Origin of the sequence: Streptomyces sp. NPDC058092, assembly GCF_042884935.1 — a bacterium.
In the GTDB taxonomy this organism is placed as follows: Bacteria; Actinomycetota; Actinomycetes; order Streptomycetales; family Streptomycetaceae; genus Streptomyces.
In genome coordinates this window covers 1-57671 of record NZ_JBHVSY010000015.1, presented here as the reverse complement: position 1 = coordinate 57671, position 57671 = coordinate 1, and the positions used below count along the sequence as shown (strand labels likewise).

The 57671-nt window shown below is 68.8% G+C and carries 43 protein-coding genes and 7 pseudogenes (1 of these 50 running past the window's edge); 37 read left to right on the top strand and 13 right to left on the bottom strand.

Features of this window, described 5'->3' with window-relative positions; genetic code table 11:
- Positions 1-210, bottom strand: partial view of a YciI family protein gene (locus ACFVV1_RS24125; RefSeq protein WP_389992687.1) — the 5' portion only. The gene continues 198 nt to the left of window position 1, outside the view; only the first 210 of its 408 coding nucleotides appear in the window; it begins with the start codon at positions 208-210; its stop codon lies off the left edge, out of view.
- Positions 211-951: 741 nt separating this feature from the next.
- Between ACFVV1_RS24125 and ACFVV1_RS24120 the strand changes: the two are divergent.
- From ACFVV1_RS24120 to ACFVV1_RS24095, 6 genes and pseudogenes are all read left to right on the top strand, one after another.
- A pseudogene (locus tag ACFVV1_RS24120) lies at positions 952-1089 on the top strand (carbohydrate ABC transporter permease); the annotation flags it as partial.
- 113 nt (positions 1090-1202) lie between these two features.
- Positions 1203-2669 carry a hypothetical protein gene (locus tag ACFVV1_RS24115; RefSeq protein WP_389992684.1) on the top strand — a complete coding sequence of 489 codons (1467 nt, stop codon included), beginning with the start codon at positions 1203-1205 and terminating at the stop codon, positions 2667-2669.
- Positions 2653-4572 (top strand): hypothetical protein, encoded by a 1920-nt coding sequence (locus ACFVV1_RS24110; RefSeq protein ID WP_389992681.1) that lies wholly within the window; start codon positions 2653-2655, stop codon positions 4570-4572. Before ACFVV1_RS24115 ends, ACFVV1_RS24110 begins: the two co-directional genes overlap by 17 nt.
- Positions 4569-6638: an integrase gene (locus ACFVV1_RS24105; protein WP_389992678.1), complete on the top strand. Its 2070-nt coding sequence runs from the start codon at positions 4569-4571 to the stop codon at positions 6636-6638. Before ACFVV1_RS24110 ends, ACFVV1_RS24105 begins: the two co-directional genes overlap by 4 nt.
- Entirely contained in the window at positions 6635-7048 is a 414-nt protein-coding gene (locus ACFVV1_RS24100; RefSeq protein WP_389992675.1) for a hypothetical protein, read from the top strand. The genes ACFVV1_RS24105 and ACFVV1_RS24100 overlap by 4 nt, the downstream gene beginning before the upstream one ends.
- A 52-nt stretch (positions 7049-7100) precedes the next feature.
- Positions 7101-8042, top strand: coding sequence for a hypothetical protein (locus ACFVV1_RS24095; RefSeq protein WP_389992672.1), 942 nt, complete (start codon positions 7101-7103; stop codon positions 8040-8042).
- Positions 8043-8094: 52 nt separating this feature from the next.
- Here the strand turns inward: ACFVV1_RS24095 and ACFVV1_RS24090 are convergent, their stop codons facing one another.
- The gene (locus tag ACFVV1_RS24090; RefSeq protein ID WP_389992669.1) at positions 8095-8598 is read right to left on the bottom strand and encodes an NUDIX hydrolase; all 504 of its coding nucleotides are present in this window, start codon (positions 8596-8598) and stop codon (positions 8095-8097) included.
- A 546-nt stretch (positions 8599-9144) separates the two neighbouring features.
- On the bottom strand, positions 9145-9723 hold the full coding sequence (locus ACFVV1_RS24085) for a TetR/AcrR family transcriptional regulator (protein ID WP_389992666.1): 579 nt from the start codon (positions 9721-9723) through the stop codon (positions 9145-9147).
- 90 nt (positions 9724-9813) lie between these two features.
- Here ACFVV1_RS24085 and ACFVV1_RS24080 point away from each other — a divergent pair, with 90 nt between their 5' ends.
- The 5 genes from ACFVV1_RS24080 to ACFVV1_RS24060 all read left to right on the top strand — a co-directional run bounded on the left by ACFVV1_RS24080 (position 9814) and on the right by ACFVV1_RS24060 (position 13473).
- Positions 9814-10260, top strand: coding sequence for an anthrone oxygenase family protein (locus ACFVV1_RS24080; protein WP_389992664.1), 447 nt, complete (start codon positions 9814-9816; stop codon positions 10258-10260).
- Between the two features lie 62 nt (positions 10261-10322).
- On the top strand, positions 10323-11240 hold the full coding sequence (locus tag ACFVV1_RS24075) for an alcohol dehydrogenase catalytic domain-containing protein (RefSeq protein ID WP_389992661.1): 918 nt from the start codon (positions 10323-10325) through the stop codon (positions 11238-11240).
- A gap of 332 nt (positions 11241-11572) precedes the next feature.
- The gene (locus tag ACFVV1_RS24070; RefSeq protein ID WP_389992658.1) at positions 11573-11965 is read left to right on the top strand and encodes a DUF4267 domain-containing protein; all 393 of its coding nucleotides are present in this window, start codon (positions 11573-11575) and stop codon (positions 11963-11965) included.
- Between the two features lie 139 nt (positions 11966-12104).
- The gene (locus ACFVV1_RS24065; RefSeq protein ID WP_389992655.1) at positions 12105-12977 is read left to right on the top strand and encodes a recombinase family protein; all 873 of its coding nucleotides are present in this window, start codon (positions 12105-12107) and stop codon (positions 12975-12977) included.
- 142 nt (positions 12978-13119) lie between these two features.
- Complete coding sequence (locus ACFVV1_RS24060) at positions 13120-13473, top strand: VOC family protein (protein WP_389992652.1); 354 nt, start codon at positions 13120-13122, stop codon at positions 13471-13473.
- A gap of 398 nt (positions 13474-13871) precedes the next feature.
- Here ACFVV1_RS24060 and ACFVV1_RS24055 read toward each other — a convergent pair.
- Both ACFVV1_RS24055 and ACFVV1_RS24050 read right to left on the bottom strand, forming a co-directional pair.
- Positions 13872-14831: pseudogene (locus ACFVV1_RS24055) on the bottom strand (IS30 family transposase); the annotation flags it as partial.
- Positions 14832-15160: 329 nt separating this feature from the next.
- Entirely contained in the window at positions 15161-15649 is a 489-nt protein-coding gene (locus tag ACFVV1_RS24050; protein ID WP_389992649.1) for an LGFP repeat-containing protein, read from the bottom strand.
- Between the two features lie 359 nt (positions 15650-16008).
- On the opposite strand from ACFVV1_RS24050, the pseudogene ACFVV1_RS24045 reads away from it, so the two are divergent.
- The 4 genes and pseudogenes from ACFVV1_RS24045 to ACFVV1_RS24030 form a co-directional block, all read left to right on the top strand.
- Positions 16009-16392, top strand: a pseudogene (locus tag ACFVV1_RS24045) (carbohydrate ABC transporter permease); the annotation flags it as partial.
- 283 nt (positions 16393-16675) lie between these two features.
- Positions 16676-18022 carry a discoidin domain-containing protein gene (locus tag ACFVV1_RS24040; RefSeq protein ID WP_389992646.1) on the top strand — a complete coding sequence of 449 codons (1347 nt, stop codon included), beginning with the start codon at positions 16676-16678 and terminating at the stop codon, positions 18020-18022.
- Entirely contained in the window at positions 18022-19296 is a 1275-nt protein-coding gene (locus ACFVV1_RS24035; protein WP_389992643.1) for an MFS transporter, read from the top strand. The genes ACFVV1_RS24040 and ACFVV1_RS24035 overlap by 1 nt, the downstream gene beginning before the upstream one ends.
- Positions 19293-20309 carry a TolB family protein gene (locus ACFVV1_RS24030; RefSeq protein ID WP_389992641.1) on the top strand — a complete coding sequence of 339 codons (1017 nt, stop codon included), beginning with the start codon at positions 19293-19295 and terminating at the stop codon, positions 20307-20309. Before ACFVV1_RS24035 ends, ACFVV1_RS24030 begins: the two co-directional genes overlap by 4 nt.
- A gap of 160 nt (positions 20310-20469) precedes the next feature.
- Here the strand turns inward: ACFVV1_RS24030 and ACFVV1_RS24025 are convergent, their stop codons facing one another.
- The 3 genes from ACFVV1_RS24025 to ACFVV1_RS24015 all read right to left on the bottom strand — a co-directional run bounded on the left by ACFVV1_RS24025 (position 20470) and on the right by ACFVV1_RS24015 (position 24421).
- Positions 20470-20808 carry a MerR family transcriptional regulator gene (locus tag ACFVV1_RS24025; RefSeq protein WP_389992638.1) on the bottom strand — a complete coding sequence of 113 codons (339 nt, stop codon included), beginning with the start codon at positions 20806-20808 and terminating at the stop codon, positions 20470-20472.
- A gap of 765 nt (positions 20809-21573) precedes the next feature.
- Positions 21574-22776, bottom strand: a complete 1203-nt coding sequence (locus tag ACFVV1_RS24020) for a PP2C family protein-serine/threonine phosphatase (protein WP_389992635.1) — start codon at positions 22774-22776, stop codon at positions 21574-21576.
- A 559-nt stretch (positions 22777-23335) separates the two neighbouring features.
- Entirely contained in the window at positions 23336-24421 is a 1086-nt protein-coding gene (locus ACFVV1_RS24015) for a PP2C family protein-serine/threonine phosphatase (RefSeq protein WP_389992633.1), read from the bottom strand.
- Positions 24422-25082: 661 nt separating this feature from the next.
- Here ACFVV1_RS24015 and ACFVV1_RS24010 point away from each other — a divergent pair.
- The 6 genes from ACFVV1_RS24010 to ACFVV1_RS23985 are packed head-to-tail and all read left to right on the top strand — an operon-like array spanning position 25083 to position 30735.
- Positions 25083-25823: a DUF1684 domain-containing protein gene (locus tag ACFVV1_RS24010; protein WP_389992631.1), complete on the top strand. Its 741-nt coding sequence runs from the start codon at positions 25083-25085 to the stop codon at positions 25821-25823.
- Between the two features lie 47 nt (positions 25824-25870).
- A complete protein-coding gene (locus ACFVV1_RS24005; RefSeq protein WP_389992629.1) occupies positions 25871-27388 on the top strand; it encodes an ABC transporter substrate-binding protein in 1518 nt (505 codons plus the stop codon).
- On the top strand, positions 27388-28353 hold the full coding sequence (locus ACFVV1_RS24000) for an ABC transporter permease (RefSeq protein WP_389992626.1): 966 nt from the start codon (positions 27388-27390) through the stop codon (positions 28351-28353). The genes ACFVV1_RS24005 and ACFVV1_RS24000 overlap by 1 nt, the downstream gene beginning before the upstream one ends.
- On the top strand, positions 28350-29177 hold the full coding sequence (locus tag ACFVV1_RS23995; protein ID WP_389992623.1) for an ABC transporter permease: 828 nt from the start codon (positions 28350-28352) through the stop codon (positions 29175-29177). The genes ACFVV1_RS24000 and ACFVV1_RS23995 overlap by 4 nt, the downstream gene beginning before the upstream one ends.
- Positions 29174-29974, top strand: coding sequence for an ATP-binding cassette domain-containing protein (locus ACFVV1_RS23990; RefSeq protein WP_389992620.1), 801 nt, complete (start codon positions 29174-29176; stop codon positions 29972-29974). Before ACFVV1_RS23995 ends, ACFVV1_RS23990 begins: the two co-directional genes overlap by 4 nt.
- Positions 29971-30735, top strand: coding sequence for an ABC transporter ATP-binding protein (locus tag ACFVV1_RS23985; RefSeq protein WP_389992617.1), 765 nt, complete (start codon positions 29971-29973; stop codon positions 30733-30735). The genes ACFVV1_RS23990 and ACFVV1_RS23985 overlap by 4 nt, the downstream gene beginning before the upstream one ends.
- A 46-nt stretch (positions 30736-30781) precedes the next feature.
- Here the strand turns inward: ACFVV1_RS23985 and ACFVV1_RS23980 are convergent.
- Positions 30782-31096 (bottom strand): annotated as a pseudogene (locus tag ACFVV1_RS23980) (molybdopterin-dependent oxidoreductase); the annotation flags it as partial.
- Between ACFVV1_RS23980 and ACFVV1_RS23975 the strand changes: the two are divergent.
- The 7 genes from ACFVV1_RS23975 (at position 31023) to ACFVV1_RS23945 (ending at position 37124) form a co-directional block, all read left to right on the top strand.
- Entirely contained in the window at positions 31023-31484 is a 462-nt protein-coding gene (locus tag ACFVV1_RS23975) for an archease (protein ID WP_389992614.1), read from the top strand. The pseudogene ACFVV1_RS23980 and the gene ACFVV1_RS23975 sit on opposite strands and share 74 nt — an antisense overlap.
- Positions 31485-31507: 23 nt before the next feature.
- Entirely contained in the window at positions 31508-32491 is a 984-nt protein-coding gene (locus ACFVV1_RS23970) for a CapA family protein (RefSeq protein WP_389992611.1), read from the top strand.
- Positions 32488-33924: an RtcB family protein gene (locus ACFVV1_RS23965; protein ID WP_389992958.1), complete on the top strand. Its 1437-nt coding sequence runs from the start codon at positions 32488-32490 to the stop codon at positions 33922-33924. Before ACFVV1_RS23970 ends, ACFVV1_RS23965 begins: the two co-directional genes overlap by 4 nt.
- A 296-nt stretch (positions 33925-34220) precedes the next feature.
- Positions 34221-34652 carry a hypothetical protein gene (locus tag ACFVV1_RS23960; RefSeq protein WP_389992608.1) on the top strand — a complete coding sequence of 144 codons (432 nt, stop codon included), beginning with the start codon at positions 34221-34223 and terminating at the stop codon, positions 34650-34652.
- 456 nt (positions 34653-35108) lie between these two features.
- Positions 35109-35564, top strand: a complete 456-nt coding sequence (locus ACFVV1_RS23955) for a hypothetical protein (protein ID WP_389992606.1) — start codon at positions 35109-35111, stop codon at positions 35562-35564.
- A gap of 11 nt (positions 35565-35575) precedes the next feature.
- Positions 35576-36190: a cell wall protein gene (locus tag ACFVV1_RS23950; protein ID WP_389992604.1), complete on the top strand. Its 615-nt coding sequence runs from the start codon at positions 35576-35578 to the stop codon at positions 36188-36190.
- Between the two features lie 31 nt (positions 36191-36221).
- Positions 36222-37124, top strand: coding sequence for a MauE/DoxX family redox-associated membrane protein (locus ACFVV1_RS23945; RefSeq protein ID WP_389992601.1), 903 nt, complete (start codon positions 36222-36224; stop codon positions 37122-37124).
- A 73-nt stretch (positions 37125-37197) separates the two neighbouring features.
- Here ACFVV1_RS23945 and ACFVV1_RS23940 read toward each other — a convergent pair whose 3' ends face one another.
- Positions 37198-37497, bottom strand: a complete 300-nt coding sequence (locus ACFVV1_RS23940) for a hypothetical protein (protein ID WP_389992599.1) — start codon at positions 37495-37497, stop codon at positions 37198-37200.
- Positions 37498-37728: 231 nt separating this feature from the next.
- Between ACFVV1_RS23940 and ACFVV1_RS23935 the strand changes: the two genes are divergently transcribed.
- From ACFVV1_RS23935 to ACFVV1_RS23915, 5 genes and pseudogenes are all read left to right on the top strand, one after another.
- Entirely contained in the window at positions 37729-39540 is a 1812-nt protein-coding gene (locus ACFVV1_RS23935; protein WP_389992596.1) for an exo-alpha-sialidase, read from the top strand.
- A complete protein-coding gene (locus ACFVV1_RS23930; protein ID WP_389992593.1) occupies positions 39537-41597 on the top strand; it encodes a family 20 glycosylhydrolase in 2061 nt (686 codons plus the stop codon). Before ACFVV1_RS23935 ends, ACFVV1_RS23930 begins: the two co-directional genes overlap by 4 nt.
- Positions 41598-42026: 429 nt before the next feature.
- Positions 42027-42788: pseudogene (locus tag ACFVV1_RS23925) on the top strand (hypothetical protein); the annotation flags it as partial.
- A 189-nt stretch (positions 42789-42977) separates the two neighbouring features.
- Complete coding sequence (locus ACFVV1_RS23920) at positions 42978-44804, top strand: acyl-CoA dehydrogenase (protein WP_389992956.1); 1827 nt, start codon at positions 42978-42980, stop codon at positions 44802-44804.
- Between the two features lie 56 nt (positions 44805-44860).
- Positions 44861-45277, top strand: a pseudogene (locus ACFVV1_RS23915) (chloramphenicol phosphotransferase); the annotation flags it as partial.
- A 234-nt stretch (positions 45278-45511) separates the two neighbouring features.
- Here ACFVV1_RS23915 and ACFVV1_RS23910 read toward each other — a convergent pair.
- Complete coding sequence (locus ACFVV1_RS23910) at positions 45512-46720, bottom strand: MFS transporter (protein WP_389992590.1); 1209 nt, start codon at positions 46718-46720, stop codon at positions 45512-45514.
- An 87-nt stretch (positions 46721-46807) separates the two neighbouring features.
- Positions 46808-47119 carry an ArsR/SmtB family transcription factor gene (locus ACFVV1_RS23905; protein WP_389992587.1) on the bottom strand — a complete coding sequence of 104 codons (312 nt, stop codon included), beginning with the start codon at positions 47117-47119 and terminating at the stop codon, positions 46808-46810.
- Positions 47120-47604: 485 nt separating this feature from the next.
- On the opposite strand from ACFVV1_RS23905, the pseudogene ACFVV1_RS23900 reads away from it, so the two are divergent.
- Positions 47605-48223 (top strand): annotated as a pseudogene (locus ACFVV1_RS23900) (GNAT family N-acetyltransferase).
- A gap of 219 nt (positions 48224-48442) precedes the next feature.
- Positions 48443-48685: an ATP-binding cassette domain-containing protein gene (locus ACFVV1_RS23895; protein ID WP_389992584.1), complete on the top strand. Its 243-nt coding sequence runs from the start codon at positions 48443-48445 to the stop codon at positions 48683-48685.
- Positions 48686-49282: 597 nt separating this feature from the next.
- On the opposite strand, the gene ACFVV1_RS23890 is transcribed toward ACFVV1_RS23895, so the two are convergent.
- Entirely contained in the window at positions 49283-53512 is a 4230-nt protein-coding gene (locus ACFVV1_RS23890; protein WP_389992581.1) for a S8 family serine peptidase, read from the bottom strand.
- A 91-nt stretch (positions 53513-53603) separates the two neighbouring features.
- Here ACFVV1_RS23890 and ACFVV1_RS23885 point away from each other — a divergent pair, with 91 nt between their 5' ends.
- The gene (locus ACFVV1_RS23885; protein ID WP_389992578.1) at positions 53604-54566 is read left to right on the top strand and encodes a helix-turn-helix domain-containing protein; all 963 of its coding nucleotides are present in this window, start codon (positions 53604-53606) and stop codon (positions 54564-54566) included.
- Positions 54567-54604: 38 nt separating this feature from the next.
- Positions 54605-56683 (top strand): prolyl oligopeptidase family protein, encoded by a 2079-nt coding sequence (locus ACFVV1_RS23880; RefSeq protein WP_389992576.1) that lies wholly within the window; start codon positions 54605-54607, stop codon positions 56681-56683.
- The last annotated feature ends 988 nt before the right edge of the window (positions 56684-57671 follow it).

Here is a 57671-nt window from a genome sequence, read left to right as displayed (position 1 = left end):
GCGCCCCTCGCCGTCGTACCGGACCCACGTCCCCTCGGGGGCGAGCGCCTGACCGTCGACGAACTCGCCGGTCCCTTCGAGCCGGGCCGCGAAGTCCTGCATGTACTGCATGTGCGCCGAGATCTCCTCCGGCGTCCACTGGTCCATACACACGTCGTTGACCGGAGCAGGGGCGCCGCGGTAGTGCTTGAGCAGCAAGTACTTGGCCATCGTGATTCTCCTCGGTGCTGGTGCGACCTATTCTGGTCGCGTTCACTGCGAGGACGGAGCCAGCCACGGGTTCTCGACATCGCCGTCCGTTTTTGGCTCTCGTAGATGAGCCTGGGTGAGCCGTCTCGCGGTGTCCGGGTCCGCGGCGTGGCGCGAGGGCGAGACGGAGCGAGGCCTTCCAAGATCAGCGGCGACCGAGCAGATGAATCAGGAGAAGGCCTCGCGTGCGTCACTGTACGTGCTGTTCCTGGCGCGTTGTGGTGCGCCCGGACCGATGAGTTGTTCGGCGTGGAGGGCATGCACGTCCTCGACGTCACCCGTGATCCCGACGTTGGCGGTGGACAGGGTCAGGTGGTGCTGGACGTCGAGTCCGAGCCGATCTGACCGGCTGTCCGGACTTCGGGGTGGTCGCGGTCGGCCACGGCCGGCACGTCCAGGCCCTGCACGACGCCCCATCCTTCGGCACGCCGGTGCGGGTGCGGGTGCGGTGGCGCAAGCGGATCTGGCGCTGCCCCGAACCCTCGTGTCGTCGAGGGACCTGGACCGAGGAGCACGACTTCGCGCCGCCGCGGGCCGAGCTCACCAGCCGGGCGGTGGAGCGGGCGGTCAGCCTGCTGCGGCTCGACGACACCACGGTGTCGGCGATCGCGCGGCGGCTCGGAGGGAACGGGCACACCTGCTGGAACGCGGTCAAGAAGCACGCCGAGACCTCGATCGACATCAACTCGATAAGAAGCGCGCATGGCGCTGCTCCTGATCGCCACCCCGGTGCCCGGCGTGACCACCCAGGTGGCCACCTTCCAGGTGGTCAACAGCTTCGGTCCGGTCGGCGACCGGTGGGCGCCCATCCTGCTCCACATAGGCACCGACATCTTCTCCCGCTAGTTGAAGGCACTCTCATCGCTGGGCGGCCCCGCACGGGCCGCCCAGCACTGTGTGCGGGCTCCCTCGTTACCTCCAATGGTTGTGGGTTCTCTCAGCCGGAGGGGTAAGTGGATCTGTTCTTCGTCAGCCGTGCCCGCGTACAGGAACGGCCAGAGTTGTACAGCGGGGTGGGTGAGGAGGCCGTATGGCGGCTGGACTTCAGGGCCCTGCCGGATCGTCTGCCGGTGATCGTGGACGGGCAGATGCGGCCGGTGGAGCCAGCGTGCGGGTGGTTTCGTCACTTGGCCTATCTAGGGCGTGATCCGGAGGACACGCTGCGGCACTACGCGTACATCGTGCTGCGGCTGATCGAGTTCCTGGCCGAGCGGGGCCGCGAGCTTGGGACTGCGGCCGAGTCCGATCTGGTGGCCTACCGGCGGTCGCGGACCGAGTTACAGGACGTGCCGGTGGGCGGGACGGCCTGGGACCGTGAGGCATCGGTGATCAACACGCTGCTGGACTGGATGGTCGGGCAGGGGCTGCGACGGGCGTCGCCGCTGCGGGCGGTCGGCTCCACGAATCCGCTGGCCAGTGGGATGAGCCGGGACATGGACATCAGGCATCTGTCGTTGGGGCAGTACGTGTTTTTCCGGGACGTCGGTCTGGGTGGTCAGACCCTGGATGGGGAGGTCGACCCGGCCTTTCGTGGCTGGGCGCCGAACCGCGGGCGGGCGGCTTCCGATCTGGCCTTGATGACCGGGATGAGGCCGCAGGAGTGGTCAACGGTGCTGTTTCCGGAACTCGCGGTCGGGTTGCGGCGGCCCGGGGAGGTCGTCCAGTTCGACCTCCAGGAGTGCGCGAAGTACAGGAAGCATCGCATCGTCTTCGTTCCGCAGGACGCGCTGACCTCGGTGGACAGGTTCTTGCTGATTGAGCGGCCGGAAATGGCGGAGGGCCTGGTCCGCGCGCTGGAGAGACGTCATCGCGAGCTGCTGGTGGTTAGCGAGATCGACTATGCACGCGGCCGGCTGCGGGGGCGCTGGGAGGGCCGGGACCGGGAATTTGCTTGGTCGGCGATACCGCCACGGCTGCGGCGGGTGACGGTTCACGAGGGGCCAGCCGGGCTGGAGCCGCTGGCGGTGTTCATCGGGCACGGCAGCCTGATGCTCACCTCGTCGTCGTGGGACCGGGTCCGCTACCAGGCATGGGACCGGCTGACGGCGGTCCGTGACGAGGAGCGGGCCCCTCAACTCCCATTGAAGCGCTATCGATTCCACGATTTGAGGCACACGTTTGCCTTAAGGCTCTTGGACTTCTTGATGCGGCGGGCGGCCGAGCGCGAGCGGGCGGTGGTCCGGGCGGGCACGGCGACGCTCGCCGAGCACATGGCCTTCAACCCGCTGCTGATTGTCAGCCGCAGACTCGGCCATGCGAGCCCGGCCACGACCTACGAGTACTTGCGCTACCTGGAAGACCCGATGGCCTACGTCGACGCCGTGTTCGCCCAGTGGGCGGCGAGCGACGGGGACAGCTACGCGGACATCGCCTTGCGGGCCATGAATGTCGAGGAGGCCGGTCATGCCGCGCCGCGGTGAGCGACGCCGGGACTTCCGGCACGGCGATCCCGTCCCTGCTCCGCCCCGGATCGGGGCCCGTCAGGTGATCACCCCGGAAGCCAACGGGAAGAAGAGCGTTCTGCGGTTCGACCCATCACGGTTCGCCTGCCGATTGCTGGCGCAAGAGCTGGCGGACGAGTGGGTGGAATACATCGAGATGACTGCCCGCCGGACGGGCACGGCCAGCATCCACCGCCAGGGCATCACGCACTTCTGCGAGTTCGTCGACTCGCATCTGCTGGGACAGGCGCCGACGGCGTCCCTGGGCGGAGCGGACCCGAATCTGGCCGAGGTATTGCTGGCCTGGGAAAACTCGTTGCCGGCCCAGTGGCCGCAGGGATCGACGCGTCCCGCGTCACTCGCGGCGAATCTACGCATTCTGATCAACCGGCGTCAGCAGCATCCCGACCGGGAGGTCGCCGACCGCCTGGCCCGGGTGGCTGCGGACCAGCACGGACTGTCCTGGGGCACCACGAAGGAGCTGGACGAGTACTCCCGCAAGGACAAGGCCGCGCTGGTCCGGGCCGCCTGGGAAGACGTCGTCCGGCTCCGCAAGCGGCTGGAAGCCGGTTGGGCAATGGTCGCCGCCGGGGGCCATCCTGCGGAACACGACTGGTCCCGCATGCCTGACCTTCTCTGGGCCCTGGCCCATCAGGCTGTCTCACCCCGGGAGATGGCCACAAACGCTGTGTTCCCCCTGTCGCCGGAACTTCGAGCGCTCATTCCGGAGAACGTCAAGGTCACTGGATCGAGCAGCGGGATGCGCTGCTACTTCCTGGTCCGCGGCCTGCTGAACCAGCTCTATCCCAACGGTCGGGACCTGCATGCTTTCCGGGTGCTCTTGGTGGCCGCGACCGGCCATACCCCGGAGGAGGTGACAGGTCTGTCCGAGGACTCGGTGGAGTTCACCGAGGGGGGAGTTCGGCTGACCATGACAAAGAACCGGGCCCGCAGGATTCACCGCAGGGCCTTCAGCCGGATCGACAAGGCGACCGAGGTTGAGCGCGTTCACGAGTACGCGGATCGGCCTCGCCTGGAAGTGTCGGAGATCGTCCAGCGGCTGATGGACGTGACTGCGCCGCTGCGTGATCTCTACGGAGAGCGTCCCGCGCCGCTGTTCTTGCAGGGGACGTTGCCGACCAGCACGTGGGAGTTCACCGTCAGCCGGGGGCGACTGCGGCTGTTCCAGGGCTGGGTGAAGGCGATGGGGCTCGAACTGGAGGGACCGGCTGACATCCGCCGGCTGAGGAAGTCGACGAAGGTGGAGAAGGCCGTCGCCTTCGGCGGCCGCATCGCGGACATCGCAGACGACCACCACGAGGAGACATTCCGCGGCCACTACGCGCAGGGGACGACCCTGCGGGTGATCTCCGGACGGGTGATCACGACTGCTCAGCAGTCATGGTTCGACAAGGCCATCGCGGGCCCGGTCGTCGTGGACACCACGGCCGAGGCGGATCTCGACCAAGCGGATTCACCAGCGTTGCGCGAGCTCGGGCTGAGTGCTGGGCAGGTCGAGGACTTGCGAAGCGGGGCCCTGGACATGGGGATGACCAGCTGCCGCGATCCGTTCGACTCGCCGTTCTCCCGTTCCGGTGATCTTTGCTCAATCGCACCATTGCGCTGCCTGGAATGCCGCAATGCCTGGATTCTCCCCTCCCACCTGCCCCAGCTGCTGCTGTTCGCCGACCACCTGGACCGGTTGCGCACCCGACTGAGCCCGGTCCACTTCCACACCCTCTGGGGGCAGACCGCCGCCAACCTGGCGGCGGTCCTCGCTGACCGGACCGAGACCGACATCGCAACGGCCCGCCGGCACATCGCCGAAAGCACCGCCACCTTGCACCTTCCTCTTGCTGCCCGAGCGGAGTTCGACGCATGAACCGCACTGCTCCCAGCCCGCTGGCCATAGCGGCCTTCGGCACCGACGAGCCCGTCCTGGGCTCACACCCACTCCTTCCGGGCGCGATCAGTCCCGTCTTCGGGCAGCGCGACGAGTGGATCCTGAACGGGGTCCTGCGGCGTCCGGCCAACTTGCACCCGGCTGAGTGGAAGATGAAGTTCGATGGCTTCAGTGACCTCTGGAACCTCCGGGCGCGCGAGCTGGTCATGATCGCGTTGAACCCGCGGCATCCCAGGACGGTGGCTGCGGGAATCCCAGCAGCCCGGCGGCCGGTCAAGGCGCGGACGGCCATCAACATGCTCAGCGCTCTGCGGGGTCTGGAGGCATGGGCGACGGAACGGGGACTGCCAGACGACTTGGGAGCTTGGCCGGAGCACCAGTTGCACGTTCGTGTCGCCGAGCTGCGTAAAATGCTGAGCGTCAGCACCGTGGTGAGTCACATCAAGGTGATCCGTGAGCTTGAACGCTGCGGCCCGTTACTGACCGGCGGAGGCCTGACCTGCGACCCCTGGCCGGGAACGTCCGCGCGGGCGGTCGCGGGTTCCACCTCGGACGGTCGCGGGAGGGTGTCGACCCCGGTTATTCCGCCGCAGGTGTGGTTCCCGCTGATCCGGGCCGCCTGGACCTATATCGACAAGTTCGCCCCGGACATTTTGCGAGCCGAGCACCGCTACCGACAACTCCAGGCGGAAGCGGTGAACTCCTCCGTGGGGGCGGCGGAGCGGCTGCGATCCTGGCTGGCTATCCCGGAGAGCTTCGTCCCGATGCACCACGAGTCGAAGCCGTCCCGAATCACGGATGCAGGCACGGTCCACTGGAATCTGCTCTCCTTGTTGATCGGCACCGACGCGCGGGCGCACGTCTTCAACAACATCCAGGCCCTCCGCCCGATCGTCCAGGAGGCGGTGGACCGCGGGCAGTGCGCGACGGCGAGCCTGCTGAGTGAGTACACCCAGGTCGAACGCGCTGACGGCACCTTGGGCGGCTGGAGCTGGGGAATCGATCTCCGCGGCCTGGCGCGGGAGATCCAGATGCTCCGCGTCGCCTGCTACATCTTCGTCACCGCGTTAAGCATGATGCGTGACTCTGAAGTCCAGGAGGTTCTCAAGGGCTCGGTGGTCGAGCACTTCGGGGCGCCGGCCGTGGTCTCGGCAGAGGTCAAGGATGAAGAGGACTTTCCGCGCAAGCACTGGTGGATCATCGAGCCGGTCGCGCGAGCTCTGGCTCTGGCCGAGGAGATCACCCCGCACTCCGAGCGGCTGTTCAGCGGACTCAACGGCCAGATCAGGAACGCGGAAAGGTTCACTGCTGCCGCAGGGATCAAGGCGTTCGTCGAGCATGTGAACGCCAGAACCCCAGTCAACGGGCTGGAGCCCATCCCACCCGAGCGGGTCGCCCCGCACATGTTCCGCAGGACCATGAGCATGCTGACCGACCAGTTCCCCGGCTCCGAGATCGCCCTGGGCATCCAGCTCAAACACGTCGCCTCACGGGCCCTGGCCAACCGCACGACCCAGGGCTATGCCGCCTCCGCAGCATCCTGGGCCAAGCATCTGGATGGAGCGATCGAGGCCGCCCGCTTCCGGGGACTGCGGGATCTCTTCGATGCGCACAGGGCGGACGAACCGATCGGCTTCGGCCCCGGCGCCGACCACCTGACCAGGACCTTCGACAAGATCCGCGACACCTTCGCCGCCCAGGGCGGCGACGCGACGGTCGAACATGCCCTGCTGAAGCAGGCCCGCGTCTCCATCCGCTTCGGCACCCTAAACAACTGCCTGTTCGACGCCACGAACCCGGCTGGCGCCGTCTGCCTGGAGAACACCGTGATCCCACCCGGACACACTGGCCCCCTGCCGGACCGCTGCCGCCCCGACCGTTGCGGCAACAGCATGATCGGACCCCAGCACGTCGAGATCTGGGACAGTGAGGAGCGATCTCTGACCAAGCTTTTGGAGTCCCGCCGCCTCGCGCCAGGGCATCGCTCCGCTCTGGAACAGCAGCGGTCCGAGGCCCAAGCCGTGCTGCGAAAGGCCGGACGGTGAGCGACACGGCGGTCTCGGCCAAGACCGAGCGGAAGCTTCGCGAGGCGATGGACCGGCTCCTCATGGGCAAGCCTCAGCGCACCGACGGCCGGATGACGAAGAACAACCTCTGCCGCGAAGCCGGAGTCAGTTCCGCGACGATGTTCCGGGCCAAGGCTGTCTTGGCCGACTGGGACGGCCATATCGAAGTCCATGGCAGTCTCACCCCCGGCGAAGCACGGCGCGACGCCGACAACGACACCCTTCGCCGGCAACTGGCTGCGGCGAAGAAAGCGATCACCGAACTCAACAAGCAGTTGACGGCGGCGGCCACGATCATCGCTTCACTGCACCACGACAATCAGATGCTCCGGACTGAGCAACACGAGGCTGCCACCGTCATCAGTCTCCCGCCCAGGCCAGGAGGATGAGGATTGACAAAATCACCCCACGGTTTCGTTGACGCCTCGCTACCGTCGGTCCATGAATCGGGACGAGCTCATAGCCTCAGCGAAACGATGGATGCATGCCGGCCTCGGGGCCTTCACCCGGGGGGCTGGCGACTTCGATTTTGCGGTCCATCACCTGGGCGTCGCCACTGAGCACACCCTGAAGGCGTATCTCGCCTCACTCCACCCGGCCCTTCTTGTTGAGGGCAAGGATTTCGACTCCCTGCTTCACGCGACTGGCCATGGCTCAAGGGCAACTGCTGCCAGCCAGATCAAGACTCTCGGAGTCGTTGTCGCCTACGGGCGCTGCCGCAAGCTCCTTCCCAAGCAACTGAAGCTGGACGAAGGGAAGTTCGCGAGCGGCCTGGCGAACGCCCGCAACGGCGTCGCGCACCTTGGCCAGCACGACAGCGATCAGGCTCAGAACGCCATCAGTATCTGCTTCCAGGTTGTTGACCCGCTCCTGGCTGCCCTTGATGTTGATCCAGCCGACTTCTGGGGACGCTACGAACCTCTGCATGACCGAATGGTTGCGGAGCGGGCCGACGAGCTGGAGATCGCACTGGCGATCAAGATCACCAAGGCGCAGACCGACTTCGCCACTCGTTTCGGATCCCTGCTCGAACCCGAGCGCCTGATGTTGCTCCAGGCGATTTCCCTCAGCTCGACGGCGGGCTACCACGAAGACAGCGCAGAAAAGACCCAGTGCCCGGCATGCTCACAATCTGGCTGGCTCACTGGTCGGCTGGATGTCGAGTGGGCGGACGACAACGAGGAAATCGACGCCGAAGACTCGACAGAACCTGTCTTGGTGCTGCACCCAGATGAGTTCTTTTGCCCCTTCTGCGGGCTCTCGTTGCAAACAGACGAGCTGGAGACCGCGAAACTGCCACTTGAGATCGTGACGTCCAAGGACCCCTATCCATACATGGAGCCGGACGTGGATCTTGCCTACGACATCCACCATGATCGTTAACTAGTACTCCAGCTGTAGATCGTAATCTTCATGTGGTGGCCACTGTCTGGCGTCACCAGCGGGCGACAAGCGTTTCCTCCTTCCCTCGATTGCGGTACAGCCAGGTGGTCCCCGGCGCGATGGCCCCGGTCAGATAGCCGACGATGGGCTCCCGCTGCGTTGCGCTGTCCAGCTCGCCGAGCAGCTTCAGGGCGTCAGGCAGGGGGAAGAAGGCGGCCTGTTTGATGTCGTCGTCCTCCGGTGCGACGTCCCCCGACCACTCGTCGATCTCGAAGGCAGCGGCCAACGCCGAAGGGTGCTGCTCGGAGTCGATGTGCATGAGGAATGCTGTCCGTACCGGGTCGCCCACCAGCAGCCCGGTCTCCTCCTGCAGTTCGCGCCGGAGAGCTTCGTGCATGAGCTCGCCGTCCTCGACTCCGCCGCCGGGGAGGGACCAGAGAATCTCGCCGTCGATGCCGAGGCTCTCTTGCACGAGCAGGATCTCGTTGCCTTGGCGGATGATGCCAATGACCAACTGCACCCGGGGCGCTGGGGCCTTCAAATCCTCTGCTGTCATGCCGCAGACCGTATGTGATGGCCAGTTCGCCGGTAGCCCGGGCCGCTGAGGAGGCCCCGCGCTCGTATAGCTACGGCGAAGTCCCAAGTAGCTCTCTGTAACTGATCACGGGCGTCTATGTCCGGTACGGCGCCGGGTAGCCGGCCGAGGCATCGACTTACGAGCGGCAGGCCCCCCGGTCGGGTCCTGCCGTTCGTCGTTCCGAAAGCACGTGCTTGCGCTCAGGCGTCCCGTCGGGTGTCGTTCTACCTCCGTTGACCCAATCCCTGGCACTGGCCTGCCGCGTTGAGCACCACGACGACGACCAGGAGGCGGAGATGGGCCGGTACAAGCCGAAGAGGGACGCGCGCCGATCGCAACGGCGGGCCCGGCAGGGTCGTGCAGGCCCGACTCCCCGAGGAACAGCGGTACAGCAGCATCGGTGAGTCGATGCACGACGGCAGCGTCGAAGCCGTCGCCGCGCGGTCCTGAGACAGTCGCCGCCTGTGTCCGGGATCTGTTCGTCCCGGCGCGGGCGGCGGTTCAGGAACCGGCGGCAAGGCTGTGTCAGACCACGGCGAGCCGGTCCACCAGCAGCTCCAGCCTCGACTCGGTGTACTCCGGCGGCAGCCGTCCCGATCGGGCCAGGGTCGCCATCCCGTGCAGGGACGCCCAGAACACCTCGGTGAACAGCCCCGGTTCGACACCGTCCCCGGCGACCTCGCCCAGGCTCTCCAGCAGCGCGGCGAAGGCGTCCTTCAGTGGCTCCGGGGTGTCCTCCCGCGCGAACGCCAGGCCGCCGTCGAGCTGGAACATCGCTTCGTAGACCGCCGGGTTGTGTGCGGCGAAGTCGAGGTAGGCACGGGCGAGGGCGGCGGCCCGCTCGCGCGGGCTCTTCGCGGCGGCGGTCGCGGCCCGCACCGCCGCGGCCAGCTCGGCGGCACCCTGGAGGGCGACGGCGCCGATGATCTCGCGTTTGCCGCGGAAGTGGCTGTAGAGGACGGGCTGGCTGTACTCGATGCGCTCGGCGAGCCGGCGGGTGGTGACCGCGTCCCAGCCCTGCTGCTCGGCGACTTCGCGGGCGGTCGCCACGATGAGGCGCTCGCGCCCCGCCCGTTCGCGCTGCTTGCGTTCCTGTACCGACATGACTCGATCCTAGCATCGCTAGACAAGAGAGCGGCAGTAGTACTAGCGTTGCACCATCACATAGCAACGCTAGATCTCGGAGGGGTCGTCATGCTCAGCACACTCCAAGTACTCACCACCGTCACCGTCGGCCTGATGGTCGGAGTCGAGGTCTGCGTCGTCTTCATCATGAAGCGGATCCTGGACGCCCTGCCCGGCGACAGCGGCCAACTCGGCCACGCGCACGGCGGCCGGATGCTCGGCGCCCTCATGCCCTTCTGGTACATCGGCTCGGTCCTCCTCAGCGCCGCCTGGGCCATCGCCGCATGGGGCCACGACGGCACCCCGCTCGTCGTCACCGCCGCCGGCCTCCTCGTCACCAGCGTCCTCATGTCCGTCCTGCTGCTCGTCCCGATCAACAACCGCAACAAGACCTGGACCCCCGAGAACCGGCCCGCCGACTGGCAGCAGCAGCTGAACCGCTGGGAGCGCTACCACTACGCCCGCGTCGCCGTCATCATCGCCGCCTTCACCCTGCTGGTCGCCGCCCTCGCCTGAGCCCACGGGTCCACCCGCCCGGTCGTCAAGCCACAACCACCCCACCGCAAAGGAACACAGCCATGGGCACCTCCACTTTCCGCACCGCCGTCGTCCGCGTCCCGAACGGCCCCGACTCGATCGAGGTCATCGACGTTCCCGTCGTCGAGCCCGGCCCCGGCCAGGTCCGCGTCGCCGTCGCCGCGGCGACGGTCAACCCCACCGACCTGGGCGTCGCGGCGGGCTTCTTCCACTCTCTAGGCCTGGTCCAGCAGCCCGAGCACACCGGCCTGGGCTGGGAGTTCGCCGGCGTCGTGGACGCGGCCGGGCCGGGCGTCGAGCTGGCCGTCGGCACCCGCGTGGCCGGCCTGGTGGTCGGATTCGACCGCGACTACGGCACGTACGCCGAGCAGATCGTGGTCGCGGCGACCGACGCCGTCCCGGTCCCCGAGGACCTGGACCTGCCGGCCGCGGCCACGGTCCCCCTCAACGGGCTGGCCGCCGCGCAGGTCGTCGACCTGCTCGGCGACGCGCCCGCCGGGGCCGGCCGGCTGCTGGTGACCGGCGCCGCGGGGGCGGTCGGGGCGAACGTCGCCGTCCTCGCCCGGGAACGCGGCTGGCAGGTGACCGGGCTCGCCCGCGCCGACGACGAGGAGTTCGTCCGCGGCCTCGGCGCCGGCTTCACCGCGGACGCCGAGTCGGGATGGGACGCGGTCGTCGACGCCGCCCAGCTCAATGACGAGGCGGTGAAGCTGGTCCGCGACGGCGGCTCCTACGTCGGCCTGCGGCCCGGTCTCGCGCCGGCCGCCGAGCGCGGGATCTCGACCGCCGCACTGTTCACCGTCTCCGACAGCGCCCGCATCGCCGACCTCCTGGCCCGCGCCGCCGCCGGCGAACTCCCGGCTCGTGTCCACGCGGTCGTCTCCCTGGACCAGGCCGCCGACGCCCACCGGGCCACCGCCAAGGGCGGCCTCCGCGGCCGCTACATCATCCGCCCCTGACCACCCGGCGCCCGGTGCGCCGCCGGGCGCGGTCACCGTCGCCGGCGCGCCGAAAACCTCGAACGCCAAGGGCCGGTCCCCGCCGCGCCGCCGGCCCCGGCTCGGCCACCACATGCGCGGCATCGCCGAAACCGGCGAGCCGAGCCGCCCCGGCCATCGCGACATCGGTCGGCACAATACCGGGACCTCTCTGGGCCACGGGACGAAGTCCCAGCCCGCTCCCCACTGTCAGCGATGCGGTTGCGATGCCTCGCGAGACGAGGCGATGCCCGCTGCCGATACCGCTCTCTTCCTGCCCCACCCTGCTTTACGACACCCGCTGGAGACCCGTCATGACCATGAAGCGCCTCGCCACCGTCCTCGCTGTCCTGGGCGGCCTGTTCCTCGTGTACACCGGGATCAGCTACCTGCTCGCGCCCCAGGCGACGGCAGAAGGGTTCGGACTGCCGACCTGGCCGCAAGACCAGGGGGAGGGGTTCCTGGCAGTCAAGGGCATGCGGGACATCGGCTTCGGCCTGGCAATCCTCGCGGTGCTGCTGGCCGGGCAGCGCAAGGCGCTCGGGGTGGCGATGGCGGCCATGGCCGTCGTCCCACTCGGCGACATGACGATCGTGCTGAACCAGGACGGCTCGGCGGCGACCGCGTTCGGCGTCCACGGGCTGGCCGCGGCCGTGGTCGCCGTGACCGCGGGACTGCTGCTGCGCGAGAAGCCGACCGCAGCCTGAGGAGGGCACGAAAGTGGGGGCAGGCCCCTCTGGGCCTGTGAAACACCCCGACCCGCGGCGCACGACCTGCGGCGACCTTGTTTCATGAGTTGTTGCAAACAGCGGGACAGATGAAACACCCTCATGAAACGATCCGGGGGTGAGTCCGGACCCGCACACCCTCGTTGAGGCGCACACCTGCCCGATGTCGTCCTGCGCCGCCCCGGCCGGCTCGCCGTGCCGGACCGGCAAGGGCAAGGTCGCCGTGCAGTACCACACCGCCCGCTTCCGCCTGGTGCCTCAGCTCGCCAAGACGCTCAACGTGCCCACCCCGCCCGTACGCAAGCCCGGCACGGCCTGGGTGGAGCTGCCGTGGCCGCGTGCCGCCGGCGCCGAGCCGACTGGGCACGTCCGCCTCGGCTACGCCCGCGCCTCCACCGCCCGGCAGTCCCTCGACGCCCAGCTCGACTCCCTCGTCGAGGCCGGGGTGACCCGGGTCTTCTCGGAGAAGATCTCCACCCGGGTCACGAAGCGGCCCGAGCTGGACAGGGCCGTCACGCTCGCGCGGGAACTGCGCGCCTCCGGCGTCGCGGTCACCCTCGTCGTCCACGAGCACAAGCGCCTCGGCCGCGGCATCGACCTCGCCACGCTCGCCGAAGAACTCAAAACGTCCGAGGTCGGGCTGGAGTTCCTCACCGGAGAGCTCCAGGGCCAGCACGATCCCTCCGGGGTCGTGTTCACCGTGCTCGCCGCGCTGTCCGGCATGGAACGCGAGTACATCCGCGACCGCACCCTCGAAGGCCACGAGTCCGCCCGCAAACGCGGCAAGACCATCGGCGGCGCCACCGTCGCCGACCCGGACATGCTCGCCATGGCCCTGCACTACCGGGATCAAGGTCTGAGCCTGCGCGACATGGCCGCGAAGCTCGTCATCACCAGCGGCAAGAAGAAGGGCCAGCACCCGTCACCGGCTACCGTCATGCGGATGCTGCGCGAACACGACGAGCAGGCCACCGCGACCGCAGAGGCGTGATCCACCGCTACTTTGCGGCTGGTGTCTGAGCCAGGACTCCCTCTCCTGTCACTGCCGGGAGATGATGAGCCAGGGCCGCCGGGGCGGCCCGCCCCTCGACGGAGGGACGGGTGGGCCGCCGGTCCTGTCTATGCTCAGGCCCATGGCACTGGAATGGGAACAGATCATCGTCGACTCCGCCAACCCCGTCGCTCTCGGGCGCTGGTGGGCCGAGGCTCTCGGCTGGGTAGTGGTCGACGAATTCGAGGAGATCATCGAGATCCGGCCTGAGCCGGACCAGATGCCGGGGCTGCTCTTCGTGCCTGTCCCCGAGGGCAAGACGTCGAAAAACCGGCTCCACCCCGACTTCCGCCCCGACGACCAGGAGGCCGAGGTCGCCCGGCTGCTCTCCCTCGGTGCCCGGCGCGCCGACACCGTGCAGGACGAGCAGCACTGGGTGACCCTCCTCGACCCGGAGAGCAACGAGTTCTGCGTCCTGAGTGAGCGGAAGAGCTGAGCGGAAGCACTGGCGGAAGCGCTGAGCGTAGGCCGGGCAGTTGTCCGGGGCCCCGACGCCCGCAGCAACACGGACAGAATTGACACGGAAGCCGGATGGCGGTGGCGCGGCGCACCCGGGCGGGCCGGCACCGCCGGGTTCGGCCCTGTATTCGTGAAGCTGCCGTTACCCGTCATGTAGCGGAGCGTGACTGACTGCCGAGGTCCGTAGTGGGGGCATGCAGGTTGACGCGGTTCTCGTACTCACGGCGGGCCTTGCGCTGGGCCGGGACCGCCGCGGCGCCGTCGAGGGCCGGGCAGAGGCCGAGGAGTCGGTGCCCGATGCGGGTGGCATCGATGACGAAAAGGCCCCCGGTGTAAGGCGAATTCGAGGGGTCGTTGCAACACGTGGTCGGTTGATCAGGCTGCGAGCAGTTTAGACAGGCGCTCGGCTGGGGTTTCCCAGCCGAGCGTTTTGCGTGGGCGGCTGTTGAGTTCGGCGGCGACGGCGTCGAGGTGCTCGCGGCTGTGGGTAGCGAGGTTGGTTCCCTTGGGGAAGTACTGGCGGAGCAGGCCGTTGGTGTTTTCGTTCGAGCCGCGCTGCCAGGGGCTGCCGGGGTCGCAGAAGTAGACCGGGATGTCGGTGGCGATGCTGAAGGCGTGGTGGGCGGCCATCTCGGAGCCCTGGTCCCAGGTGAGGGACCGTACCAAGTGCGGCGGCAGGGTTTTCACGGTGTCGGTCAGGGCGTCGCGGAGGCTTGCCGCGCTGTGGTCGCCGGGCAGGTGGACCAGCATCAGGTATCGGGTGCTGCGTTCGACGAGGGTGCCGATCGCCGATCCGCTGTTCTTGCCGATGATGAGGTCCCCTTCCCAATGTCCGGGGACGGCCCGGTCTTCGGCCTCAGCGGGGCGGTCGCTGATCATGACCATTGGGGTCGTGAACCGGGGCTGGCGCTTGGCTGCCTGGCGGTGGGGGCGGCGGCGGGCGCGTCCGGTCCGCAGGGCTTTGGTGAGTTCGCGGCGGAGTTCTCCGCGGCCTTGGACGTAGAGGGCCTGGTAGACCGTTTCGTGGGTCACGTGCATCTCCGGGCGGTCGGGGAACCGTGTGCGAAGAGCGTTGCAGATCTGCTCGGGACTCCAGCGTGCGCTCAGGCGGTCCTGGATGAAATCCCGCAGTTCGGGGTTCTGGCCGATCTTCCCCGCCTTGGGGCGGGGCCGGCGGGTATCGGCGCGGGCCTGGGCGGCGTGCGGCCGGTACTGGCCGTTGCCCGGGTGCCGGTTGCGGCGTATCTCGCGGCTGACGGTGGACGGGCTGCGGCCCAGCTCGGCGGCGATCGCGCGGATCGTGGCCTTCTCCCGAGCCGGTCGGCTATGTGGATGCGATCGGCCTCACGCAGGTAGCGGGACGGGCCAGAAGGCGGCGCCTCCTGGTGGATCGGAGGCGTCGCCTTCTTCTTGCCGATGTGCGCATGTGATCCGTTGCGCCACTTCTTGCCCGTCCGCCGGTCGATGCCAACGATCCGGCAGGCTTCCCTACTGCTGTAGCCCTGCTGCATGAGCTGGAAGTATGCCGCCCGCTCACGGGTCAGCTTCTTCCGCCCCTGCGGCCCCCGGTCCTTGCGTATCTCGAATTCCATTGCATCCCCTGAGCTGGGGTGTTGCAACGACCACTAGAACTCAAGTAACCCGGGGGCCTTTCAACTACCTGGTCAGACACAGGTGTTGACTCTCCAGGCTTTCGTTGCCGTGTCAGAAACTCGCTTCCAGTGGATCACTGCGCACTGGAAGCGTTGCTGGATTTCGTTGCCGACCTCGTGTTCGTAGGAGGTGGGGTAACCCATCGGCCCTCGCTCACACCCGTCGCTGCACCAGTACTCGCCGATGTCTCCCCAGACGGGCCATGCTCCGGTGCGGGGGGACCAGTAGATCGTCCCGTGTTCGAACTGGGTTCGTCGGCCGACTCCGTCGGGGTTGACCAGTTCGTCGGTGAGGGGGCATCCGAGCGGCCCAGTGCGGCCTTTCATCTCGGTGTACCTTTTCTCGATGTCTCCTACGACTTTGTGTCCGCAGTAGGGGTCGCTGGGGTCGGCTTGTGCGGTTGGTGTGACTGTGATGCTGAGGCCGGCCAGCAGGGCTAGGGCGGTCAGTACGCCGATCCGGCTTCGAATTCCTCGCTGGAGGGTTGTGCCGAAATGCATGACATCGCCACCTTCCTTGGTTTGGAACTGCCTTACGGGCCAACGAGGCGATTCGACAGATGGAAACGGCCCTCGATTAGCCCAGAAGATCGAAAACGCTGACAAGCACACCCCACGTCCGCTACGGAGAGCTACTTGTCACTTCGCGGCAGCTTCGGGAGAAGAGGGCCTGCACCGCCGAGCAGGCATGCCTTCCGCTACTGCTCTGGTGGCAATCAGGTCGACATTGTGGGCACCCCGGCGAGTGAACACGCACCCAGCAGCCGCGCTCTCAACACGCGAACCACTGGGGGACCCAGAACTGGCATCACCGCCCGCCACCACCTGGGGTGAGGCCTCTCATGAGAGTCCCAAACGGTGGAGAACACATCCTGTCGATCTACATCTTCCTGCAGTTCATCCGGTCCATTCCCACCTCGCTGGACGAGGCGGCCCGGCTCGACGGGGCGAACACCCTCACCATCTACCGGAAGATCATCCTGCCGTTGCTCGAGCCGGCGATATCCACGGTGGTCATCGTCAAGGGCATTACGACCTACAACGACTTCCACATCCCGTTCCTGTACATGCACTCGGAGAACCTCGGCACGATCTCCACCGCCCTGTTCCGCTTCAAGGGTCCGTTCGGCGCCCACTGGGAGGACATCTCGGCCGGTGCGATCCTCGTCATCCTGCCGACGCTGCTCGTCTTCCTCTTTCTCCAGCGCTACATCTACAACGGCTTCGCCCAGGGAGCGACGAAACAGCACCCGCGACCGCCCGCGCGGTCGACGAAGCGGTGCCGGCCGTGCCGCCCGTACTGAACGGGAAGCGGAGTGAGGGGAGTTGGGGGACTGGTAGGAAAGTTTACTGTTCGCTAGCATGCCGGGCGGTGGCTTGGCGCGGTGCCCCACCCCCGTGGCATGACGCGCTCAGTGAGAGCTCTGGCCCGGCCACCACGATGCCGCCCCCTGCCCGCGCGGGCCGGGGCGCGAGGTCACGCACCGATGCCCAGCTCTCGCCACCCCCAAGGCCAGGAGTCCAGGGATGCACCTGAACGGCTCAACTCCGCTCCTCACGCCCACGCGGCGCCGTACGGTGGGCGTGGTCATCGCCGCCGTACTGCTCCTCGTCGGCGGTCTGTTGCTCGCCTACCCCGACCGGGCCGGCGCCGCCGCCGACCCCCTCATCTCGCGGGGCAAGCCCGCCACCGCGTCCTCCAGCGAAAGTTCCGGCCTCGGCCCGCAGAAAGCCTTCGACGGCGACCCGGCCACCCGGTGGGCGAGCGCCGAGGGCAAGGATCCGCAGTGGATCCGCGTCGACCTCGGTGCCACCGCCAACGTCACTGGAGTGAAACTGAGTTGGGAGGCCGCGTACGCCAAGGCGTACCGGATCGAGATCTCCGCCGACGGCACCACCTGGACCCGGCTCGCCGACGAGACGGCCGGGAACGGCGGCACCGACGACTGGCCCACCCTCGCCGGCAAGGGCCGCTACCTGCGCGTGTACGGCACCGCGCGCGGCACCGCCTACGGCTACTCGCTGTACGAGACCGAGGTGTACGGCACATTCGACGACGCGCCCCCGCCGACCGGCGCCTTCACCGTGGTCGCCGCCGGCGACATCGCCGCCCAGTGCACCGCCTCCGACAGCGGATGCGCCCACCCCAAGACCGCCGCACTGGCCCAGCAAATCAATCCGAAGTTCTATCTGACGATGGGCGACAACCAGTACGACGACGCCCGGATCACCGACTACCGCGCCTACTACGACAAGACCTGGGGCGCTTTCAAGGACAGGACGCATCCGGTACCGGGCAACCACGAGACGTACGATCCGGCCGGGTCACTGGTCGGCTACAAGACGTACTTCGGGGCGATCGCGTACCCCCAGGGCAAGAGCTACTACAGCTTCGACGAGGGCAATTGGCACTTCGTCGCCCTCGACTCCAACTCCTTCGACCAGAGCGCCCAGATCGACTGGCTCAAGGCCGACCTCGCGAAGAACGGCAAGGCGTGCATCGCCGCCTACTGGCACCACCCGCTGTACTCCTCCGGCGGGCACGGCAACGACCCGGTCAGCAGGCCGGTCTGGAAGATCCTGTACGGAGCCAAGGCCGATCTCGTGCTCAACGGGCACGACCACCACTACGAGCGGTTCGCCCCGCAGAACCCCGACGGGAAGGCCACCGCGGACGGAATCACCGAGATCGTCGGCGGCATGGGCGGCGCCGAACCGTACCCCATCGAAAACGTCCAGCCCAACAGCCAGAAGCGGATCAGTGGTGAATACGGCGTCCTGAAACTGGACTTCACCGACTCCGACTACAGCTGGAGCTACGTCGGCACCGACGGCAAGGCCAAGGACACCAGCCCGAAGTACGCCTGCCACTGATGTATCTGGCGACCACAGGCCGCCGGGATGCGTCGGCCCCGCCCCGCACCGGCGGGGCGGGCCGACGCGTCCCCGGCACCGTCCTGGCACTCGGCACGGTCAGCCTCGTCACCGACATCTCCTCCGAGATGGTCACCGCGGTGCTGCCGCTCTACCTCGTCCTCGGACTTGGTCTCTCACCCCTTCAATTCGGATTCCTGGACGGCCTGTTCAACGGCGCGGCCTCCGTCGTCCGGCTGGTCGGCGGGCACGCCGCCGACCGCGGCCAACGGCACAAACGGGTCGCCGGGATCGGCTACGCACTCTCCGCCTGCTCCCGGCTCGGCCTGCTCCTCGCGGGCGGTGCCACCGCCGGGATCGCGGCTGCCCTCGCCGCCGACCGGGTCGGCAAGGGCATCCGCACGGCGCCGCGCGACGCGCTGATCACCCTGAGCAGCCGGCCCGAGGTGCTCGGCCGGTCCTTCGGCGTGCACCGGGCGATGGACACCACGGGCGCCCTGCTGGGCCCGCTCGCCGCGTTCGCCCTGCTCTGGGCGACCGCCGACGCCTACGACGCGGTGTTCGTCGTCAGCTTCTGCGTCGGCCTGCTAGGGGTACTGCTCCTCGTCCTGTACGTGCCCGGACCCCACCCGACACCGCCGACCAGCCCAACTTCTCGTAGCGGCAAGGCATTCGACGCACTCCGTGATCCCGGGTTCCGGCGGATTCTCGGAGCCGCCGCCCTGCTCGGAGCCGCCACCGTCGGTGACGCGTTCGTCTACCTCCTGCTCCAGCGCCGCCTCGACCTCCCCGTCGGCTGGTTCCCGCTGCTGCCGCTCGGCGCGGCGGCGTGCTACCTGCTGCTCGCGGTCCCGGCGGGGCGGATCGCGGACCGGGCCGGCCGACGGCTGCCGTTCCTGTACGGACACCTCGCGCTGCTCGGGGTGTACGCCACGCTTCTCGCCCCGGCCGGCGGTCCGGGCCCGCTGCTCCTGGTGCCCGTCCTCGTGCTGCTCGGCGTCTTCTACGCCACCACCGACGGGGTGCTGATGGCCCTCGCCGGACCCGTGCTGCCCGCCGACGGCAGGGCGGGTGGACTCGCCCTGCTCCAGACCGGCCAGGCGCTGGCCCGGATGCTCGCCGCAGCGGGCTTCGGCGCCGCGTGGACGGCGTGGGGTCCGCGCCCCGCGCTGTGGGCGGCGATTGCGGCCCTGCTCGCCGCGCTCGCGGGCGGCTGGGCACTGCTGCCGCGCAACCCGCCCGGAGCCCGGATCTCCGAAAGGCGTACCGCATGATTGTCAGGTTCCCCAGCTCCGCCGCGCCGCTGGGCCCTCGGGCCCGTATCGCCGTCGTCGTGGCCGCGGTGCTCCTCCTCGCGGGCGGCTCCGTCGGGTATGTCCTGCACGCGCGACACCGGTCGCAGGGGCAACTAGTCGACGCCGACGCCTCGTTCACGCTCACCGGGCCTGCGGTGTACTTCCGGGACACGGCCTCAGGACGTGTCGCACATCAGCCGCGCGCCGGAACCACTGCCGCCCGTACCACCGGCGGCCCCGCCTGTGACCGGTTCTACGCCTCCGGTGACAGCGCGCTCTGTCTGCGCGCCAAGCCCGGGGTGCTGCCGAAGTCATACGCGATCGTGCTCGACCGGCACCTGCGCGAGGTGCGCCGGATCACGGTGCCGGGCGTCCCCACCCGTGCCCGCGTCTCCGCCTCCGGGCGGATGCTGTCCTGGACGGTGTTCGCCACGGGCGACTCGTACGCCACCACCGCGTTCTCCACCCGGACCGCCGTCCTCGACCTGCGCACCGGCTACCTCATCAAGTCCATCGAGGACATCCCCCTCACCATCGACGGTGCCCGCCACCACGCCCCCGACGTCAACTACTGGGGAGTGACCTTCGCCCGCGACGACAACCGCTTCTACGCGACCGTCTCCACCAAGGGCCGCACCTACCTCGTCGAGGGAAACATGAGGGACTGGTCGGCGAAGGCGCTGCGGCAGAACGCCGAGTGTCCCTCCCTGTCACCCGACAACACCCGGATCGCCTTCAAGAAGAAGGTTTCCGAGGACCCGGCCGCGCCCTGGCGGCTGTACGTGCTGGATCTGCGGACCATGCGCGAGACGCTGCTCGCCGAGACCCGCAGCGTCGACGACCAGGCGGCCTGGCTGGACGACGGTACGGTTGCCTACGCGCTCCCGGGCGCGGCCGGCCGGGCGAGCGACATCTGGACCGTCCCCGCAGACGGTACCGGGGCACCCCGCGTGGCCGTGGCGGGCGGCTCGTCGCCGGTGGCGGTCGGCTGAGCGAGGCGGCCCGTGCCAGGCCGCATCCAATCATTCCCCGACGGCGTATACGGCCGCCGCTGTTCCGGCGAAGTGCGTCGGTGTGACGGGTGACGGGTGACGGGTGACGGTGTTGATGCGGCCGACCTCGCCGCCCGACTCCCCTTCGGTGGTGGGCGGGTCAGACTCCTGAGCCGGGGCGGGACTCGGCGGCGGACCGGCGCAGTTCTTCGTTGACGCGCCGGGCTTCGTCGAGTTGGTCCTCGAGGACGATGATGCGACAGGCCGCCTCGACCGGGGTGCCCTGGTCGACGAGTTCGCGGGCGCGGGCGGCGACCTTCAGCTGGTAGCGGGAGTAGCGGCGGTGCCCGCCCTCGGACCGCAGCGGGGTGATGAGGCGGGCTTCTCCGACGGCCCGCAGGAAGGCAGGAGTGGTGCCGAGCATTTCGGCGGCCCGTCCCATGGTGTAGGCGGGGTAGTCGTCGTCGTCGAGACGGCCGAGAGGGTTGTCTGCGGTCATGTGCACCTCTGATCGGGGGACGTGTCGGGGGCCCTGGCGCCGTACAGCACCAGGGCCCTGAGGATTTGAACACCATCTGCCGGCTTACTGCGGCGCCGGCCTGTCGTTTCCGCACCGTCTCCCGGCTGATGGGAGCGGGTGCGGGGATCGCGGATGCGTGACCGTGTGACCACCTTCCGTTCCGGGGTCTGCGGCACCCGGGCTGACTACGTCCTCGCTCGGGCGATCCTGATGGCGCTGGCCTCCTTCTTTCTCCTGGCTGATCCATCTGTTTGCCACGTGCGGGTCCTGGTACTGCCGACGGCATCTGCGAGCCGCCAGGCCCGGCGGTCGACGAAGGGACCCTCAATCCTTGCGGCCCCGTCGTTCCGCTGCCGTGCCACACCCGCTTCCGTCTTGTGGGCGCGGCCGTTCGTCTCTGCCGCACCTCACAGACTTCCTGGCTATGTGGAAGACACTAACTCCAGAGATGAAGTATGTCTACTATCGCCATGACAGATTTTGCCTGAGAGGAAGGAGTGGAAGTTTGCGCAGTGCAGCACATATTTCGGGGCGCGGACATTGCGTCTCCGCATTGATCCGAGCAGTGACTGTCGCGTCCGCGGAACTGCGTCCATGGGTCGGTCTCCGGCAGCCGGTCGAGGAGCTGTGGAGCAGACCGGTGGGGGACGGATCGGGCCGGGGGAGCGCGCGCCGCAGGCGGCACTCACATCCCCCAGGTCCTGCCGTGCCGTGGGCTTGCCCAGGACTGATGTCGGCCTCCCGTCAGCACTCCCGTGCTGGGCCCGTTCTTCCGGAGCCGTGACGGAAGCCGTCGGACTGGGCGGCCTTTCCGTGATGGAGTCCCGAACCGGCGGAATCGACGGCAGGTATGCGGTGGATCGCGATGACAGCGGCGTCGTCACCGAGATACCCGCCGGCGTGGGCCAGGAGGTCGCGGCGCAGGTGGCGCAGGAGCATCTCCGGGGAACTGTCGGTCCACCGGGCGGCCCGTTCCGCGAACGGATAGAAGTCTCCCTCTCGGCCGCGTGCTTCGATGACGCCGTCGGTGTAGAGGAGAAGGGTGTCGCCGTCCTCGAAGGTGAACACGTCAACGGTGTACCCCGTCTGGCCTGTGCCGCCGACCCCCAGCGGGGGTGCGGGGTGCAGACTCGGGACGGTGACGGAATGTCCCGGGCTGAGCAGCAGGGGGGCGGGGTGTCCGCAGCTGGTCATGCGGATGATGGGGTCACCGTCGGGGATCTCCAGCAGGAGGGCGGTGACGAAGCGTTCCCCGGCCTCGCTTTCCGGCTCGAAGTCGGCCTGGTAGCGGCCGACACTCCGTTCGAGGGCGGCGGCGAGTGCGGGCAGGCTGGCGTGCTGGTGGGCGGCCTCGCGGAAGGCGCCGAGCAGGAGGGCGGCTTCTCCGATGGCGGCCAGGCCCTTGCCTCTCACATCACCGATCATCACGTGGGTTCCGCCTCCGGTACGGGTGGCCGCGTACAGGTCGCCCCCGATCAGGGCCTCGTCCTCCGCGGCCAGGTACAGCGAGGCGACCCGCAGCGGCCCGATGCGGTCGGGGAGCGGCCACAGCAGGACCTGCTGCGCGGCTTCGGCCACCGACCGCACCCGGGCGAGTTCCTGGCCGTGCCGCTCGCGTATCAGGCAGAAGAACACGACCAGCGCCGAGAGCACGGCAATGGCGGCAATCTGCACGAGCACGCTCCGGGAGGTCAGTATGCCGAAGTGCAGACCGATGAATGCCTGGGCCGCCACGGCCAGGACTCCGATCACCCCGGCCGAGAGCGGACCTGCGAATGAGGCGGTGATCGCGGGCGCTATGACCAGCAGCGGTCCCAGATGGATGTCCGCCGGCGCCAGAAGGTCCACAACCGTGATCACGACGATGAGCGCAAGGGGGATCACCAGCAGCGCATGGCCCGGCCGCCATGACTCCCGCAGACCCTCGATGCGTTCACTGAGACCCACGTCTTCCACACTGCACCGCCCCTGGGCAGTGCACGAGTCGGGCCGGTGGCGTAGGGCCCGGCCCGGTGAATTCCCCACCGGCGTGTCCGAGCCCGAGCGCGGAATTTCCCTCTTGCCGGGCGCTGCACCCTCTCCTGCGGCGAACGCCGTCAGGAGGTCGCCGCAGGCATCGGCGCAGGGTGCGCGCCGCCCGCGACAAGGGAGCGGCCGTGGTACTCGTCCTGTACCACCGTTGACCGGACAGAGTGGCATCGAGTGCCTCCGCCGGCGGGGCGCCGACCCATGACCGGCCCGGATCTTGGTTCTGCGGTGAAACACGGGGTGCCGCAGCCGATCCGTTCCTTCCATGCGCAGCTGGGCCACGCAGGTGCGGGCGACGTCTTCCCCGTCGGCGTGTCCGACAGGACGCGCATCTTGGAGCCGGGCCTACCCCGGTCCACGGGGCTCGGGCCTGTGAGTTCGCCCCTATCCGTTTTGACGGCACCGCAAGGGGTTACGGCCCCGCAAGGGGTTAACCCGGTCCGGGCCGGAAAGACCGCCTACGAGAGGCCAGGAGTTCCTAGTCGGGCAGGTGGTAGACGGCGAGAGCCGCGGTGTCGTCGTGGAGGCGGTTGTTGCTGTAGATGAGGAGATCGTGGTGGAGGCGGTCGAGGAGTTCCCGGGGTGGGAGGGGACCCCAGGAGAGGACACGCTGGGGGAGGGGGTAGAAGGCCCCGGCGGGGTCGCGTGCTTCGGTGACGCCGTCCGTGTAGAGCAGCAACTGGTCGCCTGGGCGGAAGGGGTACTCGTCGACCTGGTAGGCCTCCGTGAGGAGCATGCCGAGGTTGAGTGGCGGTGCGGGGTCGGCCGTCTCCAGCTCAGTGACTCCGTCGGAGCGGATGAGCAGGGGCGGGGGGTGGCCGCAGTTGACGATGCGGACCACGTGACGGCGAGGGATCTCCGCGAAGATGGCCGTGACGAAGCGTTCGCCCATGTCGCTTCCGGCAAGGCGGGCGGCTCTGCGGTTCATGCTGATTTCTACCCGGCGGGCAACGGTGGCGAGGTCGGGTTCGTCGTGGGCGGCCTCGCGAAAGGCACCGAGAAGCGTGGCGGCCGTCTCCACGGCAGGGAGGCCCTTTCCGCGGACGTCGCCGATGACAAGGCGGAGTCCGTACGTGGTGGGGACGGCCTCATACAGGTCGCCGCCGATGCGTGCTTCCGCGTCGGCGGACAGGTAGAGGGCTTCCACCTGAATGGGGCCGATGCGGTGAGGGACCGGGCTGAGCAGGACACGCTGCGCGATCTCGGCCACGAAACGCACGGTGGCGAGGGTGCGTTCCCGGCGCACGCGGTGGGCAGCCAGGATTGTTCCGAGAACGCCGACCAGAGCGGTGCACAGGTAGGCGGCCACGTAGTGGCGCTCCCACACGTAGCTCACCGGGCGGCCCGCGCAGCACGGGGTGCCGGCCAGGACCCCTTCGAAGACGATCGCGAACACGGTGATGGCACCGACGGCAGCGGGGCCGTGGGCGAAGGCGGCGATCACCGGGAGGGCGATGAGCAGGAAGCTCACGGGCCACTGCACGGGCGTGAGGGGTTCGAGCACCAGGATGCCCGCGATGTAGAAGGCGGGCAGCCAACGCATCCATGCGGGCGCGGCAGGCACCGGCGGGCCCCCGCTGCCAGGCCGCGCCGTCCAGTCGCTCGCCGCCCCGGGGCGGCCTGGCCACCTCACTGCTCCCTCCGGCGTGGAGCGAGCGCGGACGCTGCCCCGCCGGAGCACGGAGCCACCGAGTGGCCCGCAGGCGGACGGCGCTCCTGGCGGGTCCACTCACAGAGCCTGTACACGCGGAACTCCTGACACAAGACGTGGTCAAGACGTCCATCCTGCTGCGCCGCAAGGTTGCGGGCCGGTCATTGCTCCAGCCAATGGCATGTCAGGAAGGTACGGCCGGCGAGCAACGACGACGTCCCGTCGTATCGCCCACTTCACCATCGCGCGCGACCTCGGTGGGGTGCTTCGGGTGCTGCGCTCGGGCACGGACACAGCGTCCCGCGACGCCTGCAGCAGCGATGCCCGGCCGCCTGCGGCAATGCACGCGTGCGGCCGAGCAGGCCCCCTCCGCTCCCTTCCGGCGCAGGCTGTGGTCCGGCCTCGCACGGCTCGGCCGAGGGCTGCCGCCGACTTGGGCCTGCGGCTCCGGCCGGTCTCACTATTCAGCCAAATTTGACATTAGCTCGCCTTATGGAAGATAAAGAAGGTCCTTTGGGCTGAAGGTCACGCAGCGTAACGTTCGAGGCGTGGCAGCCACCGCACGTCTACGCGAATGAGTAATGCCGTGTCCCACGCCGCCGTAGTACCTGACCAGCCGACCGACCCCGCCGGGGACTGGGAGGCATGGCGCGCCGAGCGGCGGCGCTCCATTACCTCGGCCGCCGGGAACCTCGCCCTCGTCGAGACCCGCTGGGCCCCGGCGGGTGAGCTCCCCGACCTCGACGCGGCCCGAGCCGGACAGCCGGATTCTGTGATCGTCACCACGGTCGAGCGCACCGACTTCGTCACCGGCGAGCCCGAGTACGGTCTCCGATTCTGGGACGCGCAGTCCCCCGCGATCCAGAACTTCGATCGCACCGATGTCTTCCCGTACGACCCGGCCTGGGTGCTGGAGGCCTCGTACACCCCGGTGCCAGGCGCCAGGCGGGTCGGGTTCGAGCACATCCGGGACAACGGCGGCACCCGGGACCTCGTCGTACCGGGCGACATCGAGCTCACCGTGGACGGCCGGGACTACACACTGAGCGCCTTCGACGACGACGGCACCCTGCTGCTCGTCTTCGGCGACCCCACCAACGGCGACATCACCTACGGTGCCGGGCGCTTCCTCTTCGTCACCCACACCGGCGAGGGCCGCGTCCTGCTCGACTTCAACCGTGCCTTCGTGCCGCCCTGCGGATTCTCCGACCAGTACAACTGTCCGATGCCGCCGCGGCAGAACCGTTTCCACCTGCCCGTAGAGGCCGGAGAGAAGCGGCCCGTCTTCCGCGACGGCTTCGCCGCGCAGCACTGATCAACCCCGCACTCCTCCGCCTCGCAGCACGAAAGCGCGTACTCCTCATGAGCATCAAGAAGACTTCCCTCTACGGCGCAGCCACCGCCGCCGCCCTCGCCCTGACCCTCACAGCTTGCGGCGGGGGCTCCCACGCGGGCAGCGCCGCCGGAGGCGCGCACGACAAGAACGCCACAGTCAACATCGGATCGCTCTACGAGCCGCAGAATCTCGACAACACCGCGGGCGGCGGTCAGGGTGTCACCGAGGCGCTCAACGGCAATGTGTACGAAGGGCTGTTCAAGCTCACCGACGAGGGCAAGGTCGAGAAGCTGCTCGCCCAGGACTACAAGGTCAGCGGCGACGGACTCACGTACACCTTCACCCTGCGCGACGGTGTCAAGTTCCACGGTGGCAAGAAGCTCACCAGCCAGGATGTCAAGTACAGCCTGGAAAAGGTGATCGCGAAGGACTCGCAGTCCGCGCGCAAGAACAATCTCGAGGTCATCAAGTCCGTCGAGACACCTGATGCGCACACGGTGGAAGTCAGGCTGTCGAAGAAGTCGATCTCCTTCGTCTACAACCTCTCCTATGTCTGGATCATCAACTCCCAGGCGAAGGACCTCAAGACGACCGAGGACGGCACCGGCCCCTACAAGCTGAACAAGTGGACCCGCGGCTCTGCTCTCAGCCTCGACCGGTTCGCCGGTTACTGGGGTGACGCCGCCGCCAACAAGCAGGTCGTCTTCCACTACTACAAGGACGCCACGGCGCTGAACAACGCGCTGCTGACCAACGCGGTGGACGTCGTCACGAGCGAGCAGTCGCCCGACGCCCTCGACCAGTTCAAGAGCAACCAGAACTACAAGGTCAACGACGGCAACTCGACGACCAAGCTGCTGCTCGCCTTCAACGACAAGGCCAAGCCCTTCACGGACGTCAAGGTCCGCCAGGCCGTCTCCGCCGCCATCGACGACAAGAAGCTGCTGGAGTCGGTCTGGGGCGGCTACGGCAAGCCCATCGGCTCCATGGTGCCGCCCACCGACCCGTGGTACGAGGATCTCACCAAGGTCAACGCGTACGACACCGCGCGCGCCAAGAAGCTGCTCGCCGAGGCCGGATACAAGAACGGCTTCAGCTTCACCCTCGACACCCCGAACTACGACCCGCACCCGACCGCCGCGACCTTCATCAAGTCGCAGCTCGCCAAGGTCGGCATCACCGTCGAGATCAACACGATCACGCCGGACGAGTGGTACACGAAGGTCTACAAGAACCACGACTTCACGGCCACGCTCCAGGAACACGTCAACGACCGCGACCTGGTCTGGTACGGCAACCCCGACTTCTACTGGGGCTACGACAACAAGCAGGTCACCCAGTGGGTCGAGGAGGCCGAGCAGGCGTCCAGCACCGCTGAGCAGACCGAACTCCTGAAGAAGGTCAACCGCAAGACCGCCGAGGAGGCGGCCAGCGACTGGCTGTACCTGTACCCGCAGATCGTCGTGGCCGGCAGCAAGCTGTCCGGCTACCCGGTCAACGGCCTCAACTCCCAGTTCTTCGCCTACGACATCAAGAAGGGCTGATGGCCCGGTATCTTCTGCGCCGTCTCGCCTTCCTGCTGGTTTCGCTGGCGCTCGCGAGCGTGGTCCTGTTCGTGCTGCTGCGCATGCTGCCGGGCGACCCCGCCAACGCGCTCACCTCCGTGGGCGCCAGCCCCGAGCAGATTGCGGCGGCGCGGCACTCCATCGGCTCCGACAGGCCGCTGCCCGAGCAGTTCATCCACTGGATCGGGCAGTTGGCGAGCGGTGACCTCGGTACCTCGTTCGTCAGCTCGCTGCCGGTCGGCCCCGAGATCGGCTCCCGGCTGAACGTCACCATCCCGCTCACGCTGGCCTCCTTCGTCCTGGCGGTACTCATCGCCGTTCCGGTCGGCTTCGTGGCCGCACACCGACGCCGGACCTGGTACGGGGCCCTGCTCAACGGGGTGTCCCAACTCGGGATCGCCGTCCCTGTGTTCTGGCTCGGCATGATCCTCATAGCCGTCTTCGCCCTGAACGCCGGCTGGCTTCCCGCGGGCGGCTTCCCGCAGGACGGCTGGTCACAGCCGGCCGAGGCGGTCCGCTCACTCGCCCTGCCCGTCCTCACCATCGCGCTCGTGATGAGCGCCTCGCTGATCCGCTACGTCAGGTCGGCCACACTCGACGTGCTGGGCAGCGACTATCTGCGCACCGCCCGAGCCATGGGCTCGTCGTTCGGGCGGGCCATGTGGCGGCACGGGCTGCGCAACGCCTCCGTACCGGTGATCTCGATCCTCGGCATCGAGCTGGCGTCCACGCTGCTGGGCGCGGTGGTCGTGGAGTCCGTGTATGCGCTCCCGGGTCTCGGCTCGCTGCTCGCGACCGGCATCGCACAGCACGACTATCCGGTGATCCAGGGTGTGCTGTTCATTTCCACGCTGGCGGTGCTGATCATCGGCTTCGCGGCCGACTTCGTACAGCGGATCATCGATCCGCGGCTGCGCGGCAGGCTCTCGGGAGGTGCCCGATGAAGCAGTCGACGAAGCGCTCGTACACGTTGACCATCGGATGCGTCCTGGCCGGCCTGATCGCCGTGCTCGCGCTGGTCTCCCTCTTCTGGCTCCCGTACGCCGCCGACGACACATCCGGCGGACGACTCACGGGCCCCGGTGCGGGCCATCTGCTCGGCACCGACAAGCTCGGCCGCGATCTGTTCACCCAGCTGATGACCGGCTCCCGTATCGCCTTCGAAGCGGGCCTGGGATCGGTCCTCATCGCGGCCGCCCTCGGCGGCACGCTGGGCGTGCTGGCCGCGTTCGCGCAGGGCTGGCTCGACGACACAGTCTCCGCTTTCCTCGACATCCTGATCGCCTTCCCGACGCTGCTGCTGGCGATGCTCATCGTCGCCGCCCGCTCGGCCACGCTGGGATCCGCCGTGCTGGCGATCGGCCTCGCGCAGAGCGCCGTCGTGGCACGGCTGGTGCGGATCCTGGTCAAGCGGGTCCTGGCGCAGGACTACATCACGGCCGCGCGCACATCAGGCACGTCGTGGCCGCGGATCGTGGCCGGGCACGTGCTGCCCAACATCTGGCCCACGCTCGTGGTGAACCTGGCCCTCCAGTTCGGGCTCGCGGTGCTGGCCGAGGCCGGCCTGTCCTACCTCGGTCTGGGAGCGCCGCCGCCCAACGCCTCGTGGGGCCGGATGCTCCAGGAGGCGCAGGCCACTTTCACCACGGCCCCGGCAGGCGCGCTGGCCCCCGGCATCCTTCTCGTCCTGCTCGTCATCGGCGTGAACCTCATCGCCGACGGACTGCGCGACACCCTCGACCCTGCGGCCCGGCGGAGGCGCGCATGAACATCCTCGACGTACGCGACCTCACGATCCGTACGGCTGACGGGCGCATCCTCGTCGACGGCCTCTCGCTGAACATGGCCCCCGGCGAACGCCTCGGCCTCATCGGAGAGTCGGGCTCCGGGAAATCGCTGACCACCCTCGCCGTGCTCGGCCTGCTGCCCGACGGCATGGCGGCCACCGGCAGCGCCGAGCTCGCCGGCACCCAGATCGTGGGCGCCAGTGAGAAACAGCTCACGGGTGTACGCGGCCGGGACGCCGCCATCGTCTTCCAGGAGCCACTCACCGCACTCGACCCGCTGATGCGCGTCGGCCGGCAGATCGCCGAACCCCTGAGCAGAAGGCGAGGGCTGAAGGGTGCCGGACTGAAGCGGTCTGTCGTAGAAGCGCTGGAGCAAGTGCGGCTGCCCGAACCCGACCGCATCGCCCGCGCCTTCCCGCACGAAATCTCCGGCGGACAGCGGCAGCGCGTTGCACTCGCCATGGCACTGGCCTGCGACCCGAAGCTACTCATCGCGGACGAGCCGACCACCGCCCTCGACGTCACCGTGCAGTCCGACATGCTCGACCTGATCGACACCCTCGTACGGGAACGGGACATGGCCGTCCTCTTCGTCAGCCACGACCTCGCGGTCGTCTCGAAGGTCACCGATCGTGTCCTGGTCATGAAGGACGGCCGCACCGTGGAGGAGGGCGACGTCCGCGAGATCGTGCGGACACCGCGTGAGGAGTACACCAAGGCGCTGGTGGCAAGCGCGCGGCAGCTGGAATCGGCTCTGGACCTGAGGAGCGCGCGATGACGCCCGTACTGGAGCTGAACGGAGCCTCCTTCAGCTACCGAGGACACACCGCGCCCGTCGTCGAGGACATCTCGCTCGCCGTCGAGACCGGGCAGAGCCTCGCCCTTGTCGGCGAATCGGGAGCGGGCAAGACCACGCTGCTGCGGCTGCTGCTAGGACTCGCCCGGGCAACCTCCGGCACCGTCCGGTTCGACGGCGAGGAGCTGAAACCGCGCGACAGCGAACAGACGAGGCGCTTCCGGCGCAGCGTCCAGTGCGTTTTCCAGGACCCGTACTCGTCGCTGGACCCGCGTCAGCGCGTCGGCAGCATCGTGTCCGAACCACTGCGTTCCCTCGGTATCGACAGCCGGGCCACCGCCGTGCCCAAGGTGGCCGACGCCCTGGAGCGGGTCGGACTCCCGGCCGACGCTGCGGAGCGCTATCCACACGAATTCTCCGGCGGCCAGCGCCAGCGCATCGCGATTGCCCGCGCGACCGTGTGCGACCCGCGGGTGCTGCTCGCCGACGAGCCCGTCAGCGCTCTCGACGTCACGACTCGCGTCAAAGTCGTTGACCTGCTCAATGAGTTGAAGCAAGAGCAGGGCCTGACTCTCGTCATGGTCTCCCACGACCTGTCGGTGGTCGCCTCGCTGTGCGAACGCACCGCCGTCCTCGAGAACGGCCACATTGTCGAACAGGGCGAAACCGCACAGGTGCTGGGCGCTCCCGCGCACCCGTACACGCGTCGCCTCGTCGAAAGCGTGCCCCGATTGCCCGCTTGACCGGTGGGTGCGTGCCTGCCGGAGACGGTGGCGCAGCTGAAGCAGAGCCGGTAAAGGCGATGTGGGCTGCTTCCGCCTGCAGTCCGGCCTCGGCCAGCACATCTGCCACTCGCACTCCGCCCCAGGACGCGGTGGAGGTGGCTCCGGGGCCCCAGGGGACGGGGGGCCGCGCCTCGTGCAGGTTGCCCCGGAGCGGTGTACGGGACGACTCTGGAGGAGGCAGCGCCTGCGGCTCGGGGAACTCGGCCTCAGGCCGTGCATACGGAGACGACGGAGAGGCGCCGACTGTGGACGGTCGGGAACCTTCGGGGAAGCAGCCTGGCGCGAGTGGCCACCGGGCTGTGCCACACACCGCGGACATGCAGGTGGAGGCGTGGTCGCCGACGGCCGCGGGCTGCATCGGCGAGGCTGTGCGCGCGGTGGTGGAGGGTTTCGCCGACACGTCCGGGGCCGCAGTTGTCGGGGACCACGAATACGCGATCACGGCGGAAGCCGATGAGGATCTGCTGGTGTCCGTCCTGGAGGAGGTCGTCTACCGGATGGATGCCGACGGCGAGATCCCGCTCGATGTGGAGGTGGGGGCGATCCGGTCGGCAGGGGACGGCCGGGGCCTGTCGGTCCGCTTCCGAATGGCCGACGTCGGCACCGTGGTCGCGGTCGGTGCGGTGCCGAAGGCCGTTTCGCTGCACGACCTGCAGTTGCGGTGCGGCGCTGGCGGCTGGACCTGCCGGGTGACCCTCGACGTCTGAGGGGGCAGGGAAGGGAAAGGATCATGGCGCTCACGGTGGCACTGGCAGGCGACACGATGCTCGGGCGCAATGTCGCCGAGGAACTGCGCCGTTCGCCGGTGCCGGGGACGCTGGTCTCCACGGGGATCAGGAAGGTGCTCGCGGAGGCGGACCTGTTCGTGCTCAATCTGGAGTGCTGTGTCTCCGACCGCGGGCACCGCTGGCCCGATCCGCGAAAGGCCTTCTTCTTCCGCGCGCCCTCCGCCGCCGCGAAGGTGCTGGCCGAACTGGGGGCGAACTGTGTGACGCTCGCGAACAACCACGCCCTGGATTACGGGTTCGACGCCCTGGCGGACACGTGCACCCTGCTGGCCGGGGCCGGCGTCCACGCGGTCGGTGCCGGGGCAGACATAAGCGCGGCCCGAGAGTTCGCGGTGCTGGAGGCGGGCGGTGTGCGGCTGGCGGTGGTGGGTGTCACGGACCACCCGAAGGAGTACGCGGCCGGGGCGGACAGTCCCGGTGTGGCCTGGGCCGATCTCCATGCAGGGGTGCCCGGCTGGCTGACGGAGTCGGTGGGCCGGGCCGCAGCGGCGGCGGACGTCGTGCTGGTCACTGCGCACTGGGGCCCCAACATGACCTCCCGGCCGCCGCGCCGCATCTCGGCCGCGGCCCCGGAGCTGCTGGCGGCGGGAGCGACACTGGTCGCCGGGCACTCCGCCCACGTCTTCCACGGGATCGCCGACCGGATCATCTACGACCTGGGTGACTTCGTCGACGACTACGCCGTCGATCCGGTCCTGCGCAACGACCTCGGGCTCCTCTTCCTGGTGACTTTGGACGGCCCGGATGCCGCGCACCTGGTTCCTGCCCGGGTGAAGGCGGTGCCGCTGACCCTGGACTACTGCCACACCCGCCTGGCGCGAGGCGAGGACCGGGAGTGGATCCGCGACCGGCTCACCACCGCCTGCGCCGAGTTCGGCACAGCCGTCGCCGATCGGACCGGATGGCTGACGGTCGACTGGAGATGAGGAACGTGGAGATCGCACTGCTGGAGAGCAGCCCGTACCGCTTCCGGATCGAGCAACGGGAGCCGATGCGCGTCCCCGGGGTCGTGTTCGCCTCGCGGGCGCTGCTGCCGCAGGCGGCGGGGGACAAGGCGCTGGAACAGGTGGCGAACGTGGCGACGCTTCCCGGCATCGTCCGCGCTTCCTTCGCCATGCCCGACGTCCACTGGGGCTACGGCTTCCCGATCGGCGGGGTGGCAGCCACCGACATCTCCCACGGCGGGGTCATCTCGCCCGGCGGCGTCGGGTTCGACATCTCGTGCGGTGTACGGCTGCTGGCCGCCGGCATCGACCGCGAGGCGCTCGGCCGCGACCGGATGCGGCGGCTGATGGACATCCTCGACGACACCATCCCGCGTGGCATGGGACGCGGCGGCCTGTGGAAGCTGTCGGGGGCCGGGGAGATGGACGAGCTGCTGGTCGGCGGCGCTCGGTACGCGGTCGAGCACGGCCACGGTGTGCCGCGCGACCTCACGCGCTGTGAGGACTACGGCGTCCTGGACGGTGCGGCCCCGGGGCAGGTGAGCGCGCGCGCCGTCGAGCGCGGTCTCCACCAGGTGGGAAGCCTCGGCTCGGGCAACCATTTCCTGGAGGTCCAGGCGGTGGACCAGGTCTACGATCCGGCCACCGCAGCGGCCTTCGGGCTGCGGGTGGGCCAGGTGTGCGTCATGATCCACTGCGGCTCGCGCGGCCTGGGGCACCAGGTGTGCACCGACCACGTCCGCGTGATGGACCAGGAACTGCACCGGCATCGCATCCAGGTCCCGGACCGGCAGCTGGCCTGTACGCCGGTCGACTCACCGCGGGGCCGCGCCTACCTCGGGGCGATGGCGGCGGCCGCCAACTACGGCCGGGCCAACCGCCAGCTGCTGTCAGAAGCCACCCGCCACGCCTTCGCGACCGCTGCGGGAGTCGGTCTGGAGCTGGTCTACGACATCTCGCACAACACCGCCAAACTCGAGACCCACGAAGTGGACGGCGTGGCACGTCCGCTGTGCGTCCACCGCAAGGGCGCGACGCGGGCGCTGCCGCCCGGCGACCCGAGCCTGCCCGAGGACCTCGTCCAGGCGGGCCAGCCGGTACTGGTCCCCGGGACGATGGGCACCGCCTCGTACGTGATGGTCGGCCTGCCAGGCAACGACGCCTTCCACTCCGCCTGCCACGGAGCCGGCCGGGTCTGGAGCCGCCACCACGCGCTGCGCATGGTCCGCGGGGAGCAGCTTCGCGGCGAGCTGGAGGCCCGGGGCATCGCCGTGCGCCCCTCCTCGTGGCGTGGTCTCGCCGAGGAGGCGCCGCAGGCATACAAGGACGTCGACGCGGTCGCCGCCGTCACCGAGGGCGCCGGACTCGCCCGGCTGGTTGCCCGTCTGGTGCCGCTGGGAGTGGTCAAGGGATGAGCCGGTACGAAGCGGGAGAGACCGGTAAGACATGCTCCGGCGGGCCGGTACAGAGGCATCGATCCCCGGCACGCCGAAGCGACGGTCACGATGGGCTCCGGTGGTGAAGCCGCTCGCGCCTCGGCGGATCGCAAGTGGTGTGGGTGCAGGGTCGGCACGAAGACCGGTCGGAAGCCGAGAGCAGTGATCACAGACTGAGGTCCTGCGCCTTTCAAGCAAAGTCGGGCGGAGGGGGCAAGCCCTCTCGGGGCATCGAGCAGCGGCACGTAGACGCAGCAACCGTGGGAGGAGCGGCGATGGCGGCCGCGGATCCGGAAGTCGTCGTGCATGCCGGACCGGTCCGGCATGCACGGGCAGCTGTCCGTCCCCGAAGGGGCCACGGGCATCGTGGTGTTCGCCCACGGCAGCGGCAGCAGCCGACACGGCCCACGCAACCGCTTCGTCTCGACCTCGCCGAACAAGGTCGGCCTGGCCACGCTGCTGTTCGGCCCTCCCACGGCGCAGGAAGAACGGGACCGGACCGCGCCCACGTCTTCGACGCCGCCCTGCCGGTCCGCCGCCTGGGCGACGCCACCCGCCGGCTGCTCGATCAGCCCGAGACCGAGGGCCTCGCGGTCGGCTACTACGGCGCCAGTACCGGCGCGGCCGCCGCGTCGTGGGCGGCGGCCGCGCCGGACTCCCCGGCCGTGGCGGTCGTCTCTCGCGGCGGCAGACCCGATCTCGCCTGACCCCGCCTGTCGGTGGTGACCGCGCCGACGCTGTTCATCGTCGGAGGCGAAGACGAGGTGGTGCTGGACCTCAACCGCCAGGCCCGGGCCCGGGCCCAGGCACTGCTGCGCTGCGGGAGCCGACTGGCTGTGGTCCCCGGCGCCACTCACCTGTTCGAGGTGCCTGGCGCTCTCGGGGAGGAGACGGACCTGGCCAGAGAGTGGTTCGCCGGCCACCTGGGGCGTCGCGCAGGACCAGGAAGTGGAGCGTCGGCGCGCCGCGCGGACAACTTTGCTCCCATCGATCGAGGGGGAGCGAGGCGCTCGACGAAACGGAACGAGGCCGTCTATACAACCGGCTTATCTACGCGCATCATTGAGTTGCTTCGCTCGGACAGCCATCTTCGGTCGGAACGCGGGCGTCACCCCTTCATGTGCCAGGTCGACGGTCGGCTGAGTACTTGTCATGCATGTGTCATGCACGCGTCAATCTCTGAGAAGGGCAACACGATGGCTTGCGGATCAACCAGCCTGTGGGCCGGTGAAACCAGTTGGTTCTGCTGTGGCAACGCCTGGGGGCCATGCTCCAGTGCCGGCGGCGGCGCCTGCGGCAACTGTCAGTCCAGCGCACGCCACGGCGCGTGGCCCAACGCCTCACAGGCGTGCTGGAACATCACCCGGCCCGACCTCTGTGGCGAGAACATACCCAGACGCGGCTGCGGTGCGGTGATGAACGTCAAGCACCAGTGCTCGGGCGCGACGGTGTGCATCACGATCACCGACTGCGGCCCGCGCACCAAGGACTGGTGCGGCGAGGCGACTTGCTGCAATGGCAGCTGTCGCACCAACCGGGTCCTCGACCTGACCCCGGCAGCCTTCTCGGCGATCGGCAACCTGAGCTCGGGCAAGCTGCCGGTCTACATCTACGAGTGAGGAGCACCGACATGACCGTACGACACGACCGGGCCGACGGGATGCGCCGCCGGCGCTTCCTCACCAATGCCGCGCTGGGTGGCGCGACCATCATCGGCGCGACCGCGCTCGGCGGCCTCGACGCCGAGGCCGCCTTCGCCGCGGAACCCTCGCTCGACCCCGCGATAGCCAAGTCCACCTTCGTGGAGGGCCGCATCACGGGCATCACCGGCAGCATCCTGGAGGTGGCCGGATCCAACGGCGGCCACTCCCGGGTTCAGATGACCAACGTCACCAGCGTGTGGAAAGTTCGACCCACCACGGCCGAAGTGATCGACGTCGGCGACGGGCTCTACGCACGCGGCGTCAAGATGCCCGACGGCACCGTGGCCGCCGACGCGGTATGGGTGAACATCGTGAATCTGGACACGCGGATCCGCGGCATCGCGAAGAACCGGCTGCACCTCGCCCACGGGCAGCACGAACTGGTCGGTCACGTCGCCCCGGACGCCAGCGCCTCCTACGCCGGCCGCGCACTGACGTCCGACCTGTCCCGGCTGCGCATCGGGCAGAGCGCCCAGGTGCTCGGTGCCTGGCGGCCGTCCGACAACTCCGTGGACGTCGTCCGCATCTCCGTCGGGCACTGATGCAGGCCCAGGGACACAGAGAGACGAAGAGATGCTGTCACTGACAACGAGCCTCGCCCCGCTGGTCCTCGCGGGCCTGCTCGGGTGGACCGGAGCGGTCAAGCTGTTCAGCCGAGGCACCGCACAGCAGGCGCCGAAGACGGTGCTGGCCCGCATGCTGCGCAGCAGTGAGCGGGCCACGACGGTGCTGCGCGCGACCGGCGCAGGTGAACTCCTGATCGCCGCAGGCCTGCTGATGACCCCGGCGAACCCGGTGCCGGGGGCCGCCGCCGCGGTCCTCGGGACGGGCTTCCTCGCCTACCTCGGCTACGGCCGGACCGTGGCACCGGAGTCCTCCTGCGGCTGCTCGGCCAGTGAGGACACCCCCATCACCTGGCGGGCGTTCGCACGGGCGGCGGTCGTGGTCATCGGCGGGACCACGGTGGCGGTGGCACAGGGCACCTGGTGGTCGGCGCTCTCCGAGCGGCCTGCCGGTGCCCTTGTCTTCCTGGCCGGGGCGGCGGCGGTTCTGGTCGCCCTCTCGGCCGACCTCGACCGGTGGTGGCTGCTGCCGCTGCGCCGGACGAGGCTGCGTGTCTTCGGCCACCCGCTCCTCGGCACCGCCGGGAGGGACCAGGTGCCGGTCGCAGCGAGCGTCGAACTCCTGGAGAACTCCCTTGCCTGGCAGGCCGCCGCACCAGTGGTTCGGTCTGCCTTGCTGGACCACTGGGAGGACGACGGCTGGCGCATTCTCCAATACTCGGGTGTGTACGGGGACCGGGAGAACGCGCGCCCGGTCGCGGTGGTGTTCGCACTCGACGCCACGGCCGGGCGCGACACCGGCGACGACCCAATCGTCCGTGTCAGTTATGTCGACGCGGACAGCGGGGAGACGGTGGCCATGGAAGAACTCAACGCGGTGCCGTCGCGGAGGAGCCTGCCGATGGCGGGCTGACGCCACGGACGGATACCTCGGCCCGGTTCGGTCGCGCAGCCGGGTTGGGGTCGGCCGCGTCCGGCGGCCGTCGTCAGCCGTCGTCAGCCGTCGGCAGTCCGGCGCGGATGCGTGGCACCCCGTAGGTGCGCTTCGAGACAAGGTGCAGCATGGCGATCTCGTTGGCCAGGGCGTCATCGGCGGCTTTCCTCGCCGTGCGCCCCTTGTCCTCGCTCAACGGATCCTGGAGGAGTTGATCGAGGCCGAGGCCACTGCTCGAATCGGCGCGGAACCGTGCGAGCACACCGCCGGGACGGGCGCGGTCGTGGAGAGCGTGGCGGTGCTGCAGGGCACGACGACAACCGGGCAGCCGGGACAGATGATCAGCGCACACGCCGGAGGGGAGCGCCGGGTGGGCGTGGCGTCCGCTGCGGACGAGGGTCGTGGTCTTCGGGACGCCGACTGGTCGTCGCCGCAGGCTCCGGTGCCGGCAGACGCCGGACCTTGACGTGTGGTCTACACCACTATACGTTCCGACGCGTATGAACATCTGACGTCTGAGGTCCGGTGTCCTGGTGTTTGTCGAAGCGCCCGAGCGCCGGTCCCCTGGGAGGGGTTCCGCTTCATGAAACGTCTAGTCACCGGGCTGCTCGCGACCACCGTTCTGACCGGCCTGGCCGTCGTCCCGGCGCAGGCCGACGGCCCGACCGGTACCGGCCACGAGAACCGCCTCGTTCAGCAGGACCTCGCCGACCGGGGCGAAGGAGGCTTCCCCCAGTACCGCATACCCGCGCTCACCACGACCGTCGACGGCACACTCGTCGCCGCGTACGACGGACGGCCGGACATGGCCGACGTACCGAGCAACATCGCGCTCGTGATCCGGCGGAGCACGGACGGCGGCCGCACCTGGCAGCCCCAGCAGATCGTTCGTCAGGACGACGCGCCTCGGGGATACGGCGACCCGAGCCTGCTCGTGGACCGCCGGACCGGCAGGGTCTTCCTCTTCTACGCGGCCTCTGTCAACCAGGGATACACCGGCTCGGGCACGGGGACCGACCACGACGACCCGAACGTCCTGCAAGCGGACTACAGCTACTCGGACGACGACGGACTCACCTGGAAGCACCGCCGGATCACCTCGGAGATCAAAACCCCCGGCTGGGGCGGGATGTTCGCCTCCTCCGGCGAGGGCATCCAACTGCGGTACGGCCGGTACGCCGGGCGTCTGATCCAGCAGTACACGGTCCGACACCAGGGCGGCAATTACGCGGCCAGCGCCTACAGCGACGACCACGGCGAGACCTGGCACATGGGACAGCTCGTCGGCCCCGGTGCCGACGAGAACAAGACCGTGGAGCTCTCCGACGGCACCGTCATGCTCAACATCCGCTCCGCGCCCTACCGCAAGGTCGCCGTCTCGCACGACGGCGGCATCACCTACGAAGGACTCCGCCAGGACACCCAGTTGACCGACCCGGGCAACAACGGGGCCATCATGCGTTATGCACCCGACGCACCGGCATCCGACCCCCGGTCGAAATGGCTGGTCTTCAGCAACACCGAGGACAACGGCATACGGCGCAACCTCACCGTGAAGATGTCCTGCGACGAGGGCAGGACATGGCCCGTCAAACGAGTCCTGGACCCGGGCGCCGCCGGCTACTCGACCATCACCCCGCTGCCCCGCGGCGGCATCGGCATGCTCTACGAGCGGGCCGGATACCGCTACATGACCTACGCAGGCTTCGATCTGAAATGGCTGGGCGGCGTCTGCGCCCCGGTCACCCTCCGAACCCCCGAACCGCTGGTGGCGGGGGAGAGTACCGATATCACCGTGTCCGTAACCAACCAGGCGCAAAGGACCACCGCAGCCGGCAGGCTGGACCTCGGTCTCCCGTCGGGCTGGACCTCCAGCGGTGAGGTCGCTGTGCCACCGATCGCCCCCGGCAGGACCGCGGAGGTCACCGTACGGGTCACAGCCGCGAGGACCGCGGCCGGCCGTGTCCCGGTGACGGCCGTCTACCGCACGGCGAACACCCACTCCTCTGGGACGGGAACCATCGACGTCACGGCCGACCCGGCGGCCCCCGCTCGGCCGTCGCTGTCGGCACTCCCTGTCCTCGACCATTACGACGCGGCAGGCGGCCAGGGGATCACCGGCGACGTGATGACGTACTGGACACGGGTGGCGAACATCGGAAACACGGTGCTCACCGATGTCACCGTCACCGGCAACATGGGCAACCTGCCCACCTGCCGGTACTCCAGCCTGGCCGCCGGACAGTCCTACGTCTGCCGCACCGCCAGGGTCACCGTCACCGAAGCCGATGTCGAACGGGGCTACTTCACCCCAGAAGTCACCGTGACCGGCCTCGCCCCCGATGGCACCCGGGCGACCACCACGGTCACCGGCGACCGCGTGGACCTGCGATGAACGGCCTCAGCCGCCGGGCCCGGGGCCCCCACCGCATGACGCTCGCCCTGACGGTGCTGGTCATCGGCGCACTGATCACTCCCGTCGTCGCACAGCCACCCGCCGTGGCAGCCGCCCCCGAACCACGAGACCGGACGGCAAGGACCCGAGCGGTCAACCCCGCGCCGGCGGTGCTGCCCAGCCTGCAGGAGTGGCGAGGCGGCAAAGGCGACTGGCAGCTCACCGGGAGCAGCCGGATCCTGATCGACCGGGCAGAGGCCGACGAACTGACGGAGACCGCACGGACCTTCGCCGCCGATCTGTCCGGCCGGTCCGGGCGCACGATCCCTGTGTCGACAGGATCTCCGCGCCCGGGCGACCTCGTCCTCACAGCTCGCACGGACGACCGCGGACTGGGCACCGAGGGCTACCGGCTGACGTCCGCAGCCGCCCTGACCATCGAGGCGTCCACACCGGTCGGCGTCTTCTACGGCACGCAGACCGTGCAGCAGATCCTCAAGGCCGATCCTCAGCACGCTCGCATCCCCAAGGGCATGGCCCGGGACTGGCCGCGCATGGCGCAGCGTGCCCAGATGCTCGACGTGGGGCGCAAGTACTACCCGATGAGTTACCTCAAGTCGCAGATCCGCCTCATGGCATGGCAGAAACTCAACACCTTCCATCTGCATCTGACCGACTGGCGGGGCTTCCGCATCCGTACGGAGAAGTTCCCGGGTCTCGCCGCAAAGGAGTCGTACTCGGCGGCCGATCTGCGAGAACTGCAGGACTACGCCCGCCGCTACCACGTCGAGATCATCCCCGAGGTCGACCTTCCGGGACACGCCACGCCGATCACCGCCTACGATCCCGCACTGCGCTTCTCCTGCCCGTCGATGGACAAGTCCCAGTGGCCGGGAGGTGAATCGGGCGGCTGGACCCTCGACATCACCAAGGAACACACCCGCCGCTTCGTCCACGACCTGCTCGAAGAGATCATCCCCATGTTCGACAGCCGGTACTTCCACGTCGGCGGCGACGAAATCGGCTACGACAACGTCAAGAACGCCTGTCCCGAACTCGTCGCTTACCAGAAGGAACGCGGCTTCACCCACCCGGGCGATGTGTTCGTGGACTTCCTCAACACGCTCAACCGCCAGGTCCGCAGTCACGACAGGACGACCGAGGCCTGGGAGTGGTGGAACGTCTACGGGCAGAAGAGCAGCATCGCACCCGACAAGAACATCGTGATCGACACCTGGGTCAACGAGGACCCCGCCGCGCTCGCGGCCCAGGGGTACCACGTCGTCGCCACCCCGGAGCAGCGGCTCTACGTGAGTCCCGGCTTCGGACGGCAGCCCGGTGCCTACGGCTATGTCGACGTGCGTGCCGTCTACGAGGACTACGAATTCCCGACGCCCAAGAACGTCAACGGCTACAAAGCGGCCCGCTGGCCCGACAACGCGGAGCACCAGAGCCCCGAGTGGTTCGACTTCTTCGCCCGGCGCCCTCTCCAGGTGTTGGCGGAGCGCACCTGGGGCGGCCCTCGCTCGGCGACGGTGTGGGAGTTCTTCGCACGCGCCGACGCCATAGGGGGTCCGTCCCCGACGGAGCCGACCGCATTGCCCAAGTCGCGGATGCGGGTGACATCCGCGGACAGTGAGGAGACCGCTGCCGAGCCGGGTGGGGCGGCCAACGTGCTCGACAACAATCCGTACACGCAATGGCACACGTCCTACTCGCCCACCCCGGCCGCGCCGCCCCACGAGATCACGGTGGACACCGGCGGACACCATCGCATTGCCGGATTCCGGTACCTCCCGAGACAGGACGGCGGCACCAACGGCAGGGTGCGGGACTACGAGTTCAGCGTGAGCAACGACGGGAGCACCTGGCGCACGGTCGCCACGGGGAGCTTTGCCGACGACCAGACGGAGAAGGAGGTGACCTTCGAGGTGACGACGGCCCGTCACATCCGTCTCCGCGCGCTGTCCGCCGTGGACGACGGCCCGTTCACCTGCATGGCCGAGCTCACCGTGCTCGGAGCGGCTGCCGTTCTGGACGGGTACGGCACGCGGTAGCCGCCGGAGTGCCCCTGTTATGCCCTCAGCGCCTGATCCTTCGCGAGCAGGCGCTGCAGGGCGACGGGCGACTCCTCAACCGAGTCAACGAACGTGAGCGGCAACGGCATCGGCCTCCGCCGTCGCCCGGACGGAGGCCGAACGCCTGCTGCTGTCACGCAGGCTGGAGGCCCCGCCCTTGGCCATGTCCGCCCGCATGGCCAGGCGTTGGACAAACCTGGCCACACCATGGTTCGTCCTCGACCTCACCCCTGACCAGCTCCGCCGCACCCTCACCTGACGTACAGGGAAAGGACCCGGAGACGATGTCCATCACGGGCACCGGCAACGGTGGCCTGACCGCGCGCCCGGGCGGCGCCCGGTGGTGCTGGGAGAGCCGGATCTCCGGCGGCGGGTATGACGACGAATCCGCTGAACAGCGGCCGGTGCCGCCGCAAGGCGAAGGACCGCACCGCCAACCACCGGCGGGCCGTGGAGCAGGTCGCCGAACTGCAAGGCAAGGTGCGCCGTCAGCGCTTGGACCACGCGCACAAGGCCGCCCTCGGTCTGGTCCGCGCGCACGACTTCATCGCGCACGAAGATCTCAAGATCCGCAACATGAGCAGGGTCCCCGCCTCCAGGCCGGACCCCGACCGGCCGGGCACTTTCCTGCCCAACGGTGCCGCCGCGAAGGCCGGGCTGAACCGCTCGATCAACGATGCCGGTTGGGGGGTGTTCCTGACGATCCTGCACGCAAAGGCTGAAAGCGCCGGGCGGGAAGTGATCGCCGTCATCTGGATCGTGGGGGTCGCGATCAGCCGGCGACTGCGTACCCTCACCATCGCATCCGTACTGCTGGTCGCCGCTGCGGCCGCCGCCCTGGCGGTGCCGGCCGGCAGCCCCGCTCTCGTCTACGTGGCGGTGGTTCTGTGGGGGCCCGGCTGGGGAGCCGCCCCCGCCCTCCTGCAGACCGCGGCGGGCGAGGCGGCGGGCGACGAGGCGGACGCGGCGCAGGGCGCGCAGGCCATGCTCGTCACACTGTGGAACGCGGCCATGGCCGTTGGCGGAGTCGTGGGCGGCGTCCTGCTGGACGTCTTCGGCTCAACGGCCTTGCCATGGAGCTTACTTGTGCTCATGTTGCCCGTTGCGGCAGTGGTGACCGCCGCCCGCGCACACGGATTCCCGGCGAGGCGTGCGAGCGCGACTCGGTGAAGGTCCCGCAACCGGTCTGAGTCCGTCACCGGTGTTCGGGTTCACTCGGTCGGAAGCCAGGCATGACGGAGCCGGTCCAGAAGGTCACCCGCACCTCGAAACGGCGCCATTACCATCATTCAAGTGATCTCAATCGTGTTGATCATCACGCCGTGCTGACTGAGCATATGGGCTAGCGTTCGAAACGTGATCACCACCTCACTCCCCTCTGACCAGGCCTCTTCTACCGTTGCAGCGCTGACGCGGGCGCTCTTCGGCGAACGACTGGATGAGCTCCACCAGCCCTGGCGCAAGCTGTTCAGTACTGAGCCATTCAGCTTCAGGGAAGGGCTGTCACCTGATGAACGTGCCGCACTGTCCTACGCGCGTTTACATCTGATCAACGACGCGCTCGACAGCCCCGAGGAATTCGTGGTCGACGTGGAACGACTCGCGGCACTCCACGAATGGGTCGGCCCGGTGGACGCAGGATTGGGAACAGTGGCGAGCATCCACTACAACCTCTTCCTCGGCAGCCTCCTCGACCACACGTCGGGTCCGAACAGAGATCTGCGGGAGTTTGTCGAGCTGCGGCGTACAGGAACATTTCTGTGTACGGAGGTTGGGCACGGCAACAGCGCCTCGCAACTGGAGACCACCGCCACGTATGACCGAACCGCGGGCGAGTTCGTGCTGAACACTCCCAGTGAGGCCGCCCGCAAGTTCATGCCGAACACCAGCTCTACCGGCGGTCCCAAAACTGGTGCCGTCGCCGCCCGTCTCATCATGGATGGCAAGGACCAGGGCGTCTTCCTGTTTCTCGCTCAGCTCAGCGACGAGACCGGGCTCCCGATGCCAGGAGTCGAGATACGCAGGCTGCCGCAGACAGCCACCGCCCCTGTCGACCACTGCATCACATCCTTTGACAACGTCCGTCTGCCACAAGAAGCGCTTCTGCAGTCCGGCCACGGACGCCTCACACCGGAAGGCGTCTTCACCAGTTCGATCGGCAGCCCCCGGAAGCGCTTTCTGCACTCCATCGGCCGCGTCACCGCCGGCAAGCTCTGTATGAGCGCCTACAGCCTCGGTGTCACACGCCACGCTCTCGCTGTAGCCGTACGGCATGCCCACGCGAGGCAGACTTCCGGCGTGACAGCGGGCGGCAGCGTTCCGCTGTTTGCTCACCGCAGCCACCAAACTCCGCTCCTCGACGCCATCGCCACCACCTACGCCGCGACTCTCCTGCACCGCGCCGCGGTACGGCAGTGGGCGCAGGCAACGGAGTCGGAACGGGAGGACGCTGAGCGGTTCGCAGCCATAGTCAAGGGCTGGATCACTTGGCGGGCCCGCGCTGTCATGACTGAGTGCCGCGAACGCTGCGGTGCGCAGGGGCTCTTCTTGGCCAACGGAATCGCGGGCCAGTTGGCAGCCAACGAGGGAACCATCACAGCGGAGGGTGACAACCTCGTCATCTGGGTCAAGGCTGCCGGCGAAATGCTTCTTGGACACTTCACTCCCAAGGAGCCCCATGATGCGCCGCCCGAGGCTCGCGACCTCGACGATCCGGTCTTCCTTCAAGACCTGTTGGCGGACATCGAACGCATCTGGCACCAGCGTGCGCGTACACGCCTGCGCAGCGGAACGGCCGGCAATCCACTCAACCGATGGAACAACACCGTCACATCGGCTCTGGAACTGGTCGACGCCTACGCACACCGCCAGGCTGCCCAAGCTCTTCTGGACGCCGCCATCCAGGCTCCTCACCCTGAAGCGCAGCGGCAGTTGGGTTTGCTGCACCGCCTGTTCACCCTGCGCCGTGTGGCGGCTCACAGTGGAGACCTGCTTGCGGAGGGGTACCTGACCAGTGCGCAGGTGAGGCAGCTCCCCGACGCGGCCGAGAGTGTCGTCGCAGACCTCGCACCCGAGGCCTTGACCCTGACGAACGGATTCGCCGTTGTGGAGGAAGTTCTCCTCGACCATCCCATCAACCGTCCTGCTGCCTTCGATGGCATCGAAGGCAGCCTGCTACCGCGGTGACAGCCTCGGAGTGAGATCTCCGCGCCGTGCGCACGGCGGCGTCGCGCCGGGAATGGATCCAGGCGATGCCCGCGTCCACGCGTGCGTCGGAGGCGGGCATCGAGTTCGCTCCGGACGGTGAGGTGATTGTCGGCCCCGAGTTCCGTACGTTGGAGACGGCGTGGATCGAGGGGGTCGCCACGATGGCCCGTGCCGGAGCCAGGGTCGTCGTCGAAGAAATCTTTCTCGGCGGGGTGGCGTCCCAGCAGCGATGGTGGAAGGCGCTTGGCGGGGTGCGGGTGTTGTGGGTCGGTGTCCGGTGCGAGAGTGCGGTTGCCGCAGCCCGTGAGGTCGCGCGCGGCGACCGGGTCACGGGAATGGCGGCATCGCAGGCGGACGTGGTCCTCCAGGGCGTGATCCACGACCTGGAGGTGGACACGACGCGGAGTGAGTCCATGGAGTGCGCGCGGATCCTCGCCGACCGCGTCGAGTGATCCGTTGGGTTGCTGTTTCGCCGCCAGCCGGTATCCGGCGATGGTGGTCGGATCGTCTCCCGCGAGCGGCTGGAAGACCGGTGACGCACCGCCCGGCTCCGGCTGCTGACCGCTCATCAATTCACTTGTCCCCCGAAGAGCGCCGATATCGAAGCGCACCCTGTCCAAGGACGACCGTCGGCGTCCGTTCCGACGAGGAGTCCACGGGAGCCCCGATGACCGGCTCCGGTCGTCTCAGCTCCGGACGTCTCCGAGTGTCCGCATCTCCTGGCCGGTGGGCGGCGTCTGTCGCGCACCGGCGTGGTCCAGTCCCAGCCGCAGAGCCATGACAATCAGCGCGGCGACCGCGAAGCCGCTCCCTGCCCAGGCGAGTTGACGGGCGCCGTACTCAGTCATGACCCATCCCCCGACCGCGGTTCCGACGGTGATGCCTAGGTTCGAGAACGAGATGAAGAGGCTGTTGCCGAACTCGGGCGCGTCGACGGCGTCCCTTCCCAGCCAGCTCTGGCTCACGATGAGCCCGCCGGAGTGCACGGCCCCCCAGGCCAGTACGGCCAGGACCATCGGCGCGAACAGCGGGCCGACGGCGTACAGGAGCACGTAGACGAGCAGACACAGAACGGGGTAGGCGACCACCGTACGAATCGGATTGCGCCGCAACAGCCCACCGAAGACGAAGTTCCCAAGGATCATGATGACGCCGAACGCCATCAGCATGGCGCTGACCCACGTCCCATCCATGTGCGTGACCTGGCCGAGGTACTCGGCGAAGTAGCCGTAGACCGAGAACATCGCCGCGAAGACGAGGACGACCGACGCGATGGTCAGCCACATCCGGGACCGCTTGAGAACGCTCAACTGGGCACCGTAGGACGCCCGTTGCCCAACAGGCATCGACGGTACGAACCGCAGGATTCCGAGGAAGGCGATCAGGTTGACGAGCGCACCGAACCAGAACGCCGACGCCAGGGACACATGCTCGGCGAGGTACGAGGTCAGCGGCACACCGAAGGCGAAGCCGACGGTGACTCCGCCGAACACGGTCGTTGTGGCCCGGGTCGCGTCCCCGGCCGGCACCAGCCGTGCGGCTGTCGCGAGCGCGACCGCGAAGAACACCGGATGGAAGAGGGCGGGAACGACGCGGAAGGCCAGCATCACCTCGTACTGCGTGGTGAGTGCGTAGACGGCGTTGGAGACAGCGAACACCGCGATTGCGACGGCGAGCACCCTCTTGCGGTCGACGCCGGAGGCGAGAAGCGTCGTGAACGGCCCGGACACGGCGATGACCAGGGCAAAGACGCCGACGAGCCACCCCGCGGCGGACGGCGTGACATCGAGCTCGGCCGAGACCTGGGGGAGCACGCCGACCATGCCCATCTCGGTGGTGATGATCCCGAATACACCGAGGGCGAGCACCAGGACGGTGAGGGAGGTCTTTCTCATCGCAACCCTTCATCAAATCTAGAAACGTAGATACATTAAACTCTGGGAGAGTGCATGTGCGCGGAAATCGGCTGGGCTACAGGTGGGCTACAGCTCGTCGCGGACGTGTGCGGCGAACTCGGCGATGACCGGCTCATTGCGTCGGTAGTATGTCCACTTGCCGATGCGCTCCGAAGTGAGCAGCCCCGCGTCCTTCAGGGTCTGCAGATAGCTGGACACCACCGACTGTGCCAGCCCGGCACGCTTCTGGATGTCGCCGACGCACACGCCGATGTGGAAGCCGAGCCCCTGCTGTCGGTAGGAGTCCTCGTCGAAGTAGTTCGCCGGATCCTTGAGCCACTGCATGAACTGCAGGCGCGCGGGATTGGCGAGCGCCTTGTGTACGGCCAGGGGATTCATCGGTCTGCCTCTCCGTTCACCTCTCCAGGGAACGCATCTAGCTTTCGCGATATGTAGCCGCTAGTCAAATCGATCCCCGCCGCCCACTCCATCCGCGAGGCGTGGCCAGGCGAACCCGGCGAAAGGGTCCGATCTCCAAGGAGTCGGAACGATCTTTCCTTGCCCCCGGTCGGTCTCGCTGAGCTCATGGGCCTCGGCTGCGGCCGCCCTGGACCCAGAGCCTGTTCGATGGCCCCCGTGCGGCAGCACGCCCGGCGATCGGAAACCCGCTGACTCATCCCGGTCACAGCACCAGGTGTTCTGTCCGATGAGTTGGGTGAGGGTCCTGTCGGGCAGACCGTAGCCGCGCAACTCATGACTGCTGCTGAATCGCCTGGCTGCGTCTCTTCGTGCTGACCTCCCGTACCAGAGCCGTCCCGTTGTCACCGTGAGCGGACCAGGGACCCGCCCCCGCGATCCAAGATCATCGGATGCAGAATGTCCGTATGCCGATAGAGAACATGCCGAAGACGGCAACGATCGAGGATGCTGCACCGATCAGTCGCTCCCTGGCCCGCGCCTTCGACGATGACCCGATGATGCGCTGGTTCTTCCCCGACGACTCCTCGCGCGAGGCATCACTGGGCAGTTACTTCACCACGATCTTCACCCGGCAGTACGTCCACAACAGCGTGTGCGAGTGCACCGAGGCCGCGGCGGCCTTCTGGGTACCGCCGGAGGCGCAGGCCAAGGCCGTTCCCGACGCGGAAACCATCCAGGAGCTAGAACATTCTCGGCGACCGGGCTGGGCTGTTCAGGGACGCCGTCGAGACGGCCGCCAAGCACACGCCCCAGGAACCGCACTGGTACCTGGCGCTGATCGGAGCCGACCCCGCGGCCCAGGGCCAGGGACAGGGCGCCGCTCTGCTGCGCTCGGGGCTGGCCAAGGCCGATGCGGCGGGCCTGCCCGCCTATCTGGAGTCCTCCAAAGCGTCCAACCTCCCCTTCTACGAACACTTCGGCTTCACCGTGCGTGAAGAGGTGCGGCTGCCGGGGGACGGGCCGGTGCTGTGGGCGATGTGGCGCGAGCCGCACCGTCCGCTCAACGCCTGGCTTGATCTTTGATCTCGGGAGTAGAACGGCTTCTCGTGCTTGATCACACGATCTGGTAACTGCCGTATATGCAGGCGGCCTTCGGCTGAGCACGTGTTCCGACCAAGGAACACACACGCCCAGCACGAAGGCCGTGGGGATGAGTCTGTTGCATCACGCTGTCCGGCAGGAACGTTTGCGGAGCTGTCACGCCTCCCTGCGTTGTTCTGCGGGACGTGGTGAGCCCCTCGTGTGGTTGACCCGCCCAGGGGCGTCGGGTGTGGCCCGTACGCCCTACCCTGCGCGGAACCCCACCACTTCACCCTGACCCCACGCACGGACACCCTCACCATCGCCCGTGGCGAGGTCGTCGGACTGGTCGGAGAATCCGGATCGGGCAAGTCGATGACGGCCCGTTCCGTCACCCGGCGCACGCCCCCGGAGCCTGTCTCGGCGGACCCACCGACTTCGACGGCCAGTCCATCCTCGACCTGACACCCCGTGGACTACGCGCCCTGCGGACCAGCCGGATCGCGATGATCTACCGGGACTCTCGCGCACACATCAACTCGGTCCGCACCACAGGTGACTTCCTCACCGAAGCCGTGGTCACCAACCTGTCGGTGACATCCCGCAAGGCACGCACCACAGCCCTGCGGCTGCTCGCCGACGTCGGCATCACCAACGGCGTGCACCGCATGTCCCGGACAAGGCGGTGGCGGCGCTGGACGTATCGTTCCGGGCACAGGTCCCCAACCTCCTTGCCGACATCCGCGAGCGGAGTGGCATCAGCCATGGGTTCATCTCCCACGACCCGGCCGTCGTCCATCGGATCAGCGACGGGCGATCGTGATGTCCGGCAGCCGGGTGGTGGAGCGCGGCCCGACAGCGCAGCTTCTGCGCGCGCCGGAAACGGACTGCACCAAGGCATTGCCGGCCGCAGTACCCGACCCGGGCTGGAAGCTGTACCGAATCCGCCGCTGAAGCGCCCGCGCTGGGCGGCCCGGCCGTCGTGGTCGTTCCACCGGCCGCGTCAACGCGTGGACCGGGCGCCCGGACAGAGGTTCCGTCCGGGCGCCCGGTCCGTAGTGATCAGTGGTGCAGGTTGAGACGGTGCACGCCGCCGTCGACGGTGCCGACGTAGAGCGTGCGGCCGTCGGGGCTCGCGGCCAGTTTGGTGGTGTCGGTGTTCTGCAGGCCGGTGGAGATGTTGTGCCAGCTCAGACCGTGGTCGGTGCTGCGCAGTACGCCGCGGCCGCCTTGCAGGAGGCCGCTGGCCCCGGAGCTGGTGGTGGCCGCGTAGAGCGTGTCCTTGACCCGGAGCAGGTCGGAGACATGGATCGCGAGAGGACCGGTGGCCGCGGTGCGGAAGGTCCGGCCGCCGTCGGTGCTGACGCGGACGCTCTCGCCGCCGACGACGAGACGCCGTCCGGCGAGGTCGATCGCGGTCACCGGGCCGTCGGCGACTTTGGTGACGGTCACCCCGCCGTCGTCAGACCGGTAGAGACCGGCGGTGTTGCCGAGCCACAGGCGCAGCGGATTTGCGGGGTCGCCCACGATGGTGCCGAAGGAGCGCTCGTGGTAGAGGTTCTTCCACGTCGCGCCGCCGTCGCTGGTGGCGAACAGCCCCTGGCCCAGAAGGCTTCGGAAGCTGACCATGACCCGGTTCGGGTCGGCGGGGTGGACCAGGAGCGCCGTCGGCACCTCCGCCGAACTGCCCCTCTTCTCCCAGGTGGCACCGCCGTCGCCGCTGCGCTCGACGGTGAATGAGCCGAACGCGGTGCGCCGCACCTTCCAGATCACCTTCGGATCCTTGTCCGACACGGCAAGTTGCGGGACGGTGACGCCCCTCCTGCCCTCGCCGCCCGACTGGCCCCACTCCGGGCTCGCGACGGGAAGGGCGGTGCGGTAGACCGCACTGTCGGTGGCGGCGAGCAGCTGGCCGTCACTGACAGCGAGATCGTTGACGGTCAGTCCCTGGACGCCGATCCGCCGATATCCGGTGCCGTCCGCTGCACCCCGGTAGACACCGTCCTGCTCGCTGGAGACGGTGACGGAACCGTCGGCCCAACGGTCGTAGTCCATCGGTACCGCTGCGCGCGACGGCGCGGCGACCGTGGTCCACGTCTGCCCGTGGTCGCGGCTGAGACGGCCGCTGCCGGACAGTGTGCTCAGGTACAGGTCGTCACCCGAGATGGTCAGGCGGAGGCCGCCGTTCGTCATGGACAGCAGGGTGGTCCAGGTCTCCCCGCCGTCACGGGAACCGACAACTCCCCGGCCCGGGACATACACCGCCACGACCGAGGAGTCGGCGGCCAGCCCGCCGACGCCCCCGCCGGACGGGGCGAAGAGCAGGCGTGCCTCGCCAGGGTTGCCCGAGCCGATGCCGGAGCGGGCCCAGACGCCGTGATACGTCGTCATATAGAGGGTGTCACCGGTGACGGCGGCGGCGGTGACGGCGCCGGTCACACCGGTCGGATACGTCGTCCAGTGGTCGCCCGCGTCCGTGCTGACCAGCAGTGCGTCCGAGGTGACCGCGACCAGGGTGCGGGTCTGTTCATCGGCGGCGAGCGCCGCGATGCGGGTGTCCGGGACGTCGAGCGTGCGCCAGGTCCGCCCGTTGTCATCGGTGCGCAGGATGGCGCCCCGGCGACTGCCGTCGTGAACGCTGTTCACGGCGTACCACCAGCGGTCGGGATTCTTCGCGTCCACCACGAGCGGACCCGTGCCGTCCGCGACGGGCAGTCGTCCCAACTGGCGCCAGGAGGCGCCGTTGTCGGTGGTCAGCCAGGGAGCCGTCTTCTGGTACTGGGTGAGGACGGCCTGCTTCGGCCGGCTCGACGAGAGGGCGATGGAGCCGGCCTGGCCGTTGGGACCTACCGGCTCCCAGCGGTCCCTGCGGCTGTCGACCGGGGTGACCTCGAAGGCGCCGGCTCCGGTGAGCCGCTGCCCGGTGCCGGCGGTGCCGCGTACCGAGACCCGGTAGGCGCCGGCCACGCTGCCGGTCACCTCGGCCCGGTAGTACCCGCTGGCGGGATCGAGCGTGGAAGTGACGTCGACGGCCTTGCCGCGAGGCGGGGTGACGGTGACGACCGGCGGTGCCGCCAGCCGGGTCGGCGGGGCGATGTGCACGGTCGAGTGGCCGTCGCTCGGGTCGGGTGCGGCCTGGACGGCCAGATGCCGGACGGCGAGCAGGTAGGGCACCCCGATCGCCGGTCCCCGGTCGGGAGTCGCCGTGAGACGGCCGCTGATCTCGGTGTCGGTAGTCGGCCGGGCGACGCGCAGCGAGACCGTGACGGTCGCGGTTCCCCCGGCCGGTACGGTGACCCGCTTCGCCGAGACCGTGGCCGGACCGTCGGTCCGCAGCGAGGTCGCGACCGGCCGCGTGCCGGAGTTCCGCAGCGTCACCTTCGCGGTGCCGCCGACGTGACGCCGGGACAGGTCGGCGAGCCCGAACGACACCGACGCCGGTGAGGCGCTGACCGTGGCCGAGGCGGCCGCGGCCGCATCGAGCCGGCCCGAGCCCTGCGTCGTGGGCCCGGTGCCGCTCAGCGGCTTCGCGGTGCCGATCAGCTCGGCCTTGATCTCGGTGGGCGTCCGGCCGGGGTGCAGTTGGCGCAGCAGGGCCGCGGCGCCGGCGACGTGCGGGGCCGCCATCGACGTGCCCGACATGCGGTACTGGCCGGGCCCGTACAGCGACTTGGGCACCGTGGAGCGGATCTCCACACCCGGCGCGACCAGATCGGGCTTCAGACCGAAGCCCTGTGTGGGACCGCGTGAGGAGAACGAGGCGATCCGGTCGGTGGTGTCGGTGCCCCGCAGCGTCACCGAGACGCTCCCGGCGGCGAGCCGGGAGCTCAACTCCGTGTACTGGGTCGAGTCGATGCCCATGACCACCAGGTGGTCCATGCGCAGCGAGTCGCCGGAGGCGTCGATCCGCGCGGGCGATGACGGCACCTGGGCCACTCCCGGCTCAGGGTTCACCTCCGACGGCCGCACCTCTCCCGGTGCTCCGGCGACGAACACCGGGCCGTCGTTGGAGGGCAGGCCGGCCAGCACGGCGATCGCACCGCGCTTCTCCGCCTCCTGCGCCCACTCCACGGCGCTCGCCGTCAGGTACCGCGCGTCGGCGGCGACAAGCATCTGCGCCCGTACGATCTTTCCGCGTACGTCGCCGACCCGCTCCCAGTCCTCGGCGGTGCCCTCGCCGACATCGACGAGCGGCGCCGTGACCGGGTCCTCCGGCGGATTCGCGGACAGGATGCCGCGGTAACTCTGGATCAACTCCGTTTCCCTGCCGGCCAGATAGGCGCTGGGCAGCCGCAGATTGCTCGTCGACGCGCCGACCGAGACCACACCGTCGGCTGTGCCGGGACTGTTGACCGTACCCGTGCCCGGTCCGTCGTTGCCGGCCGCGGCCACCACGACCACACCGGCTCGTACGGCCGCGGTCGCGGCGCGGCCCAGCGGGTCGGTGCCGTCGCCGGGGCCGCCGAGGCTCATGTTGATGACATCGGCGCGGTGCGGGTTGGCCGGATCGGAGGCCGCCTCGATTCCGGCGATGATGTCCGACGTGTAGCCGGAGCCGTCGGCGTCCATCACTTTGTACGCCAGCAGATTCGCGCCGGGCGCCACGCCGGTGACGCCGCCCTTCTCAGCCGCCTTGCCCGCGATGATGCCGGCGACGTGGGTGCCGTGGCCGTTGTCGTCCATCGGGTCCTCGTCACCGTTGACGAAGTCGTGCCCGCCGACGACCTTGTGCCCCTTGCCGAGTCCGCCGCCCAGGTCGGGGTGGGTGTAGTCCACGCCACTGTCCAGGATCGCGACGGTGGTCCCCTTGCCGGTGACGCGACTTCCGGCCGGGTCCTTGCGCTGCCAGACGCCGGGTGCGCCGATCAGCGGCACGCTCACGTCCGTCTTCGTCAGCACCCGGGTGTCGGGGCGGACGGCCGTGACGCCCGGCAGCGAGGACAGCCGCCCCACCTCGGACGCGGGCACCGTCATTGCCACGGCATCGATGAGCAGACCCAGTTTGCGGGTCGCCGAAGGGTGCAGCCCGGCGCTCTTCGCCGAGCCGAGGAATGTCTCCTGCCGCGCGTCGAGCGCGCGGCGGGCGGCGCCGACGCCGCGGGCGGCCTCGGCGGACAGCAGCGATCCACCGGGCGCGGCGGTGACCGCTGGGTTCCCGGACAGTTCGACGAGCACTCGTTGCGACGGATCGGGCGTGGACGCGTTGGCTGCGCCCGGTGTCGCCGCCAACGTGCCGGCGAGAACAACGGCGGCGAGAGCGGCATGACGCGATCTTCGTGACTTCATTGCCATGCGTAAAGGTCCTAGTGGTGAGGGCACTTGCCGCACAACTGATCTACGTGGCCCATTGCTGCCGCTGGCACAACTGGGCCACCATCCGTCCATGACTCCCGACACACCGCAACTCACGGCGGCAGGCATCGATCCGTTCGACGAGAGCGTCTACCGCGCCGTCCTGACCCGGCGGACGGCGGCGCCTGCCGAACTCACCGCGGATCTCGACTGTTCGGCCGAGCGCGTCGCCAGGGCGCTGGACCGGCTCCGTGACCACGGGCTGGTCGGCCGGCTCGCCGGCTCCCGCCGCCGGTACGCCGCGATCGAGCCGGGCGCCGCCGTCGAGGCGCTGGTGCGGGCCAGAAGCAATGAGCTGGAGCGGGTCCGTTCGGCGGCCGACGAGCTGTCCCGGCTGTTCGCCGCCGCGCGCACCGGCGCGACCTATGAGGACGAGGTGGAGATCACCACCGGCAGCGAGGCGCTCGGCCGCTGGTTCGTCCGCCTTCAGCAGGAGGCCCACGAGGACGTGATGACCCTGGACCGGCCGCCGTACGCCCTGACCACCTCCAACCCGGTGGAGGCGACGGCGCTCGGCCGCGGCGTACGGTACCGCGCGGTCTACGCCCCCGAGGCCCTGGAATGGCCGGGCGTCCTCGACGACATCCGCGAGCTGGTCCGGCACGGCGAACAGGCCCGCGTCCTGCCCGGCCTGGGCATCAAACTCGCCATCGCCGACCGCAAGCTCGCCCTGATGCCGCTCTCCCTCGACCTCAACGACGTCCGCGCAGCGGTGATCCGCCCGTCCACCCTGCTCGATGCCCTCACCGGCTACTGGGAAATGTGCTGGAAGCAGGCCCTGCCCCTCAACGCCCCCGCCGAGGACCCCCTCGGTGAGGAGGACCGACTCGTCCTCACGCTCCTGGTCAGCGGACTCAAGGACGAGGCGATAGCCCGCCAGCTCGGCTGGTCCGTCCGCACCATGCGCCGCCGCATCAGCCGCCTGCACGAGCTACTCGGCGCCGCCAACCGCTTCCAGGCCGGAGTGATCGCGGCCCGCCGCGGCTGGTTGTGAGACAGCACGCCGACAGCAGGTGGGGCGACAATGAGTGGATGTGGTCTCGGCGCGCGTTCCATGCCTGCACAATTCGGCTCGTGACCGATGAAGACCCGTACCTGTGGCTGGAAGACATCGAGGGCGAGGCCGCGCTCGAGTGGGTGGCCGAGCGGAACGCCGAGACGGAGGCGGTGCTGGCCGCCGATGCCGGGTTCGCTTCCCTGAAGGAGCGCCTGCGGGAGGTGTTGGACGCTTCGGACCGTATCCCCTACACCGTCCGTCGCGGAGTATTCCTTTACAACTTCTGGCGGGACGCCGGGAACGTGCGTGGTGTGTGGCGGCGTACGACGTTGGAGCAGTACCGCAAGGAGTCTCCTGAGTGGGAGGTCCTTCTCGACGTCGACGCGCTCGTCGCGGCGGAGGGCGAGAAGTGGGCGTGGGCGGGTGCGCGGGTGCGCCATCCCGATTACGACCGGGCACTGGTGTGTCTGTCGCGCGACGGTGGTGACGCCGTTGTGGTCCGGGAGTTCGACCTCGCCAACCGGGCTTTCGTCGATGGCGGGTTCCAGGTGGGGGAGGCGAAGACGCAGATCGGGTGGATCGACGCCGACACCGTCTTCATCGGCACAGACTTCGGGCCGGGCTCACTGACGGACGCCGGATATCCGCGTACGGTCTGCAGGTGGCGACGCGGCACCCCGCTGGAAGAAGCCGACCTGGTCTTCGAGGCCGGGACAGGAGATGTGGCGGCGTGGGGCCGGCACGACACCACACCCGGTTTCGAACTGGACTTCGTCTCCCGGTGGCTGGACTTCTTCCGCAGCGAGATGTACCTCCTGAACCCGGACGCCACGCTCGTCAAGATCGACGTTCCCGACGACGCCAGTGCCTATACCCATCGCCGGCATCTGATCGTCACCTTGAAGTCCGACTGGCTCGGACAGCGGGCGGGCTCCCTACTGGCGTTCGACTTCGACGCCTTCCTGGCGGGTGACCGTACCGCGGAGGTGCTGTTCACTCCGGATGAGCGAACGGCTCTGGCCGGGCACTCCTGGACCCGCCACCATCTGATCCTGGAGACGATGCGCGACGTCAGCACCCGCATCGAGGTCCTCACCCCCACCCCCGGAGGCGGGTGGGCACGCAAGCCGCTCGTGGACGTCCCGGCGCTGTCCGCCGTCACGGTTGCGGACACGGACCCGGACGTCTCCGACGAGTACTTCCTGGACGTGTCGGGGTTCTTGCAGCCGTCTACCCTCCACCACGGGCGGATCGGCGCCGAGTCGGAGATCCTCAAGCAGGCTCCGGCCCGCTTCGACACGGCTGGTCTGGCGGTGGAGCAGTTCTTCGCGACCTCCCGGGACGGCACGCGGGTGCCATACTTCGTGACCGGCCCCGGCCATTCCGACGGGCCCGGACCGGGCCCCGCCCTGCTCTACGGCTACGGCGGCTTCGAGGTCTCCCTCATCCCTTCCTACGACGCGGTGACGGGCCGGGCGTGGCTGGAGCGCGGCGGCACCTACGTGATCGCGAACATCCGAGGTGGCGGCGAGTACGGACCGGACTGGCACCAGGCCGCACTCGGCGCGGACCGGTCACGAGCCTTCGAGGACTTCGCGGCCGTCGCCGCAGACCTCGTCGCGCGGGGCATCACCACCCCGGCCATGCTGGGCGCCGCGGGGGGAAGCAACGGCGGCCTGCTCATGGGCGCGATGATCACCCGTTACCCGCACCTGTTCGGCGCGATCGTAGCTCAGGTACCGCTGCTGGACATGCTTCGCTTTCACAAGCTCCTCTCCGGCGCGTCCTGGACCGCCGAGTACGGCAACCCGGACACCGAAGCCGATCGCCCCCACCTTCGTGCGCTCTCCCCCTACCACCAGCTCACCGCGGACCAGGTCTACCCGCCGGTTCTTCTGACGACCTCCACCCGTGACGACCGCGTCCACCCCGGCCATGCCCGCAAAGCGGCCGCACGTCTGCGCGAGCTCGGTCACCCAGTCCTGCTCCACGAGAACATCGGTGGTGGCCACGCGGGCGCCAGCGACAACGAACAGTCCGCCCACAACAAGGCCCTGGTGCATACCTTCTTGTGGCGGCACCTCACACAACCGGTGCGGTCGGCCGCCGGCTGACCGGGCGGGACGCACCTTCCACTTGATCTGCCTGACAGCGTTACTCGTTCAGGTCAGGATGACCGGGTTGCTGAGCGCCGCCGCGTGCCCGTCCGGACGGAGTACCTCGACACGGACGAACGCCGACTCCGACGTGCTGATATGCCACTCCACGGCACCTGATCCCGAGCCGGGCAACGACGCGCGGTGCGCCCTTCCTTGTTCGGTGTGAAAGCTGACAGCGCCCGAGGGCACACCGCGCACGTCCGCCCCCACCTTGGCGGGCACATCACCTGCCTTCAGCCGATCACCGATTCCGGCGCTCCTGTCACCGGCCGAGGCCGTGAACGACAGCTCGACAGCTGCCGATTCGGCGATCCAGCTTCGGCCGGCCCGGATTCCGGCGAGGATCGCCGTCCCCCTCGGCTCTGGCAGGGCAGCCCGATCGCCTACGAGACTCTCCGAAACGCAACATCGACTACCCAGACACCAGACGCATAACGTGTGGCCAGCATTCGGGGTCAAGCTCCCCCCTCCCACCGAACTCCAAGCCCTGATCAATGCCGTCAGCACCGGCAGACCCCTGGACCTCTACTGCCCGGTCTAACAAACCACCGCTAGGCGCAATACCGGTGATTTAGGTCTTCTTCCGGGAGGTCGGGGCTGGTTTGGTGGGTCCGACGAGGGTGATGACTGGGGTGTCCAGCCTGGGCTGGTTGTTGTGTTCGGTGCGTTTGAGGGCCCAGTTGGACATCTTGCGTTTGATGACACGGGGATTGGAGCGTAACCGCCTTGGTTCCAGGAGCCGTTGACCGATTTCAAGCAGAGTCTGAGCGAGGGCCCGCGTGAGTCGGGAGGGGGGAAAAGCCCGCCTGGGCGGTGACCTGGCGGCGGACAACGCGCACGGCGCGCGAGAAAGAGATCCGGTCCGGATCGTGTCCCTGCTGTCGTGCGGCTCCGTGCATGAGGTCCCGCACGGCATGGTGAACGAGGAGGAACGCGAAGATCT

Excerpts from the sequence above, each read along its gene's own strand:
- ACFVV1_RS24110 (WP_389992681.1), top strand. The coding sequence starts at position 2,653 with ATGCCGCGCCGCGGTGAGCGACGCCGGGACTTCCGGCACGGCGATCCC.
- ACFVV1_RS24105 (WP_389992678.1), top strand. The coding sequence starts at position 4,569 with ATGAACCGCACTGCTCCCAGCCCGCTGGCCATAGCGGCCTTCGGCACC.
- ACFVV1_RS24095 (WP_389992672.1), top strand. The coding sequence starts at position 7,101 with ATGAATCGGGACGAGCTCATAGCCTCAGCGAAACGATGGATGCATGCC.
- ACFVV1_RS24090 (WP_389992669.1), bottom strand. The coding sequence starts at position 8,598 with ATGACAGCAGAGGATTTGAAGGCCCCAGCGCCCCGGGTGCAGTTGGTC.
- ACFVV1_RS24085 (WP_389992666.1), bottom strand. The coding sequence starts at position 9,723 with ATGTCGGTACAGGAACGCAAGCAGCGCGAACGGGCGGGGCGCGAGCGC.
- ACFVV1_RS24080 (WP_389992664.1), top strand. The coding sequence starts at position 9,814 with ATGCTCAGCACACTCCAAGTACTCACCACCGTCACCGTCGGCCTGATG.
- ACFVV1_RS24075 (WP_389992661.1), top strand. The coding sequence starts at position 10,323 with ATGGGCACCTCCACTTTCCGCACCGCCGTCGTCCGCGTCCCGAACGGC.
- ACFVV1_RS24070 (WP_389992658.1), top strand. The coding sequence starts at position 11,573 with ATGACCATGAAGCGCCTCGCCACCGTCCTCGCTGTCCTGGGCGGCCTG.
- ACFVV1_RS24060 (WP_389992652.1), top strand. The coding sequence starts at position 13,120 with ATGGCACTGGAATGGGAACAGATCATCGTCGACTCCGCCAACCCCGTC.
- ACFVV1_RS24050 (WP_389992649.1), bottom strand. The coding sequence starts at position 15,649 with ATGCATTTCGGCACAACCCTCCAGCGAGGAATTCGAAGCCGGATCGGC.
- ACFVV1_RS24040 (WP_389992646.1), top strand. The coding sequence starts at position 16,676 with ATGCACCTGAACGGCTCAACTCCGCTCCTCACGCCCACGCGGCGCCGT.
- ACFVV1_RS24035 (WP_389992643.1), top strand. The coding sequence starts at position 18,022 with ATGTATCTGGCGACCACAGGCCGCCGGGATGCGTCGGCCCCGCCCCGC.
- ACFVV1_RS24030 (WP_389992641.1), top strand. The coding sequence starts at position 19,293 with ATGATTGTCAGGTTCCCCAGCTCCGCCGCGCCGCTGGGCCCTCGGGCC.
- ACFVV1_RS24025 (WP_389992638.1), bottom strand. The coding sequence starts at position 20,808 with ATGACCGCAGACAACCCTCTCGGCCGTCTCGACGACGACGACTACCCC.
- ACFVV1_RS24010 (WP_389992631.1), top strand. The coding sequence starts at position 25,083 with ATGAGTAATGCCGTGTCCCACGCCGCCGTAGTACCTGACCAGCCGACC.
- ACFVV1_RS24005 (WP_389992629.1), top strand. The coding sequence starts at position 25,871 with ATGAGCATCAAGAAGACTTCCCTCTACGGCGCAGCCACCGCCGCCGCC.
- ACFVV1_RS24000 (WP_389992626.1), top strand. The coding sequence starts at position 27,388 with ATGGCCCGGTATCTTCTGCGCCGTCTCGCCTTCCTGCTGGTTTCGCTG.
- ACFVV1_RS23995 (WP_389992623.1), top strand. The coding sequence starts at position 28,350 with ATGAAGCAGTCGACGAAGCGCTCGTACACGTTGACCATCGGATGCGTC.
- ACFVV1_RS23990 (WP_389992620.1), top strand. The coding sequence starts at position 29,174 with ATGAACATCCTCGACGTACGCGACCTCACGATCCGTACGGCTGACGGG.
- ACFVV1_RS23985 (WP_389992617.1), top strand. The coding sequence starts at position 29,971 with ATGACGCCCGTACTGGAGCTGAACGGAGCCTCCTTCAGCTACCGAGGA.
- ACFVV1_RS23970 (WP_389992611.1), top strand. The coding sequence starts at position 31,508 with ATGGCGCTCACGGTGGCACTGGCAGGCGACACGATGCTCGGGCGCAAT.
- ACFVV1_RS23965 (WP_389992958.1), top strand. The coding sequence starts at position 32,488 with ATGAGGAACGTGGAGATCGCACTGCTGGAGAGCAGCCCGTACCGCTTC.
- ACFVV1_RS23960 (WP_389992608.1), top strand. The coding sequence starts at position 34,221 with ATGGCGGCCGCGGATCCGGAAGTCGTCGTGCATGCCGGACCGGTCCGG.
- ACFVV1_RS23955 (WP_389992606.1), top strand. The coding sequence starts at position 35,109 with ATGCACGCGTCAATCTCTGAGAAGGGCAACACGATGGCTTGCGGATCA.
- ACFVV1_RS23950 (WP_389992604.1), top strand. The coding sequence starts at position 35,576 with ATGACCGTACGACACGACCGGGCCGACGGGATGCGCCGCCGGCGCTTC.
- ACFVV1_RS23945 (WP_389992601.1), top strand. The coding sequence starts at position 36,222 with ATGCTGTCACTGACAACGAGCCTCGCCCCGCTGGTCCTCGCGGGCCTG.
- ACFVV1_RS23935 (WP_389992596.1), top strand. The coding sequence starts at position 37,729 with ATGAAACGTCTAGTCACCGGGCTGCTCGCGACCACCGTTCTGACCGGC.
- ACFVV1_RS23930 (WP_389992593.1), top strand. The coding sequence starts at position 39,537 with ATGAACGGCCTCAGCCGCCGGGCCCGGGGCCCCCACCGCATGACGCTC.
- ACFVV1_RS23910 (WP_389992590.1), bottom strand. The coding sequence starts at position 46,720 with ATGAGAAAGACCTCCCTCACCGTCCTGGTGCTCGCCCTCGGTGTATTC.
- ACFVV1_RS23905 (WP_389992587.1), bottom strand. The coding sequence starts at position 47,119 with ATGAATCCCCTGGCCGTACACAAGGCGCTCGCCAATCCCGCGCGCCTG.
- ACFVV1_RS23890 (WP_389992581.1), bottom strand. The coding sequence starts at position 53,512 with ATGGCAATGAAGTCACGAAGATCGCGTCATGCCGCTCTCGCCGCCGTT.
- ACFVV1_RS23885 (WP_389992578.1), top strand. The coding sequence starts at position 53,604 with ATGACTCCCGACACACCGCAACTCACGGCGGCAGGCATCGATCCGTTC.
- ACFVV1_RS23880 (WP_389992576.1), top strand. The coding sequence starts at position 54,605 with ATGTGGTCTCGGCGCGCGTTCCATGCCTGCACAATTCGGCTCGTGACC.